The sequence below is a fragment of the Dongia mobilis genome (assembly GCF_004363235.1).
Taxonomy (GTDB): domain Bacteria; phylum Pseudomonadota; class Alphaproteobacteria; order Dongiales; family Dongiaceae; genus Dongia; species Dongia mobilis.
In genome coordinates this window covers 173014-227298 of record NZ_SNYW01000007.1, presented here as the reverse complement: position 1 = coordinate 227298, position 54285 = coordinate 173014, and the positions used below count along the sequence as shown (strand labels likewise).

61 protein-coding genes and 1 tRNA gene (1 of these 62 only partly in view) are annotated in these 54285 nt (G+C 63.2%); 28 read left to right on the top strand and 34 right to left on the bottom strand.

What is annotated here, in order from left to right:
* Window positions 1-815: the 5' portion of a GlxA family transcriptional regulator gene (locus tag A8950_RS06805; RefSeq protein ID WP_133613234.1), read on the bottom strand. It extends 247 nt beyond the left edge of the window; only the first 815 of its 1062 coding nucleotides appear in the window; the start codon lies at window positions 813-815; the stop codon falls past the left edge of the window.
* A gap of 226 nt (window positions 816-1041) precedes the next feature.
* On the opposite strand from A8950_RS06805, the gene A8950_RS06800 reads away from it, so the two are divergent.
* The 5 genes from A8950_RS06800 to A8950_RS06780 are packed head-to-tail and all read left to right on the top strand — an operon-like array spanning window position 1042 to window position 5151.
* Window positions 1042-2118, top strand: a complete 1077-nt coding sequence (locus A8950_RS06800; RefSeq protein WP_133612884.1) for a class I SAM-dependent methyltransferase — start codon at window positions 1042-1044, stop codon at window positions 2116-2118.
* A gap of 41 nt (window positions 2119-2159) precedes the next feature.
* Window positions 2160-3572, top strand: a complete 1413-nt coding sequence (locus A8950_RS06795; RefSeq protein WP_133612883.1) for an MATE family efflux transporter — start codon at window positions 2160-2162, stop codon at window positions 3570-3572.
* Window positions 3573-3627: 55 nt separating this feature from the next.
* Window positions 3628-4245, top strand: coding sequence for a TetR/AcrR family transcriptional regulator (locus A8950_RS06790; protein ID WP_133612882.1), 618 nt, complete (start codon window positions 3628-3630; stop codon window positions 4243-4245).
* Complete coding sequence (locus A8950_RS06785) at window positions 4246-4533, top strand: YciI family protein (RefSeq protein ID WP_133612881.1); 288 nt, start codon at window positions 4246-4248, stop codon at window positions 4531-4533.
* A gap of 18 nt (window positions 4534-4551) precedes the next feature.
* Window positions 4552-5151, top strand: a complete 600-nt coding sequence (locus tag A8950_RS06780) for a DNA-3-methyladenine glycosylase I (protein WP_133612880.1) — start codon at window positions 4552-4554, stop codon at window positions 5149-5151.
* Here the strand turns inward: A8950_RS06780 and A8950_RS06775 are convergent.
* Both A8950_RS06775 and A8950_RS06770 read right to left on the bottom strand, forming a co-directional pair.
* Window positions 5135-6391, bottom strand: coding sequence for an MFS transporter (locus tag A8950_RS06775; protein WP_133612879.1), 1257 nt, complete (start codon window positions 6389-6391; stop codon window positions 5135-5137). The genes A8950_RS06780 and A8950_RS06775 overlap by 17 nt on opposite strands.
* Window positions 6392-6609: 218 nt before the next feature.
* On the bottom strand, window positions 6610-7371 hold the full coding sequence (locus A8950_RS06770) for a DUF899 domain-containing protein (RefSeq protein WP_133612878.1): 762 nt from the start codon (window positions 7369-7371) through the stop codon (window positions 6610-6612).
* Between the two features lie 120 nt (window positions 7372-7491).
* Here A8950_RS06770 and A8950_RS06765 point away from each other — a divergent pair, with 120 nt between their 5' ends.
* From A8950_RS06765 to A8950_RS06750, 4 genes are all read left to right on the top strand, one after another.
* Entirely contained in the window at window positions 7492-8760 is a 1269-nt protein-coding gene (locus tag A8950_RS06765; protein ID WP_133612877.1) for a helix-turn-helix domain-containing protein, read from the top strand.
* Between the two features lie 48 nt (window positions 8761-8808).
* Window positions 8809-9441, top strand: a complete 633-nt coding sequence (locus tag A8950_RS06760; RefSeq protein ID WP_133612876.1) for a Vgb family protein — start codon at window positions 8809-8811, stop codon at window positions 9439-9441.
* Window positions 9442-9558: 117 nt separating this feature from the next.
* On the top strand, window positions 9559-9951 hold the full coding sequence (locus A8950_RS06755; protein WP_133612875.1) for a DUF7662 domain-containing protein: 393 nt from the start codon (window positions 9559-9561) through the stop codon (window positions 9949-9951).
* A 142-nt stretch (window positions 9952-10093) separates the two neighbouring features.
* Complete coding sequence (locus A8950_RS06750; protein WP_133612874.1) at window positions 10094-10582, top strand: cupin domain-containing protein; 489 nt, start codon at window positions 10094-10096, stop codon at window positions 10580-10582.
* Between the two features lie 27 nt (window positions 10583-10609).
* Here A8950_RS06750 and A8950_RS06745 read toward each other — a convergent pair whose 3' ends face one another.
* From A8950_RS06745 to A8950_RS19415, 3 genes are read right to left on the bottom strand one after another with little or no spacing between them, the layout of a single operon-like run.
* Window positions 10610-10996 carry a YciI family protein gene (locus tag A8950_RS06745; protein WP_133612873.1) on the bottom strand — a complete coding sequence of 129 codons (387 nt, stop codon included), beginning with the start codon at window positions 10994-10996 and terminating at the stop codon, window positions 10610-10612.
* A 46-nt stretch (window positions 10997-11042) separates the two neighbouring features.
* The gene (guaA, locus tag A8950_RS06740; protein WP_133612872.1) at window positions 11043-12590 is read right to left on the bottom strand and encodes a glutamine-hydrolyzing GMP synthase; all 1548 of its coding nucleotides are present in this window, start codon (window positions 12588-12590) and stop codon (window positions 11043-11045) included.
* 9 nt (window positions 12591-12599) lie between these two features.
* Window positions 12600-13157: a GNAT family N-acetyltransferase gene (locus A8950_RS19415; RefSeq protein ID WP_166645030.1), complete on the bottom strand. Its 558-nt coding sequence runs from the start codon at window positions 13155-13157 to the stop codon at window positions 12600-12602.
* Window positions 13158-13388: 231 nt separating this feature from the next.
* On the opposite strand from A8950_RS19415, the gene A8950_RS06730 reads away from it, so the two are divergent.
* Complete coding sequence (locus A8950_RS06730) at window positions 13389-14753, top strand: UbiH/UbiF/VisC/COQ6 family ubiquinone biosynthesis hydroxylase (RefSeq protein ID WP_133612870.1); 1365 nt, start codon at window positions 13389-13391, stop codon at window positions 14751-14753.
* Here A8950_RS06730 and A8950_RS06725 read toward each other — a convergent pair.
* The 6 genes from A8950_RS06725 to A8950_RS06700 all read right to left on the bottom strand — a co-directional run bounded on the left by A8950_RS06725 (window position 14750) and on the right by A8950_RS06700 (window position 18554).
* The gene (locus A8950_RS06725) at window positions 14750-15439 is read right to left on the bottom strand and encodes an ArsR/SmtB family transcription factor (RefSeq protein WP_133612869.1); all 690 of its coding nucleotides are present in this window, start codon (window positions 15437-15439) and stop codon (window positions 14750-14752) included. The two genes, A8950_RS06730 and A8950_RS06725, sit on opposite strands and share 4 nt — an antisense overlap.
* Window positions 15440-15521: 82 nt before the next feature.
* Entirely contained in the window at window positions 15522-15950 is a 429-nt protein-coding gene (locus A8950_RS06720) for a gamma-butyrobetaine hydroxylase-like domain-containing protein (RefSeq protein WP_133612868.1), read from the bottom strand.
* Window position 15951: 1 nt separating this feature from the next.
* Window positions 15952-16146 (bottom strand): Trm112 family protein, encoded by a 195-nt coding sequence (locus A8950_RS06715; protein ID WP_133612867.1) that lies wholly within the window; start codon window positions 16144-16146, stop codon window positions 15952-15954.
* Between the two features lie 25 nt (window positions 16147-16171).
* A complete protein-coding gene (locus tag A8950_RS06710; RefSeq protein ID WP_133612866.1) occupies window positions 16172-16879 on the bottom strand; it encodes an LON peptidase substrate-binding domain-containing protein in 708 nt (235 codons plus the stop codon).
* Between the two features lie 22 nt (window positions 16880-16901).
* Entirely contained in the window at window positions 16902-17831 is a 930-nt protein-coding gene (locus tag A8950_RS06705) for a thioredoxin family protein (RefSeq protein WP_133612865.1), read from the bottom strand.
* Between the two features lie 126 nt (window positions 17832-17957).
* Window positions 17958-18554, bottom strand: a complete 597-nt coding sequence (locus A8950_RS06700) for a prolyl-tRNA synthetase associated domain-containing protein (RefSeq protein ID WP_243735552.1) — start codon at window positions 18552-18554, stop codon at window positions 17958-17960.
* Between the two features lie 224 nt (window positions 18555-18778).
* On the opposite strand from A8950_RS06700, the gene A8950_RS06695 reads away from it, so the two are divergent.
* From A8950_RS06695 to A8950_RS06685, 3 genes are all read left to right on the top strand, one after another.
* A tRNA-Gly gene (locus A8950_RS06695) sits at window positions 18779-18853 on the top strand.
* Between the two features lie 799 nt (window positions 18854-19652).
* Window positions 19653-21320, top strand: coding sequence for an AAA family ATPase (locus A8950_RS06690; protein WP_133612864.1), 1668 nt, complete (start codon window positions 19653-19655; stop codon window positions 21318-21320).
* Window positions 21321-22535 (top strand): hypothetical protein, encoded by a 1215-nt coding sequence (locus A8950_RS06685; protein ID WP_133612863.1) that lies wholly within the window; start codon window positions 21321-21323, stop codon window positions 22533-22535. It begins immediately after the preceding gene.
* On the opposite strand, the gene A8950_RS06680 is transcribed toward A8950_RS06685, so the two are convergent.
* The 6 genes from A8950_RS06680 to A8950_RS06655 form a co-directional block, all read right to left on the bottom strand.
* Window positions 22521-23789, bottom strand: a complete 1269-nt coding sequence (locus tag A8950_RS06680; RefSeq protein WP_133612862.1) for a DNA-methyltransferase — start codon at window positions 23787-23789, stop codon at window positions 22521-22523. The genes A8950_RS06685 and A8950_RS06680 overlap by 15 nt on opposite strands.
* Before the next feature lie 947 nt (window positions 23790-24736).
* Window positions 24737-25921, bottom strand: a complete 1185-nt coding sequence (locus A8950_RS06675) for an integrase family protein (protein WP_133612861.1) — start codon at window positions 25919-25921, stop codon at window positions 24737-24739.
* A gap of 73 nt (window positions 25922-25994) precedes the next feature.
* Window positions 25995-26219, bottom strand: a complete 225-nt coding sequence (locus A8950_RS06670; protein ID WP_133612860.1) for a hypothetical protein — start codon at window positions 26217-26219, stop codon at window positions 25995-25997.
* A gap of 458 nt (window positions 26220-26677) precedes the next feature.
* Window positions 26678-27976: a tyrosine-type recombinase/integrase gene (locus A8950_RS06665; RefSeq protein WP_166645029.1), complete on the bottom strand. Its 1299-nt coding sequence runs from the start codon at window positions 27974-27976 to the stop codon at window positions 26678-26680.
* A 270-nt stretch (window positions 27977-28246) separates the two neighbouring features.
* A complete protein-coding gene (locus A8950_RS06660) occupies window positions 28247-28675 on the bottom strand; it encodes a cupin domain-containing protein (RefSeq protein ID WP_133612858.1) in 429 nt (142 codons plus the stop codon).
* A gap of 20 nt (window positions 28676-28695) precedes the next feature.
* Window positions 28696-28944, bottom strand: coding sequence for a ParB N-terminal domain-containing protein (locus A8950_RS06655; protein ID WP_133612857.1), 249 nt, complete (start codon window positions 28942-28944; stop codon window positions 28696-28698).
* Window positions 28945-29062: 118 nt separating this feature from the next.
* On the opposite strand from A8950_RS06655, the gene A8950_RS06650 reads away from it, so the two are divergent.
* From A8950_RS06650 to A8950_RS06640, 3 genes are read left to right on the top strand one after another with little or no spacing between them, the layout of a single operon-like run.
* Complete coding sequence (locus tag A8950_RS06650) at window positions 29063-29461, top strand: nuclear transport factor 2 family protein (RefSeq protein WP_133612856.1); 399 nt, start codon at window positions 29063-29065, stop codon at window positions 29459-29461.
* Window positions 29462-29495: 34 nt separating this feature from the next.
* Window positions 29496-29990 carry a DUF3828 domain-containing protein gene (locus A8950_RS06645; RefSeq protein WP_166645028.1) on the top strand — a complete coding sequence of 165 codons (495 nt, stop codon included), beginning with the start codon at window positions 29496-29498 and terminating at the stop codon, window positions 29988-29990.
* A 4-nt stretch (window positions 29991-29994) separates the two neighbouring features.
* Complete coding sequence (locus A8950_RS06640; protein WP_208109772.1) at window positions 29995-31191, top strand: aminotransferase class V-fold PLP-dependent enzyme; 1197 nt, start codon at window positions 29995-29997, stop codon at window positions 31189-31191.
* Window positions 31192-31255: 64 nt separating this feature from the next.
* Here the strand turns inward: A8950_RS06640 and A8950_RS06635 are convergent, their stop codons facing one another.
* On the bottom strand, window positions 31256-31861 hold the full coding sequence (locus tag A8950_RS06635; protein ID WP_133612854.1) for a TetR/AcrR family transcriptional regulator: 606 nt from the start codon (window positions 31859-31861) through the stop codon (window positions 31256-31258).
* Between the two features lie 126 nt (window positions 31862-31987).
* On the opposite strand from A8950_RS06635, the gene A8950_RS06630 reads away from it, so the two are divergent.
* The 3 genes from A8950_RS06630 to A8950_RS06620 all read left to right on the top strand — a co-directional run bounded on the left by A8950_RS06630 (window position 31988) and on the right by A8950_RS06620 (window position 34584).
* Window positions 31988-32875 carry an NmrA family NAD(P)-binding protein gene (locus tag A8950_RS06630; RefSeq protein ID WP_133612853.1) on the top strand — a complete coding sequence of 296 codons (888 nt, stop codon included), beginning with the start codon at window positions 31988-31990 and terminating at the stop codon, window positions 32873-32875.
* 80 nt (window positions 32876-32955) lie between these two features.
* Window positions 32956-34047 (top strand): NAD(P)H-dependent flavin oxidoreductase, encoded by a 1092-nt coding sequence (locus tag A8950_RS06625; RefSeq protein WP_133612852.1) that lies wholly within the window; start codon window positions 32956-32958, stop codon window positions 34045-34047.
* A 30-nt stretch (window positions 34048-34077) separates the two neighbouring features.
* Complete coding sequence (locus A8950_RS06620; protein ID WP_133612851.1) at window positions 34078-34584, top strand: PAS domain-containing protein; 507 nt, start codon at window positions 34078-34080, stop codon at window positions 34582-34584.
* Window positions 34585-34594: 10 nt separating this feature from the next.
* On the opposite strand, the gene A8950_RS06615 is transcribed toward A8950_RS06620, so the two are convergent.
* Window positions 34595-36676, bottom strand: coding sequence for an elongation factor G (locus A8950_RS06615; protein ID WP_133612850.1), 2082 nt, complete (start codon window positions 36674-36676; stop codon window positions 34595-34597).
* A gap of 267 nt (window positions 36677-36943) precedes the next feature.
* Between A8950_RS06615 and A8950_RS06610 the strand changes: the two genes are divergently transcribed.
* The gene (locus A8950_RS06610) at window positions 36944-37516 is read left to right on the top strand and encodes a TetR/AcrR family transcriptional regulator (protein ID WP_133612849.1); all 573 of its coding nucleotides are present in this window, start codon (window positions 36944-36946) and stop codon (window positions 37514-37516) included.
* Window positions 37513-38484, top strand: a complete 972-nt coding sequence (locus A8950_RS06605; RefSeq protein ID WP_133612848.1) for a glycosyltransferase family 2 protein — start codon at window positions 37513-37515, stop codon at window positions 38482-38484. The genes A8950_RS06610 and A8950_RS06605 overlap by 4 nt, the downstream gene beginning before the upstream one ends.
* A gap of 9 nt (window positions 38485-38493) precedes the next feature.
* On the opposite strand, the gene A8950_RS06600 is transcribed toward A8950_RS06605, so the two are convergent.
* A complete protein-coding gene (locus A8950_RS06600; RefSeq protein ID WP_133612847.1) occupies window positions 38494-38955 on the bottom strand; it encodes a hypothetical protein in 462 nt (153 codons plus the stop codon).
* A gap of 141 nt (window positions 38956-39096) precedes the next feature.
* Between A8950_RS06600 and A8950_RS06595 the strand changes: the two genes are divergently transcribed.
* Window positions 39097-40344, top strand: coding sequence for a D-amino acid dehydrogenase (locus tag A8950_RS06595; RefSeq protein ID WP_133612846.1), 1248 nt, complete (start codon window positions 39097-39099; stop codon window positions 40342-40344).
* On the opposite strand, the gene A8950_RS06590 is transcribed toward A8950_RS06595, so the two are convergent.
* Window positions 40345-41148 carry a maleate cis-trans isomerase family protein gene (locus A8950_RS06590; RefSeq protein WP_208109771.1) on the bottom strand — a complete coding sequence of 268 codons (804 nt, stop codon included), beginning with the start codon at window positions 41146-41148 and terminating at the stop codon, window positions 40345-40347.
* A gap of 147 nt (window positions 41149-41295) precedes the next feature.
* Here A8950_RS06590 and A8950_RS06585 point away from each other — a divergent pair, with 147 nt between their 5' ends.
* Window positions 41296-41922: a DUF4136 domain-containing protein gene (locus A8950_RS06585; RefSeq protein ID WP_133612845.1), complete on the top strand. Its 627-nt coding sequence runs from the start codon at window positions 41296-41298 to the stop codon at window positions 41920-41922.
* A 2-nt stretch (window positions 41923-41924) separates the two neighbouring features.
* On the opposite strand, the gene A8950_RS06580 is transcribed toward A8950_RS06585, so the two are convergent.
* A complete protein-coding gene (locus tag A8950_RS06580; protein WP_133612844.1) occupies window positions 41925-42806 on the bottom strand; it encodes an AEC family transporter in 882 nt (293 codons plus the stop codon).
* 233 nt (window positions 42807-43039) lie between these two features.
* Between A8950_RS06580 and A8950_RS06575 the strand changes: the two genes are divergently transcribed.
* The 5 genes from A8950_RS06575 (at window position 43040) to A8950_RS06555 (ending at window position 46657) form a co-directional block, all read left to right on the top strand.
* Entirely contained in the window at window positions 43040-44659 is a 1620-nt protein-coding gene (locus A8950_RS06575) for a 5-guanidino-2-oxopentanoate decarboxylase (protein ID WP_133612843.1), read from the top strand.
* Window positions 44656-45081 (top strand): VOC family protein, encoded by a 426-nt coding sequence (locus A8950_RS06570; RefSeq protein WP_133612842.1) that lies wholly within the window; start codon window positions 44656-44658, stop codon window positions 45079-45081. The genes A8950_RS06575 and A8950_RS06570 overlap by 4 nt, the downstream gene beginning before the upstream one ends.
* A gap of 202 nt (window positions 45082-45283) precedes the next feature.
* A complete protein-coding gene (locus tag A8950_RS06565; RefSeq protein ID WP_133612841.1) occupies window positions 45284-45556 on the top strand; it encodes a hypothetical protein in 273 nt (90 codons plus the stop codon).
* A gap of 169 nt (window positions 45557-45725) precedes the next feature.
* The gene (locus A8950_RS06560) at window positions 45726-46286 is read left to right on the top strand and encodes a tetratricopeptide repeat protein (protein ID WP_133612840.1); all 561 of its coding nucleotides are present in this window, start codon (window positions 45726-45728) and stop codon (window positions 46284-46286) included.
* Between the two features lie 20 nt (window positions 46287-46306).
* Window positions 46307-46657: a cupin domain-containing protein gene (locus A8950_RS06555; RefSeq protein ID WP_133612839.1), complete on the top strand. Its 351-nt coding sequence runs from the start codon at window positions 46307-46309 to the stop codon at window positions 46655-46657.
* A gap of 91 nt (window positions 46658-46748) precedes the next feature.
* Here the strand turns inward: A8950_RS06555 and hisF are convergent, their stop codons facing one another.
* The 11 genes from hisF to A8950_RS06500 form a co-directional block, all read right to left on the bottom strand.
* Complete coding sequence (gene hisF / locus A8950_RS06550; protein WP_133612838.1) at window positions 46749-47510, bottom strand: imidazole glycerol phosphate synthase subunit HisF; 762 nt, start codon at window positions 47508-47510, stop codon at window positions 46749-46751.
* A 16-nt stretch (window positions 47511-47526) separates the two neighbouring features.
* The gene (gene hisH / locus A8950_RS06545) at window positions 47527-48141 is read right to left on the bottom strand and encodes an imidazole glycerol phosphate synthase subunit HisH (RefSeq protein WP_133612837.1); all 615 of its coding nucleotides are present in this window, start codon (window positions 48139-48141) and stop codon (window positions 47527-47529) included.
* Window positions 48142-48178: 37 nt separating this feature from the next.
* Window positions 48179-49327: an N-acetyl sugar amidotransferase gene (locus A8950_RS06540; RefSeq protein WP_133612836.1), complete on the bottom strand. Its 1149-nt coding sequence runs from the start codon at window positions 49325-49327 to the stop codon at window positions 48179-48181.
* A gap of 10 nt (window positions 49328-49337) precedes the next feature.
* Window positions 49338-50294: a UDP-N-acetylglucosamine 4,6-dehydratase (inverting) gene (pseB, locus tag A8950_RS06535; RefSeq protein WP_407644226.1), complete on the bottom strand. Its 957-nt coding sequence runs from the start codon at window positions 50292-50294 to the stop codon at window positions 49338-49340.
* A gap of 244 nt (window positions 50295-50538) precedes the next feature.
* Window positions 50539-51420, bottom strand: coding sequence for an SMP-30/gluconolactonase/LRE family protein (locus tag A8950_RS06530; RefSeq protein ID WP_133612834.1), 882 nt, complete (start codon window positions 51418-51420; stop codon window positions 50539-50541).
* Window positions 51421-51578: 158 nt separating this feature from the next.
* Window positions 51579-52193 carry a sigma-70 family RNA polymerase sigma factor gene (locus A8950_RS06525; protein WP_133612833.1) on the bottom strand — a complete coding sequence of 205 codons (615 nt, stop codon included), beginning with the start codon at window positions 52191-52193 and terminating at the stop codon, window positions 51579-51581.
* Between the two features lie 245 nt (window positions 52194-52438).
* Window positions 52439-52696, bottom strand: a complete 258-nt coding sequence (locus A8950_RS06520) for a hypothetical protein (protein ID WP_133612832.1) — start codon at window positions 52694-52696, stop codon at window positions 52439-52441.
* Window positions 52697-52818: 122 nt separating this feature from the next.
* A complete protein-coding gene (locus A8950_RS06515; RefSeq protein ID WP_133612831.1) occupies window positions 52819-53280 on the bottom strand; it encodes a hypothetical protein in 462 nt (153 codons plus the stop codon).
* A gap of 10 nt (window positions 53281-53290) precedes the next feature.
* Window positions 53291-53557 (bottom strand): hypothetical protein, encoded by a 267-nt coding sequence (locus tag A8950_RS06510; protein WP_133612830.1) that lies wholly within the window; start codon window positions 53555-53557, stop codon window positions 53291-53293.
* 48 nt (window positions 53558-53605) lie between these two features.
* On the bottom strand, window positions 53606-53761 hold the full coding sequence (locus tag A8950_RS06505) for a DUF1328 domain-containing protein (RefSeq protein ID WP_133612829.1): 156 nt from the start codon (window positions 53759-53761) through the stop codon (window positions 53606-53608).
* A 181-nt stretch (window positions 53762-53942) separates the two neighbouring features.
* On the bottom strand, window positions 53943-54146 hold the full coding sequence (locus tag A8950_RS06500) for a CsbD family protein (RefSeq protein WP_133612828.1): 204 nt from the start codon (window positions 54144-54146) through the stop codon (window positions 53943-53945).
* Window positions 54147-54285: the final 139 nt, after the last annotated feature.

Genomic DNA, 54285 nt, shown 5'->3' with positions numbered 1-54285 from the left:
TTGAAGGTGCGCTCGGCAAGGCCGGCGCGCCGCGCCATTTCCTCGAGCGGATTGGTGACGGAAAAATGCCGCGCCAGCCAATCCTGCGCCGCCTGGATCGCCTGGTCGCCGTGATCGACCCGGCCCTCGAAGACCATATAGGGGGCGAGCCCGTCCTGGTGCCATTGCAGCGCGAACATCCGCGCCACCGCCTGCGCCGCGACGGCGCCGGCATGGCGGCCGATGAGATAAAGCACCAGGTCATGCCAGGTCATCGAGGCGCCGGAGGTGATGAGTTCGTCGCGCTTGCCGGCGATCACCAGCACCTTTTCCGGATGAATCCGAATCGCCGGGAAAGCCGTCGCGAAGTCCCGGCCGTAGTAGAAATGGACAGTCGCATCCAGGCCGTCGAAAAGACCGCTTTCGGCCAGCAGGAAGATGCCGGAGCAGGCCGAGCACAACAGGGCGCCGCGTCGGTGCATGGCGCGGACCCAGTCGACCAGTTCGGGGTAGCGGCCCTTTACCCAGCCGCCCGGCGGCAGCACGATCGAGGGAACGATGACGATGTCGGTGCGCGCGATCCCGGCGATGCCCTTCTGCACGTTGATGGGGACATGGCTGGCAAGGCGCAGCGGGCCCGCCTTCTCGCCCACGATCTCGACCCGAAAGGGCGGGCCGGCGAGCGGCGAGCGACCGGCCACCTCCATCATGGTGAAGGCGTTGAGCACGTCGAAGATGCCGGTCAGCGTCGAGATTGTCGCCTCCGGCAGGGCGACCAGGCTGACATGCAGCGGCTCCATGCCGGCATCTTCGGTTTCTGGCGTCGCGCGCAGCATCACATCCATCTTTCCGTCAGGGGCGCGGGGAGATTAGCGCCGCCGATCCGCTGCCGCCACCCTTCCCCGACCCCCTGGTCCGCCCCCCTTGCCCAGCCCCCTTGCCGACTTGGCACGAATGACCCGGTTTTGGTCCAGACGGCTCTGCATCCGGACGCGCCGCCCTGTCACTCTCCGCCCCGCCCCCGCAGCCAGCGGGGAAATCGCGAGAAGGAGAGAGAAGGACATGGATACCATCCAGACCCAAAGCCTGGACCCGGTGAAACTCGATACCATGATCGGGCGGGCAATCAACGACATCTCCGCCGGTTATGGCGGCATCATGGTCAGCCTCGGCCATCGCCTCGGCCTCTATCGCGCCCTGGCCGGCGCCGGGCCGCTGACCGCGCGCGAAGTGGCACAGCGCGCCGGATGCGCCGAACGCTATGTGCGCGAATGGCTGAACTCGCAGGTGGCAGGCGGCTATGTCGACTACCACGCGGTGAGCGAATCCTACGAACTCAGCCCGGAACAGGCCTTCGTGCTGGCCGACCCAGACAGCCCGGCCTTCATCCCCAATGCCTGGAACGTGCCGGCCTCGATGTGGGCTGACGAGGAAAAGGCAGTGGAAGCGTTCCGTACCGGCAGGGGCATTCCCTGGGGTGATCATGACGGGCGGCTGTTCTGCGGCGTCGCAGCGTTCTACCGCAACGCCTATCGCGGCAGCCTGGTAAGGGAATGGTTGCCCGCCCTCGACGGCGTCACCGCAAGGCTGGCGGCTGGTGCGCGCGTCGCCGATATCGGCTGCGGCCATGGCCATTCCACGGTGCTGATGGCCGAGGCCTTCCCGCAATCGACCTTTCACGGCTTTGACGCCCATGCCGCATCCGTGGCCGAGGCGGAGAAAGTCGCCGCGGCCGCCGGCGTGGCGGCGCGCGTGACCTTCGACGCGGCGCGGGCCGACGATTATCCGGCCGCCGGCTATGACCTCATCTGCTTCTTCGATTGCCTGCATGACATGGGCGACCCGGTCCGCGCCGCCGCCCATGCCGCCAGGGCGCTCGCCCCCGGCGGCACGGTGATGCTGGTGGAGCCCTTCGCCAATGACCGGGTCGAGGACAATGTCTCGCCGGTGGCGCGGATGTATTACGCCGCTTCCACCATGATCTGCTGCGCCCATGCCATTTCGGAAAGGGGTCCGCATGTACTGGGCGCCCAGGCCGGCGAGGCGCGCCTCGCCGAGATCTTCCACAAGGCGGGCTTCGGCCATTTCCGCCGCGCCCTTGCAACACCCTTCAACCTGGTGCTCGAGGCGCGGCTCTAACCGCGCCTCTCCCGCCCCACTGCAAACGAGGTAACCGCAAAATGAGCCTTGCCGACACCCAGCCGCTCGCACCGGCGCGGCACGACGCAGTTGCCGGCCTGCGCGCGGCGCTGGCCGAGGGCGGCGCGCTCTTCCGCCTCGCGCTTCCCATCGCGCTCATTGCGCTGGTCAATATGGGAATGAGCGTCACCGACACGCTGATGGTATCGCAGATGTTCGGCACCGGCGCGCTGGCGGCGGTGGCGGTGGGGAGCGACCTTTATTCCATCCTGTTCTATTTCTGCGCCGGCATCATCGGCGGGGTGACGCCGTTCTATACAGCAGCGGTAACAAGGGGAGATGCCGGCGAAAGGCGGCACCTGCTGCGCCAGGGCTGGTGGCTGGTTCTCCTGCTGGCTGCGCTGGCCTTGCCGGCAATCTGGACCGCGCCCGCCTGGCTCGCCACCTTCGGCCTTGCCCCCGATCTGCTGGCGGAGGGCGCGGGCTATACCAGGGCCATGGCCCTCACTTTGGTGCCGATGCTGGGGGTTACCCTCTATCGCACCGTGCTGACCGCGGCAGAGCGGCCCAAGGTGTTCCTTCAGGTGACGCTGGCGATGCTGCCGCTCAACGCGGCTGCCAATTATCTCTTCATGGCGGGGCTCGGTCCGCTGCCGGCCTGCGGGCCGGCAGGTGCCGGCATTGCCTCGCTGCTGGTCGCGCTCCTGAGCCTCGGCCTGCTGGTCCTGATCGGTCGCCGCGCGGACAGGCGCCGCGCGGCCGCGAACCCGCCGGCCGCTGTCTGGCGTGGTCTTGGCGACGTGCTGCGCATCGGCATCCCGATCGGCATCGCGACGGTCACGGAGGTCGGCATCTACCTGGCGGCAACAATCTATGCCGCCAGGCTGGGTGCCGCCGATGTCGCGGCCCATACGCTGACCCTGCGCACCGCCGGCATCGCCTATGCCGTGCCGGCGGCGCTGCTGCAGGCGGCAATGGTGCGCATGGCGCGGGCGGAGAGCCTGGCCGCGGATGACGCGCGACGGGAAGCCGGCCGCGCCGTGACGGCGGCCGCCATCGGCCTCGGCCTCCTCTGCGGTGCCGCACTGCTTTGCCTGCTGCTGGGTGCCGCCCTGCCCCTCTCCGACAGTTTCTTCGACCGCAGCGCCACGGGCGTCGCCGCCGCTGGCATCGCCCTCCTCCTTCTCGTCATCCTCGGCGGCATCGAGGGCATCGCCTGTCCGGGCCTTGCCATCGCCGGCCTGCTGCGCGGTCGCAAGGACACCCGCCGGCCGATGCTATACACGCTGGCCGGGTACTGGCTGATCGGGGCGCCCATCGGCATCATCCTATGCGAAGGTCTGAATCAGGGCATCATGGGGATCTGGCTTGGCCTCGCCGCCGGCACGCTCACGACCGCCGCCCTCAATGCGCTGCGTTTCGCGCGAAGCCGAGATATCGCCTTGACTATCTAGGACGCTTGCCCTAATTTTTTCTAGGGCAACCGTCCTAGGCAAGATGGAATAGATCATGAGCGCCAGCGAGACCCGCGCCGGCATCGTCGCGGCGGCCGACGAGTTGTTCTACCGGCAGGGCTACGCCCACACCTCGTTCGCCGATATCGCCACGGCGGTCGATCTTTCGCGCGGCAATTTCTACTACCACTTCCGCAGCAAGGACGAGATCCTGGCGGCGGTGATCGCGACTCGCCTGAAAAGAACAGAAATGATGCTGGCGGATTGGGAGAAGGCGGCAGTGGACCCGCTGGTGCGCATCCGTTGCTTTATCGACATCGTCATCAGGAACCGCGCCGAGATCAAGCGCTTCGGCTGCCCGGTCGGATCGCTGACGACCGAGCTGGCCAAGCTCGGCCAGCAGGGCGGCGGCGAGGCGCGGCGGATCTTCGACCTCTTCCGGTGCTGGCTGGCGCGGCAATTCGCGGCCCTGGGCCTTGCCGCAAGCGCGGCCGATGCGGCGGCGCTTCACCTGCTGGCCTGGAGCCAGGGCGTTGCCGTCCTCGCCAACGTGTTTCACGACGAGGCCTTCATTCGCCGCGAGGTGCGGGAAATCGAGGCACGGCTGCAATCCATGCTGCCACCCGGCCGCCGCACCGGCCGGAGAGCGCGGCGCAATCCTGGGAGACCCTAGATGTTCTTGATCCTGCTGACATTTTCCGCCAATCGCGGCCAGGCCGGCGCCTTCATGGCCGGGCATAACGACTGGCTGAAACGGGGCTTCGACGACGGCGTCTTCGTACTGGCAGGCAGCCTGCAGCCGGCCCAGGGCGGCGCCCTCTTCGCCCATGGCGAGAGCCGCGCCGAGATCGAGGCGCGCCTGGCCCTCGATCCCTTCGTGGCCGAGGGCATCGTCAGCGCCGAGATCCACGAGATCGCGCCGGCACGGACCGATCCCCGTCTCGCTTTCCTCGCCGCCTGATCAGGGAAGGGGAGGAAAATGAGCACGATCCCGGGGCCGGATGGCAAGCCGCGCTGCCGCTGGTGCGCCGCCGCGCCCGAATTCTTCGCCTATCATGATTCCGAATGGGGCTTTCCCGTGGGCGACGACCGGCGACTGTTCGAGAAGATCTGCCTGGAGGGATTCCAGTCCGGCCTCAGCTGGCGCACCATCCTGGCGAAGCGCGAGAATTTCCGTGCCGCCTTCCACAATTTCGATTTCGAGCACATCGCCCGCTATACCGAGAAGGATGTGGCGCGGCTGCTGAACGATGCCGGCATCATCCGCCATCGCGGCAAGATCGAGGCCACGATCAATAATGCGCAGCGGGCCCGGGAAATGGTGAAGGCGGAGGGCTCGATCGCTGCCTTCATGTGGCGCTACGAGATGAAACTGCCCGAAAAGCCGCAGGGCATCACGACCTCGCCGGAATCCATCGCGCTTTCCAGGGAATTGAAGAAGCGCGGCTGGAAATTTGTCGGCCCCACCACGATCTTCGCGCTGATGCAGGCCATGGGCCTGGTCAACGACCATGCCGAGGCCTGCATCACCCGGGCCAAGGTGGCGAAGGCCCGGAAGGCGTTCAGGAAACCGCAGTGATGGCCGGCGACGCCGCCGTCGGCCGGGCGAACGGGCGGAAGGTAAGCGCGGTGAGGAAGGCGCCGATGCCCATGGCGCAAGCGCCGACATAAAGCCAGAAATAGCCACCGAAGGTGTCATAGATCCACCCACCGCCGATCGGGCCCAGCGCCATCCCGAAGCCGCCCGCCATCGCCGTGCCGCCGATCACGGTGCCCATCATGCGCAAGGGGAAGTTCTCGCGCGCCAGCACGGCATAGAGCGGCATGATGCCGGCATAGATGAAGCCGAAGAAACCGGCGACCGCGTAGAAGCCGCCGAGTTCACTCACGAAGACGAAGCCGAGCGCGCCGGCCGATTGCAGCAGCAGGCCGCCCGCCAGCACGTTCCTGGCGCCGAGCTTGTCGCCGAGGATGCCGAAGGCAACGCGCCCGCCGAGACCCGCGATGCCTTCGAGGCTGTAAATGGTGACGGCGGCGATCATCGGGATGCCGCAGGCGACGGCATAGCTCACCGTGTGGAAGATCGGCCCCGAATGCGTGGCACAGCAGAAGAAATTGGTCAGCATCAGGATGATGAATTGCGGCGTCCGCACGGCCTGACCGACAGTCATCTCGGGTACAGTCGTTTCTGGCGCGGTTGCTTTCGGCACAGCTGTTTCTGCCGCGGGCGCAATCGCCGACGCATCGAGCGCGGGGGCGCGGCGGACCAGGAACGAAACCGGGATCATCACGACGGCAACGATACCGGCCACGATGAGGAGCGTGGTGCGCCAGTCGTTGTACGTCCCCAGCCAGGCAACGAGCGGTGACATGGTGAAGGGGGCGGTACCCATGCCGGCCGAGACCAGCGAGACGGCGAGGCTGCGTTGTGTCTCGAACCAGCCGGTGACGCAGGCCATCATCGGCACGAAGATCGCGGCGACGCCGAGGCCGATCGCAAAGCCGAACCAGGACTGGAAGGCAAAAAGTGATTCCGCCCGCGCCGAGAATGTCAGTGCCACAGCGAGGATGACGGAGCCGGTCAGCACCACCGGGCGCGGGCCGAAACGGTCGGTGACCGCACCCCAGAACATGCTGGCAAACGCCATCACCAGGAAGCCAATGGTCATCGCCATGGAGATGCCGGTGACCGACCAGCCGGTATCCTCGGAGACGGGGCGCAGCAGGACGGGAAGCGAGAACATGGCACCCACCGCGATGCAGCCGAGCAGGCCGCCGGCCGCGACGATGACCCAGCGATAAGGCGATTCCCTTACCATGCGATTTCTCCCACAGTCTCCCGCCACAAGCGCGCCACTTTGCCGAGGCGCCGGTGGCAAGTCGACCGGCAGTTTTCGAAAGGTTGCCATGCAAGGAGCGAGGGCGGCACCGATCGCTGTCCACATTCTCCACCTGCCCCGCAGCGCGCCGGCGCGCGTCTGCGAGGCAGGTTTCGCATCTTTGCCGGCTTGGGCCAGCAGGCAACAGGGGCACATGGTCAGTTCGCCCCGTATTCGTCGCGGCGGCGGAACCAGGGGCCGGTCTCGTTGCGGCCCCTTGGCGCGCGATCCAGCCATTGATAGGCGCCCCACAGCGCATCCACACCCCGGGCATAGGTGGAATAGCTGTGATAGACGACGCCTTCCTCCATCACGAAGGTGCTGAGGCCCGGCCGGTCGCGGGAATAGCTGGCGCCATCCGTGCCGCAGCTTTTCGCAAAATCCACCACCGGCGCCGGCAGCGGCTCCACATCCATGGCATGGCCCTTCATCAGGTAGTTGTATTCGATGCCGGCCTTCTGCTGCGCTTCGGTGAAGGAGACGTTGAAGTCGTAGTTGAAATCGCTGCCGCCCGAGGAGGCCCAGGGGAAGGACCAGCCCATGCGGGTGCGATAGGCGAGCAGCTTTTCAAGCGGCGCCCGCGACACCGCCATCAGCGTCACGTCGTGATGGGCAAGATGCGTCGCGAAGCCGTCGAAACCGTCGGCGATCATCGAGCAGGAGGGACAGCCCGCCTGCCAGTCCGGCCCGAACATGAAGTGATAGACCATCAGCTGCGAGCGACCCTGGAAGAGATCCTGGAGCGACGCCTGGCCGGCCTCGGTCACGAAGGCATAATCCTTCTCGACCCGGACCCAGGGCAGTTCCTGGCGCTGGCGGGCGAGGTCGTCGCTGCGCCGGGTGAAGGCCTTCTCGGCGTAATAGAGGTCGAGCCGCGCCTTCAGCCATTCGGCGCGGCTGGCGGTGGGATGCGAGGTCATGAATTCTACTCCGTTGCTGGGATCGATGTGGTGCTGTGATAGATTGGCGCCGCGCGCCGGCCTCGTGGGAGTGACAAGTCTGGCGCGATTTGCGACGGCGGTATTGGCGGGGGAATCCGGGTGGACTCACTGATCAATGCGGCGGCGCGGGCCCTCAGCCGGGGCGATCCCCTGGGGGCACTCGACCGCGTGGCGCTGCGCGAGGATGCGCCGGCGCTGGCGCTCCGCGGCATCGCCATGGCGCAATTGGGCGATCTTACCCGCGCGCGGGTGCTGCTGCGCAAGGCGGGGCGTGCCTTCGGGCCGAAGGAAGCGCTTGCCCGTGCCCGCTGCGTGGTGGCGGAGGCGGAGGTGGCCCTCGCCGCCCGCGACCTCGCCGAGGCTGACTCGGGCTCCGAACAGGCGCTGGAGATCGCGCGCGACATATTGGCGGCGCAGGGCGATGTCGTGAACGCCGCCCATGCCCGCTATCTCGCCATCCGGCGCCTGCTGCTGCTGGGCAGGCTCGACGCGGCCGAGGGGCAGTTGCGCGCGTTGAATCCGAAGAACCTGCCGGCCGCCCACCGCGCCACCCATGATTTGCTGGCGGGCGGCATCGCGATCCGGCGCCTCGCGGCAAGATCGGCCGCCACTGCCCTCGCCCGCGCCGCCAAGGCGGCGGCGGCATCGCGCATCCCCGCCCTCATCGCCGAAGTGAAGCTGGCGCGGGAAATGCTGACAGCCCCGGCGGCGCGGCGCCTGCGGCCGGGGCCGGAGCAATTGTTGACCCTGGCCGAGATCGAGCGGCTGCTCGCCTCCGGCGCCCTTGTCATCGATGCCTGCCGCCACCGCGTGGTGATCGGACAGGCGGAAATCTCGCTCAGCCGGCGGCCGGTCCTCTTCGCCCTGCTCCAGGCGCTGGGCTTGGCCGCGCCGCATGATGCCGGCCGCGATGCCCTGATCGCCGCGGCCTTCGGCGGCCGCGAGGCGGATGACTCGCATCGCGCGCGCCTCCGGGTCGAGATGACGCGGCTGCGCGCCGCCCTGCGCGGCCTTGCCGCCATCAACGCCACCCAGGCGGGCTTCGCCCTTGCCCCCCTCGCCGGGAAGGGCGGCGAGATCGTGCTGCTGGCGCGCCCCATCGCCGAGAAACATGCCGGCATCCTGGCCCTGCTGGCCGATGGCGAATCCTGGTCGAGTTCGGCCCTCGCTTTGGCGCTGGGCGAGAGCCAGCGCAATGTGCAGCGCGGCCTCGACGCCCTCGCCCGGGCGGGCAAGGTTGAGGCCATCGGCCAGGCCCGCGCCCGGCGCTGGATCGCGGCGCCGATACCGGGCGTATGGGGGGCCGGCACCCTGGGGGCAGGTATCACGACAGCCTTGTTACTCCCGCCACCGCTGCCGGGCGATTAGGCTGGGGCCAATGCCACAGCCCCAACCCCCATGCGAAGGAAGCCGACCATGAAACTCCAGCAAGCCCGCATCACCCGCGAATACGGTCCCTTTCCCGGTGTCACCCAGGTGGGCGGCGTCAGTTACGACGGCCGCCATGTCTGGTTCGCGGCCGGGGACAGCCTGCAATGCCTCGACCCGGAGAGCGGCGAACCGCAGCGCGCCCTCGCCCTCGCCGCCGATGCCGGCACCGCCTTCGACGGCCGCCACCTCTACCAGATCGCCGAGCGGCAGATTGTGAAACTCGACCCCGCCACCGGCAAGGTGCTGCACACCATCCCCACCCCCGGCGATGGCGGCGGTTCCGGCCTCACCTGGGCGGAAGGAACCCTCTGGGTCGGGCAATACCAGGCGCGGCGGATCCACCAGATCGATCCCGAGACCGGCAAGGTGCTGCGCACCATCGAGAGCAACCGCTTCGTCACCGGCGTCACCTGGGTCGATGGCGAGCTGTGGCACGCCACCTGGGAAAACGACGAAAGCAGCCTCCGCCACATCGACCCGGAGACGGGGGCAGTGCTGGAACAACTCGACATGCCGGAAGGTATCGGCGTCTCAGGCCTAGAGGCCGGCGGTGAGCACTTCTATTGCGGCGGCGGAAGGACGGGCAAGGTCAGGGCGGTGAAAAGGCCGGGGCGGTAGAAAATCAACCTGTTGATCCGGTTTCTGAAGACTACCCGGCTCAGCATTATTGTCGTTTGACAAACTAGTTAATACTAGTATATATAATAGTTCTGCCGCCAATCATTCAGCAGAGACATGATGTCAAAATATATGAATCTTTCCAATTACTTGGTTGCCTATAAAGGTGACCGGTGGACCGCCAGTTTCAAGGAAGTTGAATCTGTCGTCGGCAGTGCGCTGCCGCGCAGCGCCTATCTCTATCAGGCTTGGTGGTCCAACCAAACCGGCGAAGGGCATTCACAGAGTGCATCCTGGAAAATGGCGGGGTGGCGAACCGGCGAACTCGATATCGCAAAGCAGCAGGTCACGTTCTATCGCGAAAAGGACAATCGCCCGGATAAAGCCGGTTCGCACGATGGTGTCGCCAAAGGAAAGCGCAACGGCCTGACGATTGCCGAGGCGAAGGCTGGGCTCGCCACATTTTTTGGAATCGCACCCGAAAATATCGAGATTACGATCAAGGGATGATGCGCCGCCCCGAGTGGCGCCACACATGCCACAGAATCGGCAGAGTGCTTCCCTTCACAATTCTAATCGCGAACAATGCGGTTTGACGCGTCGTGAACAGGCGTCGACGCACGGCTGCAATCCAGTGCATTGGAGGTAACCCATGCCCAAGCCCATCATGAATCTCGCCGATGCCGTCTTCGACGATGTCGAGGAGAACGGCATCTACACCTCATCCCGCGCGCAGATCGCGGCGCATATCGGGGCGCGGGATTTGGGCTATAACCTCACCGTCGTTCCGCCCGGGAAGGTGCAGTGCCCGTTCCATTCCCATCGCGGCGAGGAGGAGATGTTCCTGATCCTGGAGGGCGAGGGGGAGTTGCGGTTCGGGGATCAGCGCTATCCGATCCGCGCCTTCGATGTCATCGCCTGCCCCACCGGCGGGCCGGAGGTGGCGCACCAGATCGTCAATACGGGCAAGGTGACGATGCGCTATCTCGCCGTCTCGACCATCAAGAACATCGATGTCTGCGAGTATCCGGATTCGGGCAAGTTTTCGGTGGTGACCGGCGGGCGGGCCTCGCCCGGCTTTCGCAAGATCGTGCGGGCGGAGAACACGGTCGATTATTACGACCGCGAGAGGAATGAATGAGAGGGGTCGCCGTTTCCTACGGCGGATTCAAGCCTTGCCGGAATCCGGCTGCCAATCGGCCCGCTCGTAGAAGGGTCGGATTTCAATCTCGCTCGGCCCCGGCATGGGATTGGGGCAGCGCTTTACCCAGGCAACTGCCTCGGCCATGTCCTTGACCTCCCAGATCCAGTAGCCGGCGACCAATTCGCTGGTGGCGGCGAAGGGGCCGTCGATCACCGTGCGGCTGGCGCCGTCGAAGGCGATGCGCTTCCCGTAAGATGAGGGCTTGAGGCCACCGGCATCGCGCAGGATGCCGGCCGCACGCAGTTCATCATTGAAGCGGCCCATCGCCTCCATCGCGACCATAGATTCAGGCGAGGGGACGAAACCCTTCTCACTGTCCACGGTCGCCTTCACCAACACCATCACCCGCATTGCACGCCTCCCTGCACGCGAAACACCTGCTGCCGATTCTATCCCCTCACTCCCACTCGATGGTTCCGGGCGGTTTCGAAGTGTAGTCGTAGACGACGCGGTTGATGCCGCGCACCTCGTTGACGATGCGGGTGGCCACACGGCCCAGGAATTGCGGCTCGAAGGGATAGAAGTCGGCGGTCATGCCGTCGGTCGAGGTGACGGCGCGCAGCGCACAGACATAATCATAGGTGCGGCCGTCGCCCATGACGCCGACCGTGCGCACGGGGAGGAGCACGGCGAAGGCCTGCCAGATCTTGTCATAGAGGCCGGCCCGGTCGATCTCGTCGAGATAGATCGCATCGGCCTTCCTAAGGATTTCGCATTTCTCGCGGGTGATGTCGCCGGGGATGCGGATGGCGAGGCCCGGCCCCGGGAAGGGATGGCGGCGGATCATCTTTTCAGGGAGGCCCAGCTCGCGGCCCAGCGCCCTGACCTCGTCCTTGAAGAGCTCGCGCAGGGGTTCCACCAGCTTCATGCGCATGCGCTCGGGCAGGCCGCCGACATTGTGATGGCTCTTGATGGTGACGCTGGGGCCGCCGGTGAAGCTGACACTCTCGATCACGTCGGGGTAGAGGGTGCCTTGCGCCAGGAAATCGGCGCCACCCAGTTTCTTCGCCTCCTCCTCGAACACCTCGATGAAGAGGCGGCCGATGGTCTTGCGCTTCACCTCGGGGTCGGAGACGCCGGCAAGTTCGCCCAGGAACAGATCGCTGGCGTCGCGATGCACCAGCGGGATGTTGTAATGGTCGCGGAAGAGGGCCACCACCTGCTCGGCCTCGCCGCCGCGCAGCAAACCGTGATCGACGAAGATGCAGGTGAGCTGGTCGCCGATGGCCTGGTGGATGAGGACCGCCGCCACCGATGAATCGACACCGCCGGAAAGGCCGCAGATGACGCGGCCCTTGCCCACCTGTTGGCGGATCTTCGCGATCTCGGCATCGCGGAAGGCCGCCATGGTCCAGTCGCCCTTGCAGCCGGCGACATTGTGGACGAAGTTCGCGATCAATCTGGCGCCGTCCGGCGTGTGCACCACCTCCGGGTGGAACTGCACGGCATAGCGCTTGTCCTTGACGTTGGCGATGGCGGCAAAGGGGGCACCGTCGGAAACGGCCACCACCTCGAAGCCCGCCGGAAGGCTGACGACGCGGTCGCCATGGCTCATCCAGACCTGGTATTCGCCGCCCGGCTTCCAGACACCCTCGAAGAGCGGCGTTTCCTGCTTGACCGTGATGAGGGCGCGGCCGAATTCGCGGTGGTCGGAGCCTTCGACCTTGCCGCCCAGTTGCTGGCACATGGTCTGTTCGCCATAGCAGATGCCGAAGACCGGCAGCTTCGATTCCCAGACAATGTCGGGGGCGCGCGGCCCGTCCTCGGTCGTCACCGAATGCGGCGAGCCGGAGAGGATGATGCCCTTGGGGTCAAAATCCTTGATGCGGGCGGGGTCCGTGTTGAAGGGGAAGATCTCGCAATAGACCCCGGTCTCGCGCACGCGCCGCGCGATCAGCTGCGTCACCTGCGAGCCGAAATCGAGAATGAGAATGCGGTCGGTCATCGTGACTCCTTAGAAGACGAGCGGCTTTGGCGCGATGCGCGCGGATTTGTTGTCGATGAGGGGAGCGAGATCGCGCCAGCCATAGGCGACGTCGGGGACGCCGTCGTCGAGGCCGTGCGCCACCACCTTGCCGCCGATCTTCTCGTAGAAGCGGCGCCACGCATTGTCGGCATAGGCCCAGAGTACGAGGGCGCGCCGCCCCTCGCCGCGCCAATGCGCGGCGGCGGCGGCGATGAGGCCGCGGCCCAGGCCCTGGCCCTGTACCTCTTTCCGGCAGTGGAGCGAATAGATCTCGCAATCGAAGCCGAAGAGCGAGCCTTCCGTGATCTCGTGTTCCTTGACCGGGCCGCCCAACAGGAATCCGTCGATCGCCTCGCCCACCGCCCCCACCAGGATGAGGGCGCTGGGGTCGGCGAGAAGTTTTTCCCAGACCGGGCGGCGCTTCGCGGGGCGCATCTCGCCGATCTGTTCCTCCGACAGGAACTGGTCATAGGCCAGCAGCCAGCCCTTCAGGTGGATCTCCATGATGGCGTCTAGATCGGCCGGGGCGGCACGGCGGATCTTCATGCGCGCACCTCCAGGGCGACAAAGCGGGGGGTTGGAAAGCCGCGGCCGGGGCGGGTCCAGAATTGCCACGCCAAGCCCGGGAATCCAGCCCTGTGCCGGGCGTAATCCGCAGCGCTCTGGTTCCAGTCGGGGGCTTTCATGCGGCCTTATAGCCGCTGGACAGTCGGGGCGTAAACCGGGATTGTGGGCGTCATGACTGCGTCTTCTGCAACCCCCACCCCCCAACCGCAAATGGTTGACCCAAAAGCCGATAAGGCGCTTTCGGTCGCCGGACCCGGCGAAAGCGCAAGCGAAGAAATCCATTCCGAAGTAGCCATCGTGGGCGGCGGCATGGTCGGCATGGCGCTGGCCGCCGCCCTCGCCTCCAACGGCATCGAAACCTGCCTGATCGAGGCGGAGAAACTGCCCGACCTGACAGGCGAGGCCTTTGACGGCCGCTCATCGGCCATCGCCTATGGCTCGCAGCAGGTGCTGCACGGGATCGGCGCCTGGGATTTCATCGCGCCCGAGGCCGAGCCGATTCGCGACATCCGCGTCTCGGACGGCGCCTGGCACGTCAAGGGCGGTGATCGCGGTATCGCCAGCCCGTTCTTCGTGCATTACAGCTTCATGGACCTGCCGCCGGGCTCGGTGCCGGGGGCCAGGGGCCATGACCAGCCGCCCTTCGGCTGGATCATCGAGAACCGGGCGGTGCGGCGCGGCCTGCTCCGGCGCCTCGGCCAATGCGACAACCTCACCCATCTCAGTGCGGCGCAAGTGGTCGAACTTGACCTCGGCGCCGAACGGCGCATCGTGCATCTGGCCGACGGGCGGCGGGTCAGCGCGCGCCTGGTCATCGCCGCGGACGGACGGCAATCGGCGCTGCGGCGCATGGCCGGAATCGGCGCCCGCGAGCTTGGCTACAATCATGCCGCCATCGTCTGCACGGTGACCCACGAATTGCCGCATGAGGGCGTCGCGCACGAGCATTTCCTGCCCATCGGCCCCTTCGCCATGCTGCCGATGACAGATAATGTCGATGCGGCGGGAAAGCGGCGCCACCGTTCCTCGATCGTCTGGACCGAGGATGCGCGCGTCATTCCGCTGCTGCTGAAATTGTCCGATGCGGAACTGGGCCAAGAGATCATGCGCCGCTTCGGCGACACGCTGGGCCGGGTGATTCCGATCGGCCCCCGCTTCACCTATCCCCTCAAACTGGTGCTGGCCGACACCTATGTGCGGGAGGGCCTGGCGCTGGCCGGCGACGCCGCCCATGGCATGCACCCCATCGCCGGCCAGGGCTTCAACATGGGGGTGCGCGATGTGGCAGCCCTCGCCGAGGTGATCGTCGATGCGCACCGCCTCGGCCTCGATTATGCCAGCCTCGGCGTGCTGGAGGGCTATGCGCGCTGGCGCCGCTTCGACAATCTCGCCATGGTGCTGGTGACGGACGGACTGACACGCCTCTTCTCCAACGACCTGCCGCCGCTGCGCCTCGCCCGCGATCTCGGCTTTTTCCTGTTCAACAAGGCGAAACCCCTGAAGCGCCTCGCCATGCGCCACGCCATGGGCATCGTCGGCGACCTGCCGCGCCTGGTGCGGGGCGAGCGGCTCTAGCCGGCATCCCCGCCGAATGCCTTCAGAAATGCCCGCTCGCCCGGTGGGGTGAAGGCGATGACGCGGCTGTCCGGCGCGCGCCGCGCCCAGCCGAGGTCCTGGATCCGCGCGAGCAGGGCCGCGCCAAGGCCACCGGCCAGATGGCTCCTGCGCTCGCTCCAGTCGAGGCAATCGCGGCAGAGCGGCCGCCGCGCGGCGGTCAGTGGCGCGAGGTCGATGCCGAATTCGTTGCAGAATTCACGGCCCTTGGGCGCGAGATCGATGCCCGCACCATCGACGATGAAGGCCTGGCGCCGCTGCAGCGCCGCGTAGAGCATGACGCCGTATGCGCCGGCGAGATGGTCGTAGCAGATGCGCGCCTTCCTGAGGGCCGGTTCCTTCGGCCCGGTGCGAGTGCGCAGATGCCCGCTGCGCGCGGCAAGGCCGGAGAGGGTTTCCAGCATCTCGGCCACCTCATGATGGGCGAGGCGCCAATAGCGATGCCGCCCCTGCTGCGCCACCGCGATGAGGCCCGCCGCTTCCAGCTTGCCGAGATGGGTGCTGGCCGTCGCCGGGGTGATACCGGCCTCATTTGCCAATTCCCCGCTGGTCAGCGCCTTCCCGGCCATCAGCGCCTCCAGGATATTGGCCCGTGCCGGATCGCCGATGAGGGCCGCCACCCGGGCGATGTCGGGACCGCTGCGCATCTGCCGCCTCCTTTGCCATGGCGGCATCCTAGCGCAACAGCCGCCGGCATGCTTCGATGGCGATCGAAGGGTGGTCGGGAGGTCAGTGCTTGTGGCCGCAGCCGGAATGGTGCGTGTGGACGGGCACCCTGGCGGTCTTGGGGTCGCGGCTGAGGCCCTGGGCCTCGAGGCCGGCGAGGTAATCCGCCCAGATCTTATCCTGGTTGACGCCCAGTTCGTAGAGATAGCGCCACGAATAGATGCCGGTATCGTGGAGATCGTCGAATTCTAGACGGATGGCGTAATGGCCGACCGGCTCAATCTTCAGAATGCCCACATGCTGGCGTCCGGCGACGATGGTCTTCTGCCCCGGCCCATGGCCCTGTACCTCGGCCGAGGGGCTCTCCACGCGCAGCAATTCGGCCGGGTAGGAGAAGGTCCGCCCGTCATCGAAGGCGATCTCGAGGCGCTTTTCCGCCTGGATGTGGCGGATCTCGACCGGCCAGTGTTCGGTGCCGAAATTGTCGCTCACATCATTCCTCGATATCGAGCGGCCGCGCCTCGTCGACCAGCATGATCGGGATGCCGTCGCGGATGGGATAGGCCAAGCCCGCCGCCTTGCTCACCAGTTCCTGGCGCTGGCGGTCATAAACCAGTGTCGTCTTGCTCACCGGGCAGACCAGGATCTCCAGCAGCTTGGGATCGATCCCCGTCTCGAGTTCGCTCATGCCCTCACCCCTTCCGTCAGCACCGTCAATGCAGCCGGTGCTCGCCATCGGTGGCGCTGTGCACCTCGAACATCGCGGTCATCATCTCGGCCACGGCATCAAGATCGGCGCATTCCAGCAGCGACTGCTTTTCCTCAGGCTCCAGCGGCGACATCTGCGCCATGGCGATGACGAGGTCGTCATCAGCCACTTCCTCGATCCCCTTCCAGTCCAGCCGCGCCTGGCGCGTCTTCAGATATTCCTGCACGACCGAGAGGAAGCGCGGCCGGTCGGCCAGCTGGAACTCGTGTTCAGCCATGTCGTGGGAAAACGAGGTCCAATCCGGTACCACGCGGCGGAAGCCCTGGCGGTCGCTCGGCAATTCCTCGGCGATGCGGAAGCGGATGAGGCCGGAGAGCACGATCTGGTAGCGTCCGTCCGGCGTCTCCTCGAAGGAGACGATACGGCCGGCGCAACCGATATCGTGCACCGGCGGCCGGTAATCGGCGGCACCGACATCGGCCGGCAGCACCTTGTCGGCGCCGGGCTCCATCGGCTGCACCATGCCGATGAGACGGTCCGGCCGCAGCAAGGCCGCCCGCACCATGGCGAGATAGCGCTTCTCGAAGATGTTGAGCGGCAGGCGCCCGCCCGGCAGCAGCAGCGCATTGGTCAGCGGAAAGATCGGCAGATCCTTCGGCAGATCGGCGAAGCCGGGATCGAATGGACCGAGCGAACCGGGACCGGGGCGCATGGATGCCTCTTGCCTTGCCAGGTTACGAGAAGAGGAGCGAAGAAAGGCGCCGCCGGCCGCTCAGGGTGAGCGGGTCGGTGGGGCCCATCGCCTCGAAGAAGGTGACGAGCTGTTTCCGGGCCGCTTCCTCGTTCCAGGCGCGGTTGACGCGCACGATCTCGAGCAGCTGGTCGATGGCACCCTCGCGGTCGCCGCCGGCGAAGAGCGCCTGGGCCAGCTCGTGCCGCGCCTCGAAATCCTTCGGATTGGCATCAACCCGGGCGCGCAGGGCATCTGCCTGGCCGGCCGCCTTCGCGCCGGCCTGCGCCACCTCGAGCTGGGCACGGGCGCCGGCGATGGCGGCATCGTTCTCCTTGCCCTTGGGCGTACGGCCGAGGAATTCGGCGGCCTGCTCCACCTCACCCAGGGCAATCAGGCAGCGCACGATGCCGGCGATGGCCTTCAGATTCTCCGGCTCGTGCTCCAGGATCTGACCATAGATCTCGGTCGCGGTCGCATGATCGCCCTCGGCATGGGCGGCGTCGGCCTGTTCCAGCGCGTCGTCGATCGGCGAGGGACCGCCACCGCCGCCGAGCTGCGCCAGGCGGCCGACAAAGGCCTTCAACTGGCCTTCCGGCTGCAGCCCCTGGAAACCGTCCACCGGGCGGCCCTGGAAAAAGGCATAGACCGCCGGGATCGACTGGATGCGCATCTGCCCGGCGAGGGCCTGGTTCTCGTCGACATTGATCTTGACCATGCGCACGGCGCCGCGCGCTTCCTTGACCACCTTCTCGAGGAGAGGACCCAACTGCTTGCAGGGTCCGCACCAGGGCGCCCAGAAATCGACGATCACCGGCACCTGCATCGAGGCGTCGATGACATCGGCCTTGAAGGTGTTCTGCGTCGCGTCCTTGACGAGATCCGCCGGCACCCCGCCGGCGGCGCCCGGTGCCGCGCCAATCAACTGATCCATTACCCCGAACTCCTGCAATATGGTCGCGATTTGGACGTATAGATGGGCCTTTTCCCGTCCCGCTTCAAGCGCCTAAACCGGGCCGGCGGCCGATGCTCCCCGGGATTTCCGCCCGGAATCAAGGCACTAGTCCAGATCCAGGATCTGGGGCTTGTGCCCCTCGGCCTCGAGGAATTTGACGAGGTCGGCCGGCGCGATCGCGGTCGATTTGTAATTGACCAGCGGATGCGCGTTGACCGGGTCGATTTCGGTCAGATGCCGGTCGAGCACCATCTTCACCTTGCCCGCCTTGTCGTTGATGACGGCAAAGGGCGTCACGGCGCCGGGCACCACGCCAAGATACTGCATGAGGCGCTCGGCCGAGCCGAAGGAAAGCTTGGCGTCGCCGCCGGTGGTGCCGGTCAGCTTCTGGCCGAGGGCTTTCAAATCGATGCGCCGCTCCTCCTCCACCGTCACCAGCCACATCTCTTCCTTCCGGTTGCGCAGGAACAGGTTCTTGATATGGGCGCCGGGCAGTTCGCCGCGTAAGTGCCGGCTTTCCTCGACGGTGAAGACCGGGTCGTGATCGACGGTGCGGGTCGCAATGCCAAGCTCCGCCAGGCGGGCGAAAAGCTGGTCCGGGCTGGTCGGGATCTGCGCCTGGGCCGCGATCGCGGCTGCGATCTGGGCGGCGCGGTCCTCAGGCTTGGGAGCGGGGGCAGTCTCGGCGGCCATGTCCGTCATTTCGCGAAACCTCGTTAACAAAACCGGCGCCGGGTATAGCCGGGGCAGGCGCAGAGGGCAATAACGGCCGGTCGGCACCCGCCCCGCGAATCGCCGTTTTGGCGCCAATCACTTGGAAAGATTAAATAATTACAGAGCTTGCAAATGCGGTCGCGATGCGTATGATGCGCCCCGCTCAGGCCACCCAGCGCGCATTGCCGCGCCGCCTGATGCCGAAACGGAGTGCGGGCGTAGCTCAGGGGTAGAGCACAACCTTGCCAAGGTTGGGGTCGAGGGTTCGAATCCCTTCGCCCGCTCCAGTTTGATATTTTAGATCAGATAGTTACGAGAAGCCGCCGCAGGGCGGCTTTTTCGTTTTATGCCGTGTCGCCACTATGTCGCCACGGATACAACAACTTTACCCTGCGGATTGTTGCCACCGCCGGCGTTACTCATTCGCGAAAAGCAATAGAATAGCCGGCCTTAGCTGCTATCTTTGCGCGATTTTGTTTCTCCAGCCGCATTCAGGCCACGGCGCCAAGAGCGTTTGTTCCAATAAAGTCTGCGCTTCCCACTTCTGACAGGGCTGCGCTCAAGAAATTATCTTTATCAAATTTGCCAACTTCCTTGTTTTCTTGCCGGAATAGCCAAGCAAGACGTTTGGGATGATCATCCGTTGCCCCGAAAGAACTCAAATGAAATTGTCCTCGACTTTCGCAATGGCGCTAACGCGTTTGGCTGTATTTCCAACTGGCCTACATACCGAGTCTGCTCGATTTTCCCGGTGAATTTGGTCGATTGCAGGCCCGGACGCGCAGACGGGTTCCGAAAGACAATTGCAAGGTTTACTTCCTTATCAGCGGCAGCTTTTGCAATTGGACGTATTGCGGGCCGATTGTAGAGGGCTTCGATTTCCCACGTCCTATTCAAGTCAGAGAAGTAGTCGCTAAACCATCCGCCCATGACCGGCGCGCTCCAAAGCAATCTCCATACTGACTAGATGAAGAAAACAAACGCCGCCGTAAGCGCCACTATTGCAGCGACTCGGAGGCTTCCTAACAATGCTGCCAATGGCTTTAACGGCTTAGGTCTTTGTGCATCCCTAACGAGTGAGTCGAAATGTCGAGATACGTAACAATTGACACACTGAAATGGGCACTCGCGCAACTGAAGGACAGCTGCAACGGACTGTTCGTCGATTTCTTGCTGCTGAAGCGCGATGGCTTGGGGCCGGGCAACCCGGTGACAATCAACACTAAGTCGACAGAGCCGTCCGCAAAACGGCTGATGGGCATCCTAAAAAGCGATGGTTCCGTTGTCGATAAAGATCATGTGTTCTTCAACCCGTTCGTAGCCCAGTGGAGGCATGAAGGATACCCACGATCCGGTACCTATTCGACGTTGGACCGAAGCAAGACCTTTGCGAGTATCCTGACTGCGCATCGCCCCGGCATCGGGATGACGCTATCGCTCGGCACCGACTATATAGACGCAGTTCAACAGCAACTTCGGCGGTCCAAAAACAAGCCGCTTCAGGTGCCGCTTGAAGCATTAGCGGCGTGGGCTCTTCGCTATGACACTCTGCCGGACGACATAACGGTTGAGGAAGTGGTCGAGAAGTTTGCAACAGAGTATCAGCTCAGCTCTGATGAACGTTCGTCGTTCTTCAGCGCCCATGGGGATGTTCCACAACCATTCTTTGCGGATGAACCGTTGGTCAAAGACGCTCTGGTAACTCATCTGATGGAAATTGCGCCCTCTGAAGAACAGCCGTCAAACCAAAAGGGGGTTGAGAGTGTCATAGAAGACTTACCCGAAGACCTCATCGAATTTTTACGAGACAGCCTCATTTTGCCCGAGGCACTGTTGCGACAGCTGGCAACACTCCTACGTGCAGGCAAGCACATCATCCTGACTGGCCCGCCCGGCACTGGAAAATCGACCCTTGCTGGCAAGCTGGCCCAAGTGAGCGAGAGGTTCTCTAGCGCGTTCTCATTTCCGCATTCTAAAGGGCACATCTTCACAACGGCCACCGCTGATTGGACGACATTTGACACGCTTGGCGGTTACATGCCGAAGCCAGACAGCGCGGAGCTTCAGTTTCAGGAAGGGCTCTTCTTGCAAGCTCTCCGTGAGAACAAATGGCTAGTCATCGACGAGTTAAATCGAGCTGACGTCGACAAAGCGTTTGGACAACTCTTCACTGTCCTATCCGGCCACAGTGTGACAATGCCTTACAAGGCAGGAGATGGCAAAAACGTACAGCTGGTTTTCGACCGAAACTCTGCTCAATCTGGCTTTGACAAGGATACCGGATCGTACGTGTTGGGACGGGATTGGCGGATCATCGCCACGATGAACACCTTTGATCGCAACTTGCTTTTCCAATTATCAGCCGCATTTGTACGTCGTTTTGCTGTCGTTCATGTTGGCATCCCAGAGCAGGCCGAACTGATAGAGTGGATTGAGGGGCGCGGTCTCGCTCCAATCGAACTCAATTTGGTGTCCAAGTTGATCGCGGTTATGTCAGATGTTCGACCTCTTGGGCCTGCGATATGGAGCGATCTCGTTGACTACATGGAAATGCGGACCAAGCACTCAATTGGTGCGAGCGGCGAATTTTCCGAAGAGGCATCATTCACGGATGCCGTTATCGCATACGTGCTGCCGCAACTAGACGGATTGGATCGTGAATCACTCCAGTCGGTCGAAGCGGGCTTGATCGATCTGATCGAAAATCCTGCTGAGCGAGCACGCCTCCGAAGCACATTTAAGGATGTCTTTTAGTTGTGGACCGATGACGATTTCCAGCGAGTTCTAGACGGGGTTTCCCGGCTCGGCTGGCTTGTTCTCAGGAGATTTTCCGCATCCTATCGGCCTTCTGACATACTTGCCGCTTTTGCTTGTTTGCCGCGCGGCGAATTCGATCTTCTTCGGCGGCTGCATTTTGCGCTGAGTGAAGAGGCGTCTCACTTTCTGGCTGAGCACGTGCCAGCTTTTGTACGACTGACACCTACGACCACGGAACATGTCGTGGAGGATCGCCGCGGAATGCCCAGGGGACGCGTAGATTGGCTTCGGACTTATGCCAAGCGTACGCAGTCGGCGGGAGACCCCACGAGGTTCGTGACACGGCCTATCGAACGTACCAGTGATAGCCCCGCGGCGAGGTTGTTCGCATATCTGCTGTCAAAAATCAGCGAAAATGCTGACTGGCTGGGGAAGCGCAAGGTCCCCGATTTCGCGTTAACTCAAATTGCTGATGGAGGCGTGATTGCTCGACGCAATCACGCCATCTTGAGAGGACGGGGTGTGCGGACGCCGTCCCAGCTTGATGGGCGCGAGGTTGCCCCACTTCGCAAAAGTCGTCGCCCCGACGTCATCTCGGCGGTGCGTCTGTTCGACATGTATGTGCATCTCGTCGAACTTGCAAATGAGAACCTGCTTCGGAACCTTCTGAAGCAGCGCCAAATGGCTCCCGAGAACCTTGACGACTTGTTTGAGGTCTGGACCCTTCTGACCTTGGTAGAGCTGCATCTCAAAGAGGGGTGGGAGCTGACTGATGCCTACCTTATCGGCGGTGAGATTGGAGCCAAAAGGCCGAGGTTTACACTCGCGAGGGGTGATGTCAGGACGGAACTTTTCTTTCAAACGGTCCCTGCGGAGATGGGCAAAGCCAGCGCGTACAAGAATATTTTCGAGGACTACGACATCGACGTGACTATGCGTCGACCTGATATAACGGTGAAGATCAGTGCGCCTGAGGGAATGCAGTACTTAATTGTCGAGGTCAAACGCACTCGTGATCAAGGGTACATTCTCGACGGAGTCTATAAGACGCTGGGATATGTCGCAGATTTCCGCAGCATAATCGGTCCAAATGCACCGCTTGCACTCCTGATTGTCTGGGATGGGATCAAGCGCAAAACGAGCGGCTTCACCGATAGTCCGATCCATATCGCTACGGCATCGGAATTCGAGGCAATGTCACTCCCGTATTGACGTTTTGCTCGAAGGAGGGCGCTTTCTGGAAGATGCTTTGTCTGTATCTCTCGCAGCAGCCAACTTGTAGTTGGCGAGATCAACGTACTCTGAAGAAACGTCGAAACCGACGAACCTTCTACCAAGTTTGATGGCCGCCACCCCGCTAGTCCCTGAGCCAGCGAAAGGATCGAGAACTAATCCGTCTTTCCGCGTTGAGAGTGAGATACAGCGACCAGGCAGGGCTAATGGGAACTGTGCGCCATGCCCGTTGCCGCCAGAAGATGTTGGCAAGTTCCAAACGTCCGTTACTTTATCTTGCTCTGACAGAGAGTTTCTCCCACCCAGCATTGCCGGGGTAGTGCGAAATGCAGCTTTATCGAACACTGGATTTCGTACTTTCGATAGATGAATGATATGTTCTACAGATCGCGTCACACGTGACGCGGTCGGTTCGGGCATTGAACCATCTTTATTCCAAGAAATCACGGATTTGACTAAGTACCCAATACGGCTGGCGCGTTCTGCAATTCGTTGAGGGATTAAGCACTGCTCACCGTCGAAAAGATACGCATGCCCGGCACTGTAGCGTCGGCAATTCTGCTCAGTCCACTTTCGACGATCTAGTCCCTTCATTGCGCGAAGAGTTTCTGCGGCATTTCCGCGAATTTGCGTTCTAGTGTTGAACGTGTCCCCGACGTTCCACCATATCGATCCTGTCGTCGCCAGTTTGGGCATTAGCAGGTGAAGCATCTCAACAGAATGCCGGATGAACGCCTCGGGTGTTTGCTCGTGCCCATAGGGGCAAATTTCGCCGTCGGCCCATTCGACGTTTTTGGGCGTCCCGTAGATACGTACGGCCCAGTATGGACTTGAGGTCACTACGCAGTCTATGGACTCATCATCCAGCGATGGTATCAGCTTATGCGCGTCTCCGCAGACTACCTGCCCGAGCGAGATGGGGCTTGGTTTCAGCTTCTCGACTGTCCTTCGTGACGCGAGAAGCTCAAGATATGCAGCCACTCGACTTCTTGGCACGAATGTTTCTGCCGCGTCATCAAGAAGAAGGAGGCGCTCGACCTCCTGAAATCCAATCGGCTGCTTTGTCCCAAGTACCTTTCGGACATAGGCCGGCTGCAACCCCACAATGGGAGAAACTTCTTCGATGGAGAACTTAAGTGGTCCCTCGCTGGTGGGACGGACCCAACCAACCTGAGAGCTGCTTGGATGGATGTCGGGCCACCCTTCTACCTGGTTCCTGACCTTCACTGACATTCCATTGCGTCCTTTCTATCCGGCAACGGAGAATCAACGACACTCCCTTCTTTGTCGCTCATAGCACGGTTAAGAAATCGCCGCATGTTCTTGTTTTACCCCGCACTGGGTTTGATTTCTGACTGGGCATAATTAATCGTTGACGCTCTCTATATAAATTCTTGTAATGCGTGTCTTCGCAAACTGACCAATCGGAGAGTGCCGCAACTTTCGTCACGGCACCTTCCTTTTCTACACTTCCGATTTCTCTGCTACTTCCTTCAATGATAGACCCTGAATTTTCCTGTTCCTGAAAGTGCTTTCCTGCTCCGTTACGATCCGGTATCTGCTTTCAATTTTTGATGTGATAGTTACTTCCCGGTATCTCTTCTATTCATTTCCGTTTGCTTATTCTCTTGTCCGTTCATTTTTCATCTGATGTCTAAGTTGATAAGTTTAGTGGAGGCAGTTATCTCGCCTCGGGCAGTGACAGCACGATCGAATTCGCACTCCATGAAATGACTCGTGCCGTATTCACCATAGCAAGTCATGGTAAGAGTTGAGTGCGCCACGGGCAGATGACTGTTGAGGTCGCTGCCCCTCGCACTTCCATACTGCTGTGCTCCCGATTCCAAAAACTTCTTGTTCCCAGAGACTCTTGGCGGGAACACTCTCCGAACTACGTGTCTGTCTTTCTAATTCGATTCGACATTGACGAGCCTATGGCAATAGATCGAGGTGCATATTCGCGTTTCTTCTAGATTTTTTGGCTAGAAGAATCTGACAGATACGAATTCCCTCTTTCGAATCGCGCATTTATTGTCAGCTTGGTTCGCTCTATTTCACTGCATTTCATAGACAAGGCGCCAGTTGTGACCGCGTCTAGGAAATCAGATGGTCTGCTAACTCATTAGCATTTCAGCGATGAAACTCCCTGCGTTCAAACGGCGTCGAAGGCACGACGCTCATCAAAGCACAACATCATCATCTTCCGTTGTCGGAGGCATTCCCGTCTTCAGATATTCTATGGATCGCTTCAACATTTCAGCCCATTCAGCCCACTGAGGTTGATGGGTCTTGGAAATACGGCCGAGATGCCTTTTTACGCTAACCCGTAAATCCCGAAGCGACCATGTGCCGCTAATCTCGCTGCGCCGCACTAACTCCTTTACGATACCGTCACGAAAATAGACCGGCGATGCGGGTGCATCCCATGGACGACGTATGCGCTTTATCTCTCTTGGCGATACGAAGAGGCATCCATTTCGTTGCGGCAGCATACTGAGGGCATTTTGGGCTAAACCGCTCAAATAGACATTGTAGGACAATCCATCACGCGGACCGGGACGCCGCCATATCCCCCTTAGCAAATCAATCTGATCCGCTTGTAACTGTCTGATATCTTCCATTGCCTCACTGGTGGAGATGGCAATTGCGATCATTGGGTGCCAGGGCGCCCCCAGCTGTTCGGCGGCCAGGTAAATGGCGGCCAACTCATCGACGCTAAGAAATCTACTGCTTCGTGGGATTGGTGAAGGAAGCCGGATGCGCCAAAGAGGATTCGCCCGGACAAATCTTTCATCCGCGCACCACGACATGAATGCCCGTAGTGACTTCAATAGATTCAGGCCGCATGATCTATTGATAGATGATTGATGTTGGACAATTTTAACAAGTTCGGCACGGGATATTGATCTCAGTTGACGGTCGACAAGCCCTGGAAGAGCATGTTGTCGGATGTGGTTACAGGCTGTCTTGTGCCACTCGGAAGGTTTGCGGCCAAGCCTCTGCCCGTAGAGACTGAAGGCAGCTCCAAAGGCAATACTCTCTTTCGTTCGTGCCGGCCTTGCTTCATCGCCATTGTAGGTCGCGGCTACGGCTTGGCAGGCGGAATTAATGGCCTCATTGATTGAATAATCGTGAATTGAGCCGATGGTTTCGTAGCGGCGTCTGCGAGCATTATACCCTCTGTATCGAACGATAAACGCTTTCGTGCCGTTCTCTCGAACGCGCAATTGCAGTCGCGCTTGAACTTCGTCATTGCCGATACTCAGCTCTCCGATATCGACCTGATACTCTTTTTCCCTGATTTTCAGACTCAGGATGTCTGCGTTCGAGATGTTCGTCAGAGGGGAAAAGTGTGCCGCCAACAAGTCGCTCTCCTGAATACCATCGGCCCAAATGTAAGCCGCCCATGAGGTTATGGGCGGCTCACCGGGTTTTGGGCTAGTCGCGTCGAAGTTCGACAGCTTCTGCGTTCAGATACTTTCCGATCTGCGGAATCGTTGCGGTGGTGTAGATGCTGGGGCCACTCATCGCATAGACGATCGAGCCATCCGGCCCGTTCGCACGCGCGCCCGCAATTTGGCTTCGACGCACCAAGGCGCCACCGCCCATCGACGCGGGCAACAGGATGAAGTCGTCGCCATTCTGATTAAGTTCGTTGCTCATTATCTACTCCTTCGGTTGAGGTTACAGACTTGATGCGGACAAAAGCGCCCACTCTCAAATAGAACCACACCTATTGGTAGTGTCAAATTTCCAATTTCAATTGGGGCGTATCCGTCGCTCGACGGCCTGATTTTCGGCATGAGTGTGCTGCGGTTCCGCTTGAACCGGGCGCGTTGAGGTGGATTCCAATGGGACGGATGTTCGACTTCTGATCCAGACTTCGATATCCCGAGGCGAATAAAGGACGCGAGCGCCGCAGCGGACGAATTTCGGCCCGCCGCCAGTCACCGCCCATTTTTCGAGCGTCTTCTTGGCGCAAGGCAGGCCAAAGTGTTCAGTGATGTATTGGGCGGCTCTATCGCGTGTCAGAAATTCCGGATTCACTGGAAGCTCCATGTAGAGTTTCCAGAGGCAAGCTGCCTCTGTAGGCAGTAAATACCGTCAAACGCGAAAATTCTTCACGAGGTTGGAGAAGTTTTTTTGAGAGCCGCCTTCTTGCGGCGCCTACTCCCACCATTCAAGGCATCGCGGATTTTGGCACCCACTTGATCCGCCGCCTGGGTCGCTTTTTTGTCGAGGACATGGGCATAGACAGTCAGCGTCGTCCTCGGATTTGCGTGCCCCATAATGGCCGCCACGGATGCCACATCATGACCTTCGGACAGGGCCAGAGATGCGACAGTATGTCGCGCATGGTACCGTACCTTTTCAGGCAGCTTGGCGCGGCGGCGCGCCTCGTTCCAGAGCTTCTTGGAGCCGAGAAAGTGCCCGTCGCCCCTGGTGGCGGGAAAGACATAAGGGCTATCGTTAACTCTGCTCTGCTTCTTCAGGATCGAGATAGCAGAAGGGGGTAACGGTCGAACGGAGTACCCCGTTTTGCTGTTCCGCACCCGAATGCATCGCGCCTTCAAATCCAATTCCTCCCAGCGGAGGCCCTCGATCTCCGCTGGGCGCGCGCCGGTGATCAACAGCAGCCGAAGGATGGTGATCCCGGCCCCATTCGCCCCCTCTTGCTCCATATCGCTGAGTGCCTGACCTAACTCCTTGATTTCCTCGGTCCGCAAGAAATCGAATCGCTTTCCGGCCTTAGGCTTTCTGGCCGCTGTCACAGGATTGATGGCAACAATTCGCTTCTCGATGGCAAAGCCATAGATGATGGAAAGATCGCTTGCGACCTTCCGGGCTGCACCTTCGCCACCCCGGACGCGGATTCGGCCCCGTTTCTTGGCGGATTCCCCATCCAGCTTCGTCTCGCCAGCAGTTACTCGCCTGATAAGGTCGTTCACATCGTCAACGGTCACTTCGCTGACTCGCTTACTGCCCAGGATGGGGACGACATGGTGACGCAATCTCGCCAGCGTGTAGCTGCGGGTTCGCTCCGCCATCGGTCTACCGGTTCGCTTACCGGTGGGTCGAATTTCTTCCCACAGGTCGATCAGCCCCGAGACTTTCATTTCCCGGCGCTTTGTCTGCCGGTCTGAGAGGGGGTCAACGCCTTGGCGCACTTCCGACAGCCGATCTTTGGCGATTTCGCGGGCCTTGTCCGGGGTCAACTCGCCCACTCGGCCAATTGCCATCCGCTTCTTGGCAACCGCCCGCCCGCCGCCATCGGGCCGATATTCCACGATATAGGAGGCGACCCCCGATGGCTGCACACGGATGCCGAAACCTTTCAGTTCGGAATCATAGACCGCGTAAGGCTTGTCTTGGGGGGTGAGGCTATCGACCGTTCTCTTGGTGATTTTGATCGTTGCCACGGCATTTCCGGCTCTATAATGTCGCCACCAAGTCGCCACGGCACGGAGAAATCAAGGGGATGCCGTCAAGCGACAGAGAACAAAAGAACATGAAATTTTATTATTTGTCAATATGTTATGCGGACGCATCAAATCCCAGCAAACACCGGAGAATGCCGACGCCACCTTTGCCAAGGTTGGGGTCGAGGGTTCGAATCCCTTCGCCCGCTCCAGTTTCTTCATTCCCCAAAATCAGCTTCAGCCAGCGCGCCTCCCGACCGGGCGTTCGGCTTATTCCTTCATTTCCACATTCTTCGCGCCCTTCGCGATGAAGTCGAAGACGAGGAGCTTCACCGGCTCGGTGCCGACATTGGTGCCCTTGTGCCATTGGCCGACCGCCTCGACCACCACGTCGCCCGGCTTGTAGACGACGCTTGTCCCCGCTTCGGTGTTGTCGACCTGGAGTGTCCCCTGCTGCACATAGGCGTAGCGCGGATAGGGATGGCGGTGTTCGGGGAGGATGGCACCCGGCGCGATCTCGTAGAGGGCCGCCACCATCTCGAGATCGCCATCCGGCATGCGGATCGGCTGGCCGGTCGCAGTCGCGCTGGCGGTGACGATGGGCGTGACGCTGATGGCTGGCTGTTCCTCGGCCAAGGCGGGGACAAGGACGGTCGGTGCGAAATACAGGCAGGCGGCGACCAGCAGAAGCTTGCGCATGATTTACTCTCCCCGGTGAACTAGCGTTTGGTCGGCTGCACGACATTGCAGGCGATCTGTGTCTCGCCCAGCGACTTCATGGCTTCGAGACGGTGGCGGCCGCTGACCAGCACGTGGCGGTTCTTGTCGGCGCGGACCAGGATCGGATCGAGCAGGCCCTTCTCGGCGATGTCGAGGGCGAGGCGCTCGACCTTCGCGGCATCAACCTCCTTGGCGCGCAGCGCCTGCGGCACATAGATGTCGTCGATCCCGATCTTGACGATTTTCATGACCCCTCCCGCGTGGCGACGCGCGACTATACCAGCCAACTGAAATCAAAGCATCTAGGCAAGACGGCGTGGCAAGGTCTAATCTCGCCCGAGATCTGGATTCTTCGCGAGGCGAGAGATGTTGCAGGCCGATGCCGGTTTTCAGGAGATCGTCGACGCCCTCAAGATTTATTTCGAGGGACTCTACCGGTCTGACACGCAGATGCTGGCCCAGGTGTTCCACCCCCAGGCGATCTATGCCTGCGCCAGCGAGGGCAAGCTGCTCCACATGAGCATGGACGAGTATTTCCCGGTGGTGGACAAGCGCCCGGCCCCGGGATCCCGCGGCGAACCCCGCGCCGACCGCATCCTCTCGATCGATTTCGCCGGCCCCGTCACCGCCATCGCCAAGGTCAACTGCGCGATCGGCCCCAGGGCCTTCACCGATCTCCTCACCTTCGTCAAGCTCGACGGGCGCTGGCAGATCATGGCGAAGGTCTTTCACTTCGATCTCCGGCCCGATCCCGGCCTGAGCTGAGCCGCCCCTCCATGGCCAATCAAGGAAGATGCGCATGACCCAGAGCATCACCCGCCGCGCCGCCAGCCTCGTCATCCTCGGCGCCGCCCTGCTGATGGGCGCCTGCGCCAGCCACGCGACCGCCGAGACGTCGAGCCCGCAGGAATTCCTTGCCGAGCTCTACGGACATTACGAAGGCAAGGGTGCCGGCGCCGGTCTCGATTACAGCAAGAGCGATGTGCTGCAGCGCTATTTCACGCCGGCGATGGTGGCGGCGATCGAGGCCGATTTCGACCAGGCAGCCGCGGCCGACGAGCCGCCGGCGCTCAACGGCGATCCCTTCGTGGGGTCGCAGGAATGGAACGTGACCCGGGTCGATATCGCCATCACCAAATCGACTACACCCGACGCGACCCAAGCCATCGTCAGCATCGAGAACATGGGAAGCACAAGCGAGGTGAAACTCGATCTCGCGCAGGTCGAAGGGACGTGGAAGATCGCCGATATCGATTGGGGCTATGACCGCCTGAGCGCCATCCTGGTGCCCTGAGGCAATGGCGGGCGTCGTGCTGGACCTCGACCGCATCCGCGCCGAAACGCCGGGCATCCTGGCGCATCCGGAGAGCGCCTATCTGCACAATGCCGGCGCCGCCCTGATGCCGAGAATCGTGCTCGACGCGCAGAAGAACCATCTCGACCTCGAGGCGGAAATCGGCGGCTATGCCGCGGCAGCCCGCGAGGCGGCGCGCCTCGGCGCGGTCTATGATTCGGTCGCCCGCCTCCTCAACGCGGCGCGGGACGAAGTGGCACTGGTCGAGAACGCGACGGTCGCCTGGCAGATGGCCTTCTATGGCCTGGCCCTGACCTTTCGGCCGGGCGACCGCATCCTCACCGCCCAGGCGGAATACGGCGCCAATTATGTCGCCATGCTGCAGGCGGCAAGGCGCAGCGGCGCGCTGATCGAGATCATCCCCAACGCCCCCAGCGGCGAGATCGACGTGGGGGCTCTCGCTGCCATGATCGACGGACGCGTGAAACTGATCGCCGTCACCTGGGTCCCCACCAATGGCGGCCTCGCCAACCCGGCGGCGGCGATCGGGCGCGTGGCGCGCGCCCACGACATTCCCTATCTGCTCGATGCCTGCCAGGCGGTCGGACAAATGGTAACGGATGTGGCGGCGCTGGGCTGCGACATGCTGTCGGCCACCGGGCGCAAATTCCTGCGCGGACCGCGCGGCAGCGGCTTCCTCTATGTGCGGCGGAGCTTCCTGGACCGGCTGGAGCCACCGATGATCGACCATCATGCCGCCCCCTGGGTGGCGCGCGATCGCTACCAATTGCGCGCCGATGCGCGCCGCTTCGAGAACTGGGAGAACAATTACGCGGCCCAGACCGGGCTGGGTGCCGCCATCGACTATGCGCTCGCGATCGGCCTCGATTTGATCGAGGCGCGCTGCAAGTCGCTGGCACGGAGGCTGCGCGAGGGGCTCGGCGCCATTGCCGGAGTGAAGCTGCGCGACCTCGGCAACGATCCCAGCGCCATTGTCAGCTTCAGCCATGAGCGCATTCCGGCGCATGAGATTGTCGCCACCGCCGGTCGCGCCGGCATCACCATCGGGTCGTCGGATCCGGATACCACAAGGCTCGATGCCGAGGCGCGGTCTCTGCCGGTCCTGGTTCGTGCCTCGCCGCATTACTACAACAGCGAGGCGGAGGTGGACCGCCTGGTCGATTGCATCGCCACCCTCTAGGTGACGTGACAGTCTATTTGTTGGGATATCTATCGGGCTGTTTATCGGGGGCGGACCACCCCGTTCAGGCCAGTTCCTGCATCGCCATGCGCTTGTAGGCCTCGATCACAGCATCGCCCTCGGCGCGCGGAAGCGAGACGGCAAGGCGCATCGCCTGCTCGCCCAGTACCATGATGGCGAGTGCCGCGGCCTCGATCCGGCGCCGGTTGCCCCGCGGCCGCACCTTCAGCATGGCGGCTGCGAGCAGTGCGGCATTGCCACGGCTCTCCGCCAGTTCAAAGGCGCGCAAACCAGGGTCGGCCATCATGCCGGACCAGACATCGCGCCGCACCGGCTCGGCCAGAAACGCCGCGTAATAGATGTCGATCAGGCGACCGAAGGCCGTGCGCAGGCTGTCGGCATCGCGCACGCCGCCCAATTCGTCCGCAATGCAGCGGCGTCCTTCCTCGTTGTAGCGCGCAGCCAGGGTGCGGATGATCGCCGCCTTGTCGGGAAAGAACTGATAGAGCGAGCCGATCGAGACGCCGGCTGTCTCTGCCACCTCGCTCATGCGCAGGGCGTCGCTGCCCTGCGCCGCGATGATCTCCACAGCCGCCGCCAGCATCTTCTCCACCCGCTCGCGGCTGCGTGCCTGGGATGGCGCCCGCCGCAATGCCGCCGACTCGCTCATGCCCCCTCGCTCCTCAATGCACGCCCCCGGGGCTGGTTGCCCGCCCGATTCCGGCTTGACGGGAATAATATGAGGGTTTATCACATTTATCAAATATGAGGGATGCTCATGTTAATGGAGGAAGCGATGCAGACCCAGCGCCCGATCCTGATCGTTGGCGGCACCGGCAAGACCGGCCGCCGGGTAACCGAGAGGCTGACGGCCCTTGGCCACCCGATTCTCGCCACGTCGCGCCGCGGCGACCTCCCCTTCGACTGGCAGGAAAGGGCGGGCTGGCCGGCCTTCTTTCGCAAGATGGCGCTGGCCGGTGCCCAATCCGCCTATGTCACCTATTCGCCAGATCTTGCCCTCCCCGGCGCGGACCAGGCGATCGCCGCCTTCATGGGCGCTGCCGTGGGGGCAGGCATCCGCCACATCGTCCTGCTGTCGGGGCGCGGCGAGCCCGAGGCGCAGACATGCGAGGCGATCGTGCAGGCGAGCGGTGCACACTGGACCATCCTGCGTGCCAACTGGTTCATGCAGAATTTCAGCGAGACCTTCGTGGCCGAAGGGCTGCGCGCGGGCGAATTGCTGCTGCCCGCAGGCGCTGTGCCGGAACCCTTCATCGATGCAGAGGACATTGCCGAGGTTGCCGCGGCAGCGCTTCTCGGGATCGGCCATTGGGGCAGGATCTATGAACTCTCGGGCCCGCGCGCCCTCACCTTCGCCGAGGCCGTGGCCGAGATTGCGACCGCGAGCGGGCGCGACCTACGCTATCGGGAAGTGCCGGTCGATGCCTTTGCCAAATCGCTTGCGGAAGCAGGCCTGCCGGCAGAGATGGTGGCATTGGTGCGCTACCTCTTCACCACCGTGCTGGACGGCCGCAACGCTGCGCCAACCCAGGGTGTGCAGCAGGCCCTCGGTCGGCAGCCCCGGGACTTTGCCGACTACGCCCGCAAGGCTGCTGCACAAGGTGCATGGACACTGGAGGAGGAGCGACGCGCATCCCCGGCCCTGCAGGGGGCGCAGATCTGACCCGAGATCGGCGCGCTAGCCTGCCGCAGCTCGACCGCCTAGCCTCTCCGCAGCAGATGGCCAGGCAGGAGTGACGCAACATGTGGGCAGACCGACGCATTCTCGACCTCTTCGGCATCGAGTTGCCGATCATCCAGGCGCCAATGGCGGGGCCCTGCTTTGCCGATATCGCCATTGCGGTATCGGAGGCCGGCGGCCTTGGTTCGCTGCCCACGGCGACCCTGTCGCCGGAGGAGGCGCGGAGCGAATTGCAGATCATCCGCCAGCAGACGGGCCGGCCCTTCAACGTCAATTTCTTCTGCCATCGGGAGCCAAGGCCCGATCCAGTGCGCGAGGCCGGCTGGCGCAAGACGCTGGCACCCTATTACCGCGAGCTTGGCCTCGATCCCGACAAGCCCAACGCACCGGACGATCGCGCGCCGTTCAATGACGCGCTCTGCCGCCTGGTCGAGGAATTCAGGCCCGCTGTGGTCAGCTTCCATTTCGGCCTGCCCGGGCAACCACTGCTCGACCGCGTGCGCGCCACCGGCGCCAGGATCATCTCCTCCGCCACTACCGTAGCCGAAGCACGCCGGCTGGAGGATCAGGGTTGCGACGCCATCATCGCGCAAGGAGCCGAGGCCGGCGGCCATCGCGGCATTTTCCTGAGCGACGACGTGCTGCGCGATGCGGCAAGCCAGCCCGGAACCTTTGCTCTCGTCCCGCAGGTGGTGGATGCCGTCAAGGTGCCCGTGATCGCTGCCGGCGGCATTGCAGATGCGCGCGGCATCGTTGCAGCGCTGGCCCTGGGGGCCAGCGCCGTGCAGATCGGCACTGCCTATCTCTTCACGCCGGAAGCGCGGATCAGCGCGGCGCATCGTGCTGCCTTGGGCAAGGCCCAGGATGATGGTACCGCCCTCACAAACGTATTCACCGGCCGGCCGGCGCGCGGCCTCGTCAACCGGGTGATGCGCGAGGTAGGGCCGATCACGCGCGCAGCCCCGGCCTTCCCCACGGCGGGTGCCGCATTGGCGCCACTGAAGAAGGCGGCGGCAGCCGATTTCGGCTCACTCTGGTCCGGCCAGGCGGCGGCGCTGGCGAAGGGGCGCAATCTCGGGGCCGCCGATCTGACGCGCGCCCTCGCCGCCGAGGCCCAGCGCCTGCGCGACAACCTGCTGCGGGCCCGATCCTAGCCCAGCTTGCCGGAAGCATGCGGCTGAGGCATGCTGGCGCCGATGACGGATTCCGCGAAACCCGGCCCAAACATCGCGGCCTTGCTGGCACATTGGCAGGCGCTGGGCGGCGGGTCGGCGCCGACCCGCGCGCAGTTCGACCCGATGGCAGTGCCGCGCCTGCTGCCCCACATATACGTCGTCGAGTTCGAGACCAGGCCCTTCCGCGTGCGCTACCGACTGACCGGGACCAAGGCGGACGAGTGGAACGGCTTCAACATTACCGGCCGCTATATCGACGAATTCCTGGTCGACGACAAGTTCGGTGCCAATCGCATCCTGCTCGACACCTACGAAACGGCGTGGAGAACCGGGCAACCCGCCATCGCAACCTATCACTGGCCGACGCGGACCGGGTTCATGGTATCGGTCGGCTTCGGCGTCTTTCCGCTCACCGTCAACGGTATCGTCGCCCAGGCCCTGGCGATCGAGGATATCGGAACGGCACCCAAGGCCGATGAATGGGTGCCGTTCGAGGATCCGGCGAAGAAAACCTAGCGCCGATTCGCTAGGCCGCCCCACGCTGCGGCATGGCCGCCTGGCGCTCGCTAACCACCTTGTCGGCGAGGCGGCCGGACAGTTCCTGCAGGTGGTCGAATCGGCAGGCGAAATTACCGATGCCCAGCGTCAACGAGCGCAACTCGATGATCATGTCGTGAAGCTCGGATTGCGGCACCAGAGCCTCGACCACCTCCCAGCCTGACCAATCCTCCTTGGCCTGGAAATTGAGGATCTGGCCGCGGCGCCCTGTTACCAGATTGTGGACCCTGGCCGTGAACTCGGCCGGCGCCGAGACCTCGACCGCGAAAATTGGCTCCAGCAGGACTGGATTGCATTGCGGCAGCGCCTCCTGCATGGCCTGGCGCGCCACCGTCTTGAAGGCCATGTCGGACGAATCGACCGAATGATACTGGCCATCGAACAGGGCCACGGCGACATCGACCACGGTAAAGCCCAGGGGCCCCCGCTGCAGGGCCTCCCGCGCCCCCTCCTCGACCGAACCGATGAACTGGCGCGGCACGGCACCACCCACCACACGGTCATGGAATTCGAAACCAGTACCGCGGGCCAGCGGCCAGATCTCGATATGGATATCGGCGAACTGCCCGTGGCCGCCCGATTGGCGCTTGAAGCGGGAATGCTGCTTGGTGCCCTGGCGGATCGTCTCCTTATAGGCGATCTGCGGTCGGCGATGCTTCATCGGCAGGCCGAAGCGGCCTTTTAGCCGGTCGAACGCGATGGCAAGGTGAATCTCGCCCTGGCCGGCAAGGAGCAATTCATGCGTATCGGCATCGTTGGTAAATCTGAGCGAGGGATCCTCCTCGCAAAGTTTGGCCAGGGCGGCTGTGAGTTTAACCTCGTCGGCCCGGTTCTCGGCATCGATGGCCAGTGAAAAGAGCGGCTCCAGCGGCTTCGGCCAGGCGAAATCGCCGGCACCGCGGCCGGAAGCGGTCAGCAGATCGCCGGTCTTCGCCTCCTCCATACGCGCCAGCGCCACCACCTCGCCGATTTCCGCCTGCGGGACCTTGTCGAAGCCATTGCCCTTCGGCTTGAGTACCCCGGCGACGCGGATGCCGTTCAGCACGGCACCCTCCTGCACCCGTCCACCCAGAATGCGGGCAAGCGAGAGCTTGCCGGCATGGGGCTGGTGGTAGGTCTTGAAGACCAGCGTTGCCGCGTCGTGGGGAGATATGCCGAGCCGCGCAGCCAATGCTTCCGGTCCCGGCACTTCGTGCCGCAGCGCCTTGAGGAGCCGCCGCACGCCGCCGTCGCGCTCCGCTTCGCCAAGCAGCACCGGCACGATGAGATCGGCGGCGAGGTCCTTGGCCAGCTGCTGATAGACTTCCTCCTTCGGCGGAATCGCGTCGCTGAGGATTTCCTCCATGAGGTGATCGTCGAAATCGGCCAGGGTTTCGAGCAGCTTGTTGCGGGCCTCCTGCTCGCGCGGCAGCATCTCCTCCGGCATCTTGACGAGGTCGGATTCCTGGCCGGGGTGGTACTTGTAGGCGCGTTCGCTCACCAGGTCGACATAGCCGGTCACCTCGTCGCCCTGCTTGCCGCTCTCGCGGATCGGCACCTGGCGCAGCACCAGGGGGCGGCTGGACACCGCCTGCAGCGCGTCCAGCATCTCGCGCACGCGGTGGCTCGCCACGTCCATCTTGTTGATGAAGAGAATATGCGGGATCTGGTGGTCGTCGAGGAATTTGAAGATCGGCGCCAGCATCAGCGCCTTGTCGACCAGCGGTTCGGCCACGACGATGGCAACGTCTGCCGCCAGCAGTGCATTGCGGGTCTCCTGCGCCAGTTCGACCGAGCCGGGACAATCCAGGAAGCACCATTTCTCGCCAAGATATTCCGTCGCGGCAGCCGTGACTTCGACCGACATCCGCCGCGCCTTGGCCTCTGGCGCCGAATCCGAGACCATGCTGCCATCCTTAGCATTGCCCTTTCTGGGGATGGCGCCGGTGGCGTAGAGCAGGCTCTCCATCAGCGTGGTCTTGCCGCTCAAATAGGGTCCGACCAGCGCCGCGCAACGTGGCGCGCCGGATACTCTGCCGTTCTGTTGGGCTCCGTTGGCTGGATTAGCCATGTCGACCTCCCTTTCCCGTCGCGGGGCGCGACTGTTTGCCGTTGCCGCCGCACGAACGCGGCAATCGGCGTTCACCTGGGACATTTGGCTCAAGAGGTCCGGTCTTCTTTGCTGGGCCGGTCGCCCAAGTCTTTCAAGGCAGGGCGGGGCTGGCAAGGCCAAAGGCATGCATTGCAGCGCAATATGAAGGTCTGGCATGCTGACGCTTGGCACCGAATTCCCGATCGGGCATGATGTGAACGATTGTTCACGGGGCGAGGGGAAAAAATGGCGCGCGGATTGGCGACACGCGACCGCATTCGCAGGGCCGCACTGGAATTGTTCGTGGCCAAGGGCGTCATCGGCACATCGGTCCGCGACATCGCCGCCCGGGCCGAGATTGCCGAAGGCGGGCTCTATCGCCATTACGCCTCAAAGGAAGACCTTGCCTGGAAGCTGTTTTCCGAGAACTACGCGGCGCTGGCCAGGGATCTGCAGGCAATCATCAAGAGTGAACCGGATTTCCGCCACCGCCTCACGGCAATGATCGCCCGCTTCTGCCGTTTCTTTGACGAAGAGCCATTGATGTTCCGCTTCCTGCTGTTGACCCAGCACCAGGAACTGCCCAAGCTGAAGGCAAAGTCGCAATCACCGGTCCAGGCCCTGCGCGGTCTTATTGCGGAAGCAGCCAGAAAGGACGAGATCGCCTGCAGCGACGTCGACCTTGCCACGGCACAGATCCTTGGACTGGTGCTGCAGCCGGCAACCTTCATGGTCTATGGCCTGGTCCCGCCCGGCATGCAGCGTATCGAGAACGAGACCGTCGCTGCCTGCCTCAAGATTTCCGGAGCGAAAACATGACCGACGCAGCGGCCGCGATATCGATCGCCGTAATCATCCCCTGCTACAATGAGGAAGTGGCGATCAGCCATGTCGTGGCCGGATTCCGCGCCGCCCTGCCGGGTGCCGCGATCCATGTCTTCGACAACAATTCGAAGGACCGCACCATTGCCGTGGCGCAAGAGGCGGGTGCCTTCGTTCACCGGGTCAGCGCGCAGGGAAAAGGCCATGTGGTACGGCGCATGTTCGCCGATGTCGAGGCCGATATCTATGTTCTGGTCGACGGCGATGACACCTACGACCCGAAAAGTGCGCCTCGCATGATCGACAAGCTGATCGCCGAACAGCTCGACATGGTGGTGGGAACGCGGGTGAGCGACGAGAAGACCGCGTACCGGCCCGGCCACCGGTTTGGCAATGCCATGCTGACCGGCATGGTGGCCCTCATCTTCGGCCAGGCCTTTACCGACATCTTATCCGGCTACCGCATCTTCTCGCGCCGCTTCGCGAAGAGCTTTCCGGCTACTTCCGGCGGTTTCGAGATCGAGACCGAACTCACCGTCCATGCGCTGCAGCTGGTGATGCCCTGCGGCGAGGTCGAGACGCCCTATGGCAGCCGGCGCGAAGGCTCGCTGTCCAAGCTGAACACCTATCGCGATGGCTGGCGCATCCTGATGACAATCCAGCAATTGCTGCGTTTCGAGATGCCGCTGCGCTTCTTCTCGATCGTGGCGGGTGTTCTCGCCGGCACATCGATCCTGCTTGGCATCCCGCTGCTGATCGAGTTCATCGAATCCGGGCTGGTGCCGCGGGTGCCGACCGCCATCCTTGCCACCGGGCTGATGCTGATCGCCGCACTTTCGCTGGCCAGCGGCTTCATCCTCGACAATGTGACGCGCGGGCGGCGGGAGTTGCGCCACCTGTTCTATCTGCGCAACCCCGGACCGCTTGCCGACCGGCGCAAGGAACGGCGGCCGGACGCGCAGTAGCAGCCGGCCTTACGGAAGCGGGCAGACCAGATCCTTGTTGGCCTGGTCGACATCGACCTTGTAGCGCGGGCGGTTGGCACATTCGGTGGTGTAGAGAGCGGCGAGTGCGTTGTATTCGGATACCGCCTGATTGAGGGCCGGACGCGTATCGCTCTGGATGAGATCGCGCAACGCGTTTTCCTGGTTGATCAACCCCTTCAGTATCTCCTGCCCCGTCAAATCCTGTGGGTCGAGCGTGCGGCGCCTCTCGACGATCTGGGCGGAAAGGGCGGCCAGCTGCGCACCGCGCTCGTCCAGCATGGCGCGGCGCGTCTCGATCTCGGTCCGTTTGGCGGCCAGTTCCAGGTCCATGCAGATGCAGCCCCGGATCTCCTCCACGGTGAGGGCGCCTTTGGACTGTGCCATGGCCGGAACGGCAGCGATGCCAAGAACGGCCGCCATGACAGCCATGCGGGTGATCGATCCAGTCATGCCGGAATATCCTGCCTTTCCAACTCGCCTGTTGCCGTCGTGAGTTTCTAGGGACTTATCGTCTAGGTCCGATTTATGGCAATGTTGCGGCCGATTGCACACAAAAATCATGAAACCGGACAGGATCGAGGCAGGGCTGGCATGAAGATTGTCGTTCTGGGCGCGGGGCTGCTGGGCGTCACCAGCGCCTATTACCTGGCCAAGGAAGGTCATGAGGTGACGGTGATCGACCGCCGCCCGGAACCGGCGCGGGAAACCTCGTTCGCCAATGCAGGGCTGGTGACGCCGGGGCATGCCTCGTCCTGGGCCAGCCCCCGGGCGCCGTTCATCCTGCTGAAGTCGCTCTGGCGCAACGATACCTCGCTGCGCTACCGGCTGAAACTCGACCCGCGCATGTGGCTGTGGAGCCTGCAGTTCCTGCGGAACTGCACCCAGGCCCGCAACCGGGCGGCGACCCTGGCCAAGATGAAGCTGTGCGTCTATTCCAAGGACGAGACCAACCGCATCGGCTTGACCGAGAACCTGCAATGGGACCGTATCGCCAAGGGGGCACTCTATCTCTACAGCGATGCCGCCCATTTCCGAGAGGGTCGGGAGAACATGCGCTTCCTGGCCGACCAAGGCGTCGTTAGCGAAGTGCTTGACGTCGACCAGTTGATCGCGCTGGAGCCCGCCTTCGCCAGGGCCCGCGACAAACTGGTGGGGGCAGTCCATACGCGCGACGACGAATCTGGCGACGCGCGCAAATTCACCATGGGCCTCGCCACGCGCTGCCAGGAGATGGGTGTTGCCTTCCGCTTCGGCGAAACCATCCAGGAAATCGACGTCACCGGCAGGCGCGTCACCAGGATCGCAACCGACAAGGCCAGCATTACCGGCGATGCGTTCGTGCTGGCGCTGGGCTCCTATGCGCCACTGCTGGCGCGCAAGATCGGTCTCAGCCTGCCGATCTTCCCGGTAAAGGGCTATTCGGTGACACTGCCGGTCGCTGATCCTGCCCAGGCGCCGACTATCGGCGGCGTGCATGAAGACCATCTGGTCGCCTTCTCGCGCCTTGGCGATCGCCTGCGCCTAACCGCGACCGCCGATTTTGCCGGCTATGACACCGAGTTCCAGCCGGGCCACTTCGCCCATATGCTGCGCGTCGCGCGCGAGATGTTCCCGGAGGCCGCCCTCTACGACCGGCCGGATTACTGGGCCTGCCTGCGGCCGATGACCCCCGACGGACCGCCGATCATGGGGGAATCGCCCATCGCTAATCTTTGGCTCAATGTCGGCCACGGGCATATGGGCTGGACCATGGCCTGCGGTTCGTCCCGGATCGTGGTAGACCGCATGGCCGGCCGCAAGCCCGCGATCGACGACACGCCGTTCAGATATGGGCGATGACTATACCCGGAACAACCGGCCCCAACCCTCGATCGGCTCGCTGATGCCGGCAAGACGCAGGCAGTGCCAGGCCATGGCGTGGTTGGAAGATGTCACCGGCTTGCCCAGTTCCTGCTCCAGCGCCTCCGCGATGCCGGCCACGCGCAGCGAGGTGCAGGAGACGAAGACGGCGTCTACCGCCGGATGGCGACCTATTTCGAGAGCGGCATCGTAAATGGAACGGGTCGAGATGCGCGCGACCTCGTTGTCATCCTCGTGGTTGAAAGAACCCACCACCGGCACGGCGACGCCACGCGGCTCGAGGTAATCCTTGAAGCGCCGGTTGACGCTGTCGATATAGGGCGTCAGCAGCGCGATGCGACGGGCGCCGAGCGCCCGCAACGCCGCCTGCAGCGCGGTGATAGGCGTCGTGCATTTGACGCCGGGCCTCGCCTCGCGGATGCGCTCGAAAACATTCTCCTCGCCGATCACGACCGAGGCCGAGGTGCAGCCATAGGCCACCACGTCGAGGGGTATGCCCGGCAGGATGACGCGCGCCGCCCCTGCCAACCCCTGCTCCATGGCAGCAAGGGTTACGGGATTTATCTCGGCCGCATTCTCGATGCGGGTGGCATAGAAGGCCACCCCCGGCAGGCGCAACAATTGCCTGAACTCATGCTCAAGGGTGTGGTCGGTTGCCAGAACGACGAGGCCGATGCGAGCCCTCGCCGCAACACCCTCATCCAGTTCGAAGGGCAGATGCGTGCGGTTCACCAGCAGGTTCTGATCCTGGCTTGAGTTCTGGACCGCCTCCACCATCGCCATGGCAACCTCCCCGCTTTTTCCAGTCGACTGCCATGCCAATCCGGCATGGGAAAATCGTATCCATGACCATATGATGGCGAAGGGACGCAACCAAGGCAATCACCGCCTGTTGTGTCAACTTGCCAGCGCCTTAGCCGGGACCGCCACATGCCAGCTGCCAGCCGAACCCTTGTCGCCCTCCTTTTCCTGGCGCTCGCCACCGCGCCGGCCGCGGCGCAGGAGGATATCGACGGCTCGGACGCCGCCGCCGATACCGGCCAGGAGAACGGCCCAGCCACCCTGGCCGTGATCGAGGCAGTCAGCTATGGCACCATCCCGCCCGGCAGCCGGCTGGTGACGCAGCCCGAGACGCAGGGCGAGATGGACGATGCCGCCTGGCGCCTGGTGAATGAGGACCTTCCTGCACGGGGCTATCAGATCGGCAGTGACGGCGATCTGGTCCTGACCGTCGCAACACAGTTGGTCGAGCGGCTTTCGACCGACCAGGCCAACACCGGTCCGGGGCCGAACAGCGCGGTGGCGGAGGGCATGCAGTTCAGCACGGCGCAGCAGACCCTGCTGAACCCGCGCCAGCCGGTCAACCGCAGCGACCGGGTCTTTCGCGTAGCCGTCAGCATCTATGACCGGACGAGCGGCGGCTTCGTTTGGCGCGGCTCGGCCGAACGCCTCGACGCGGAAACCGAGCCCAGCGCAGCCCTGCGCGCAATGCTGCCGGCCCTGCTCGACCATATCGGCGAGAATGCCAGCGGCGTCGCCGTGCCCCTGCAGCCCTGAGATCAGAGCACCAGGTAAAGCAGCACCGGCAGCGTAACGAAGGAGAGCGCCGTGGTGATCACCACCATCGAGGCGACATCGGCCGGCTCGCGGTTGTAGTACTGGGCGAACAGATAGTTGAAGACGGCGACCGGCATGGTGCTCTGGATCATCAGCACGCCGATGGCGAGATCCGAGGCACCCGAGAACCAGCCGACCAGAAAGCCGATGGCCGCACCGCCTGCCAGCCGGACCAATGACAGCAGCAGGTTGCGGGGCAGACGCGTAACGCGCAGCTGCGCCAGGGATACGCCGAGAGCCAGCAGCATCAATGGGATGGTCAGGCCGCCCAGCAGTTGCAGGGTGTTGCCGACATAGGGCGGGACCTTTATTCCGCTTGCAAGGAAAAAGATGGCGATGGCGATGGCATAGATCATCGGCATGCGCGCCAGACGAAGGAGGCTGAAACTGCCGGCCGCCAGCGACATGCCGATGGTGAACTGGCTGGTGATCGAGATGGCGAAGAACACCACGGCGAAGGCGAGGCCTTCGTCACCGAAGGCAAAGAGCGCCAGCGGCAGGCCCATATTGCCGGTATTGGGAAACATCAGTGCCGGCAAATAGGAGTGATTGGGTAGTTTCATGATGCGGAGTACGACGACCCCCAGCACTGCGAAGCCGAGAAAACACAAGGCGGTCAGCCCTGCCATCTGGATGAGTGCGCCGCTTTCCAGGTGGATCCGCGTCAGCGCATCGGCGGTCAGCGCCGGCGTACCGATATTGGTGACCAGCTGCGTGATGAATCGGTTGTCGAAACCCTGGCCGGATCTCGCCCAGTAGAAGCCGATCGCCGGAACCACCAGCACGGGCAGGATGATGGCTGCCAATTGATTGACAAGGTCCATGGACGCCGAGGTTCCGATGCGGCAGGTTGCGGGTTGTCGTATTCCTTACCTGCAAGGTGAAGGAGAGGGCGAGAAAAACCGAGCGCAAGGGGCGCATGGCCGCCCGCGCATGGCGCATATGGACCCGATCAGCCGAGTTGGGCGATTGCCGCGCCGCGCTCCAATCGGATAAGTTCCGGATTATTGGACAAACGTCCAATAACATCGAAAGGCGATCATTTTCAGGGGATGTCATGAGCACCGAGAGAGCCAGGAACCCGAAGACCAGCAACCAGATCGGCGGCCATGCCGCGGTGGCGCTGTTGGAGACCTATGGCGTCGACACAGTCTTCGGCATTCCCGGGGTTCACACGCTCGATCTCTATCGCGGCCTTGCCGAGCTTGGCATGCGACATGTAGGCGTACGCCACGAGCAGGGAGCGGGCTTCATGGCCGACGGCTATGCGCGGGCCAGCGGAAGGCCGGGGGTATGCTGCCTGATCACCGGACCGGGACTGATGAACGCGGCGACGCCGATCGGCCAGGCCTATTCCGATTCCGTGCCCATGCTGGTCCTGGCCAGCGTCAATGCCAGCGGCGATCTCGGCAAGGGGCGTGGGCGGCTTCATGAAATCAGCGACCAGCGCGCCGCCATCGCACCGCTCGCCGGACTTGCCAGAACCGTGCGCGCGGCAGAAGAACTGCCCGGTGCCATAGCCGATGCCTTTGCCCTGTTCGAAACGCAACGGCCGCGGCCGGCGGTGTTGGAATTCACCCTAGACATGCTGGCTGCACCGGCAGAGGTCAGCGGCGCCCGGCGCGAGCGCAAGGCAAGGCCGGTGGCCGGAGCCGAGGATATTGCGCGCGCCGCAGCACTGGTCGATGCTGCCCGCTTCCCGGTCGTCCTTGCCGGTGGCGGCACGGTGGATGCAGCCGACGAACTCAAGGCCTTCGTCGAGAAATCGGGGGCACTCTGTGTCACCACGACGGCCGGCAAGGGCGTGCTGCCCGACAGCCATCCGCAGACCCTTTCCGGCACGCTGGCCCTGTCGCCCACGCAGAAGGTGCTGGGCGACGCCGACCTCGTCATCGCCCTCGGCACCGAGATGGCCGAGACCGATTCCTGGTGCGAGCGCCTGCCGATCAACGGCAAGCTGATCCGGGTCGACCTCGACGCCCATACGCTCACCCGCGACTATCCACCGACGATCGGCCTGCTGGCTGATGCAAAGCCCGTTCTGGCCGCCCTGACCGCCGCCATCAAGCCCGGCCGCCAGCCGGATCTTGCCCGCGCCAAAGCGGTGCGCGAGGCGAATGCCGGAGATCTGGATCAGCAGCAGCAGAAGCATGTGAAGGTACTGATGGCGGTGCGTGCCGGCCTCGCCCCCGATGCGATCGTGGTCAGCGACATGACCCAGATCGCCTATACTGCCAATGTAACTTTTCCGCTGGAACGGCCGCGCTGCTGGTTCCACCCCAACGGTTTCGGCACGCTGGGCTATGCCATGCCGGCGGCGATCGGCGCCAAGCTCGCCTGTCCCGCGCGCGAGGTCATCGCCATCGCCGGCGATGGCGGCTTCCTCTTCACGGTGCAGGACCTGGCAACGGCGGTCGAGCTTGGCCTCGCCTTGCCGATCCTGGTCTGGAACAATGACGCCTTCGGCCAGATCGCGCTGGGCATGAACGAGCGCGACATTCCGGAACTGGGCGTCAAGCCGAAGAACCCCGATTTCCAGGCCCTGGCCAAATCCTTCCACGCCCGCACCGAAAAGCCGGGCAGCCTCGCCGAACTCACCGATGCGATCCGGCGCGCCTTCAAGGCCGACGGTCCGACCCTTATCGAGGTGCATGAGCAGGCGGATTACCTGACGTGAAGCCGCGAATCAGCGTCCTTACCCTTGCGGTTGCCGATCTTGGCCGGGCGCTCGCCTTCTACCGCGATGGCCTCGGGCTAGCGACTGACGGCATCATCGGCAGCGCATTCGAACATGGTGCGGTCGCTTTTTTTCGCCTCAACGATCATCTGGTCCTGGCCCTTTATCCGCGGGCCTCGCTGGCCCACGAGGCCCGGGTGGCGGCAACCGCCTCCGTCACCGGGGCCGTTGCCATCGGCCACAATGTCGCGAGCCGCGCCGAGGTGGATCAGGTAATGGCGGAAGCAGCCGCTGCAGGCGCCGTCATCACGGACCCGGCCCGGGACCGGTTCTGGGGCGGCTATGGCGGCCATTTCACCGATCCCGACGGTCATCTCTGGGAAGTGGCCTGGAATCCGGACTGGGTACTGGCGGAGAATTGAGATGGCTCGGCAAATTCTGCCTATCCGCCGCGCTGGCCCGGAATCCGATTCCGGCACGGCGTTAACATCTCCTTGAGAAGATTCGGCTTTCATACCCTACGACTCGCGAACGAGGCCGCTGTGCCCCCAATATCCGGTAGGGCGGCCACAATGGCACGGGCCTTGCTGGTACGGGCAGGCCAACCGTTCAAAGGAGATGGTTATGGAGACCGCTGTGGTGCAGAAGCACGTAACGGCGCTCCCCCCCGGGAGCGATGAGGAACAGCGCAAGCTGTGCTTCGAGATGTTCAACGAATATTGGGCCGACGCCGTAGGCAAGGGAATTCCCTTCGACACGGTGGGAACGATGTCGATCGCGGCAGCCCTGTTCGCCCTGGTTGCCAAGCACGGACCGGAGACGACTGCCGAGTTCGTCCAGGACCTCGCCAAGAGCGTATTGCAGGACGAGTTCACTTCGCAGAAGCGGGCGAACTGAGCCGACCCGGCCAGCACGATCAGAGTCACCCGCCGCGACGCCTTGCCGCGCCGCCGGTATTTCGCCGGCGCAATCGGTTGTGATCGCGGTCACGCAGCCCATTGAGCGGCTGCCGGATTCCCTGCCCGCCGGGTTGCGCGCGCGGGCTGAATCGGCAATTCTCCGAGCCATGTCGCTTGCTCGTATCCTGGCGCGGTCGCGCGCCGCCCTCACCCTTGCCGCCATACCCCTTCTGGTCGCGGCCGGCCTGATCCTGTCCATGCCGCCGGTATGGGCGGCACCCGAGGACATCGAGGAAATCCACCGGCTCGAACTCGAAGGGCGCAAGGTCGACGCCTATCTGCGCCTGCTGGAACTGGCGCCGAAGGGCGATCCGTGGACGCAATGGAAGCTTGCGGGGTATTACCAATACGGCTATGCCGCTCCGGCCAATTTCATGAAAGCGCTGGAATGGTATGAACGCGCGGCGCGGCAGGGCAATGTCGATGCCATGCTGGGTGCCGCCATCCTGCTGGATCCTGCCTTCAGCCAGGCGGCCAGCGTGCCGAAGGACCGGGCAAGATCCTTTACCTGGCTCAGCATTGCCGCCACCAAGCTCACCAAGCCCGACGAGATCGAGGTGGTGAAGGGGCTGCGCGACAAGCTGAAGCGCGAGATGTCGACCGCGGAATTGAACAAGGCCCTCGGCGAAGCCATGGCCTTCCAGCCGGTGCCGGAACCGCAGCAATAATCACCAGTCAGGAGCAAGTCATGATCAAGCGCCTCGTCAATGCCGGCGGCCTTCCCTCCGCCGATCTCGAGGATTGGGGCAAGGTAGCGGTGCCGATCGGCGAACCGGTGGCGCAATTGCGCGGCACCTCGCCCACCGAGAAGGGGAAGGAGCCGGATTTCGGCATCTGGGAATGTTCCCCGGGAAAGTGGCAGCGGCAGATTAAGAATGCCGAATTCGCCCACTTTGTCGCCGGTCGTTGCACGTTCCACGCCGAAAACGGCCAGGTGATCGACATCAGCGCCGGCGACGCGCTCTATTTCCCGGCCAATTCCATGGGCGTCTGGGAAATCCACGAAACGGTGCGGAAAACCTACATCCTGCTGCCCTGAGGCGCGGGGCTGTCGTGGGTTCCCGGTTCGGCCTGCGGCTCGGCCGTTAACCGGACGCTGGCGTTCCGGCGAGGCTGACGTCCGGGAGGCGTCACACCCGCACGTGGAAGCCCTGGTCTTTCAGGAATTGCTTGGCCTCGCGCGGGGTCTGCTCGGTGAAATGGAAGATGCTGGCGGCCGCCACGGCATCCGCCTTGCCCTCCCTGAGAACCTCCGCCATGTGCTGGTAATTGCCGCAGCCGCCGGAGGCGATGACCGGAATCTTCACCGCATCCACCACGGCACGGGTGAGCGCGACGTCATAGCCCTCGAATGTGCCGTCGCGATCGATCGAGGTGAGCAGGATTTCGCCCGCCCCCAGCGCTTCCGCCTCGCGCGCCCATGCAACCGGATCACGGCCGGTCGGCTGCTTTCCGCAATGGCTCATCACCTCGAGGCGACCGTCGTCGTGGCGCTTCACGTCGATGGAAACCACGATACATTGCGAGCCATAGCGAATGGCGCCGTCGCGAATAAGGTCCGGACTGGCGAGCGCCCCAGTATTGACCGCGACCTTGTCGGCGCCGACCGCCAGCAACGCGCCGATATGGTCCGGCGTGCGCACGCCGCCACCCACCGTCATCGGCATGAAGCATTCGTCGGCCAGTTCGTCTATCTGCGCAAAATCCGGGGCGCGGCCGTCGGGGGTGGCGCGGATGTCGAGGAAGACCAGTTCATCGACCTCGCGCATGTTGTAGACCTTGATCGCCTGCAGGGCACTGCCGGTGCGGCGCCAGGAATCGAAACCAACGCCCTTGACCAATCCGACATCGCGGAAGAGCAGGGTCGGCATGACGCGGATCTTGACGGTCATCGCTGCGCCGCCCCCATCAGAGCGCCAGGAAGTTGCGCAGCAGGCGGAACCCCGCCTTCTGGCTCTTCTCGGGATGGAACTGCACCCCCATCAGGTGGTCCCGCTGCACGGCGGCGACGAAGCCACCATAGGAAGGACACGTGGCCAGCACATGCTCCGGCGCACAATCGTACCAGTAGGAATGCACGAAGTAGAAATCGGTGCCCGCAGGCAAGTCGCGCCACAGGGCGGCATCAGCCCGAGGATGCGCCTCGTTCCAGCCCATATGCGGGATTCGCTCGCCGGCCTGGGTAGATTTCAGGGGCACGATCTCGCCCGGCACCAGGTCAAGCCCGTCGGTCAAGCCGAATTCGTGGCTGCGCGTCGCCATCAGTTGCATGCCGAGGCAGATACCGAGGAAGGGCAATTGCCGCCGGGCCAGGAGGTTGCGCAGACAGGCGGCCAGGCCCTTCTGATTGAGGGATTGCATCGCTGCCGCAAACGAGCCCACCCCCGGCAGGATAATTCGGTCAGCGGCCTCCACGACGCGCGGGTCGTCGGTTACCACCGGCTTGCCGCCCAGTTCCTCCATCGCCCGGCGGATGGAATCGAGATTGCAGACGCCGGAATTGACGATGACAACGCTGCTCATGGTTCGATACTCATGGCCCAGCGCTTCCCCGCATCATTCAACTGTTGTCGATGTCGATCTTCTGCAGATTGCCGTGGCGATCCTTCAGCAGCTTGCCCTGGTTGTCACATCTGAACAGCTTCTTGTTGGTCCAGCGATCGCAGATCTCGACGAATTCCTCGACCGTCATGTCGAGCGGCGCCAGGATGTCCTCGATCCGCTTGCCGAGATAAGTCCAGGGGAACTTGCCGTCATGGCGCTGCACCAAAGCGAGGCCGTCGGCACGGCTGAGGCGACCGCGACGGATGTGGTTGCAGGCGATGTCGGTGGCGCGACCGAAACCGTATTTCAGGAACTTGAAATAGTCGTGCAGGCCCATCTGGTGGTTGTCGAGGTTCTCGTAATTGGCAAGCGCCCCCTCCACCATGGTGGGGAAGGTTTCGAACCCGTAGCCCTGGGCGAAGAGCGCGTTGCGATAGCCATCCCACGGAAAATAGTAGCCAAGGAAGATGCCGGTGACACCAACCCGCGCCAGATCCTCGTCGCTAGGATAGGTGTACTGGATGAGATCGCGCCGTTCGATGCCGATCTGGCCGACGAGGTCGGAGACGCGCAGGCCGAGCAGTCCGCCGAATTCCTCGAGCCAGCGCCGGTCGAGCACGTTCTTCTGCGTCGACGCCGCCGGTCCGCCATATTCATGCTGCGGGTTCTCGCCCCAGACGATCAGGCGAACGTTGTGCTGCACGGCAATGCGCACCGGCACGGTGAAAATGGTAACGTGTTCCGGCCAGGAGATGTCGCCAACCGTCTCCAGCGTGAAGCGGTTGATGCGCCGGCGCACGACCGGGTTGGTCGTCACCTCAATGTAATCGACACCCAGCTTCTTGATATTCTCGATGTTGCGCCGGCCGATATCGGAAAGGTCGTCGGTCGTTGCCGTGACGCAGAGCGGGTTCATGCCGACTTCGAGCAGGCGCAGCAGCTGGTAGGTGCTGTCCTTGCCGCCCGAGACCGGCACGATGCAGTCATAATTGCTGCCGTCGGTACTGCGGTACTTCTTGACGACCTCGAGGAATTCCTGCTTGCGCTTGTCCCAGTCGACCTCGGCCCGGAAGGCATAATTCAGACAGGCATTGCAGACCCCGTGCTCGTCGAACCAAAGATCGGGCTTGGTTTCCGGATAGAGGCAGCTCTTGCAATAGCGCATGGGGCAAACCTTACAGCATCTTCATCAGCGAAGCGGCATCCAGCCATTGCGTGTTGCTGTCGCTCGAGAAGCGGAAGCCTTCCTTCACGGGCTTGGCCCCGTCCTTGGCGAAGGAGCGCCGCTCCCAGAAGGCGAAATTCGGCTCGATCACATAGCGGTCGTCCAGTTCCACCGTGGTGCGGCTGTCATCCTCGGTGATCATCACCTCGTGCAGCTTCTCGCCCGGGCGGATGCCGACGATCTTGTGCGGGATTCCGGGCGCCAGGCAATCGGCAAGGTCGGTCACCTTCATGGAGGGGATCTTCGGCACGAAAATCTCGCCGCCGCGCATGATCTGCATGGAGGACAGCACGAAGGCGACACCCTGGTCGAGGGTGATCCAGAACCGGGTCATGCGCTCGTCCGTGATGGGGATTTCCTTGGCACCCTTGGCGACCATGTCGCGGAAGACCGGCACTACGGAGCCGCGCGAACCGATCACATTGCCATAGCGCACCACGGCGAAGATCGGGTCGTGACCGCCGGAGAGCGAATTGGCGGCAATGAAGATCTTGTCGGAGGCGAGCTTTGAGGCGCCGTAGAGATTGACCGGGTTGGCCGCCTTGTCGGTCGAGAGGGCGACGACGCGCTTCACCTTGTTCTTGATCGCCGCCTGGACCACATTCTCGGCACCGATGACGTTGGTGTGGATGCATTCGAACGGGTTGTATTCCGCCGCCGGCACCTGCTTGAGCGCAGCGGCATGGACGATGACATCGACGTCGCGGGTCGCCATGTCGAGGCGGGTACCGTCGCGGACATCGCCAATGAAATAGCGCAGCGCCGGATATTTCTCCTGCGAGAGGTCCTGCTGCATTTCCCACTGCTTCAGCTCGTCGCGCGAAAAGACAATCAGGCGCTTCGGCTTCCAATCTGCGAGTACGCGGCGAATGAACGCCTTGCCGAAGGAGCCCGTCCCGCCGGTCACGAGGATTGATTTCCCATTGAGGTCGGGAAGCGCCGAATCAAACATGTCGCCAGGGCCTTGTCAGAATTTGGAAACCAAGAGCGTTTCCAAGTGATTTCAAATAGATGGGAGAGAAGACTGCCGGTCTTGCCGCAATGCCACGTGGCGCAATCCCGACGGATCAGGGGGTTATCAGCAGGCCGCCGCCTCTGTCAACGTCCGCCTGACGCCGCTGGTTGCCGCACCAGCACCCGGCCGACCGGCCCTAACCCACCCCGAAGACCGGTTCCGGCAACCCGCGATGGCCGGTCCGGGCGGCAAACAGCCCGCCCGCCAGGGGAAACTGGGCAAGGGCGGCCTGATCCATATCGACCGTCGCCGTGGTGACATAAAGGGTGTCCAGATCGTCACCGGCGAAGGCGCAGGAGGTAACCAGCGGGCATGGCAGTTCCAGCTTGAAATCGAGCTTGCCGGCGGGCGTGAAGCGGCTGACCCCGGCGCCGCCCCACTGGCAGATCCAGACATGGTCATCGGCATCGACCGTCATGCCGTCCGGCATGCCTTCGGCCTCGGGGAAGGTCACGAATTCGCGCCTCTCGCCGATGCGGCCGCTGGCCGGATCAAGGTCGTAGGCATAGACCTTGCGCATCATCGTGTCGGCGAAATAAAGGATGCGCCCATCGCGGCTGAAGGCCGGGCCGTTGCCGCAGGCCGAGCCGCGATCCTGGATCACGCTGTGGCCGTCGGCATCCAGCCGGTAGATCCCGCCCAAGGGCTCTGTCTCCTGCACATCCGAGGTGCAGAGCCAGAGGCGGCCCTGACGGTCGACCTTGCCGTCATTGAACATGGTGATTTCCTGGCGGTCATTGGGATCGACCCAGCGGGTGAGCCGCCGCGATGCCATGTCGAGCTTGAAGACGCCTTCGCGACCGCTGAGGACAAAACCGTCCCTGGCGCGCACCAGTGTGCCCATAGGGGTGCCGAGTTCGGGCCGCCAGCTTTCGGCCGCCCCGGTCGCCGGGTCGTAGATGTGCACGGCCGGCGCCTTGAGATCGAGCCAGTAGATTCGGCATTCGCCGGGATGCCACAGGACGGATTCGCCCAGAACAGCGCGCGTCTTCACGACGCATTGAAGATCCACGGACATGGCGCCCTTTCCCTTCCAGATTTCATCGCTGCCGGCAGAGTGCCGCCAAAGCAGGCGTTATGGCAACGGGAAGCCGCCGCCCTGCCCGACATAAAATGCCGCCCCGACCGGGATCGGGGCGGCTTGGTGCGATAATGACCGGATTGGGGCGTGTAGCTTCAGCCCGCGGCCCGCAATTCCTCGATCATCCTGAGGATGGGCACGGCGCACCGACGCGCCTGGCGGGGCGCCGAGACGGGCAACGCGACATCGCCTGCCAGCATGCGCTCGAGTTCGCGCCTTGCGCGGGCAAGGCGTGACCGGATGGTGCCGATGGGGCAGCTGCAGATGGTGGCCGCCTCCTCATAGGACAAGTCCTGGCCAACCACCAGGGCGAGCACCTCCTGCTGGTCCGGGTTGAGGGTGCCGATGGCCCGGAACAACTCTTTGAGCACCAGACGGTGCTCCTGATTGGGCGCCGTGCTGGCCAGGTTCGGCAGCAAATCATCATCGATCTCGACCAGGCGCGCGCGATGGCCGGCGCGCAGGTTGTTGATGTGCAGATTGCGCATGATGGTGAAAAGCCAGGCCTTCAGATTGGTGCCGGGCGTGAACAGCTCCTGCCGGGTCAGCGCCCGCAGGATGGTATCCTGCACCAGATCGTCAGCCGTCTGCCGGTTGCGGGTCAACATGACGGCGAAGGCCGTCAGGGCTGGAATCTTGGCCACCAGCTGGTCCCGGAAGGATTCGCCGGGCAAAGTTTCGTTCTGGAACGTATCGGCCTTCGGTTGCATGGTTTCTTTCCTTTCGGTCGGTTCCAAAGCTCTCGGTTCCGGGTCAACCAGCCATCAACCCCAATGCGGGCTGGCCCAATGCGGGCTCGATGACCGGGCGTCCCGGAGCGCCATAACGCTGAGGCAAAGATGGCGGGGGAAGGACCCGAAGCCGAGCGACAAGACCGGGCGTAAACTGTGACCCGCACCGCCAATTACAGGACCAATGTCCCAAATCGGGGTCGAGCTGTGACAATTTCCGCAGTTTAATTATGGTCTTTCAGTTTGCCGCGATTCGGCCAGTGGCGAATGAGATCGATCAGCGCCTCGCGCGGTGCGGCGGCACTGGCATCCGCCAGTTTGTGCATTTGGCGCTCAAGCCAGAGATCAAAGGCGGGGGAGGAGTGAAGCGAGACAATTTCGGCACCGCCGGTCCCGCCATCCGGTCGCTTGTTCGGCGCCCTCTCGCGCCCGGGAACATGCCCATTTCGCAGGTCGCCCGGGCCGTTTCGTTTGTCAGTCATGGCAGTCCCAACTCCGACCCCTAACCTTTGGTCAGGATATACGCACCGCGTTCGGCTTAACACCCCGCGAGCAATCCGGTTCCGACCGGCCGCAGAAATCGCTTCAGCACGGGACTTCTCATTCAGACGCGCCGCTTCTCCGATTGCCCTGCCTTCAGCTGAACAGCCGCAACCAGTTGGAGGAGGGCCGTGAGATCCCGGCCGGACCGGCCGCCGACAATGAAGCCAGCCGCCAGTGCCCCGAGGATTCCAGCGGCTGGATCGGCGGCGATTGCGCCACGAAGCCCCTGCGCCAGATCGGCCAGGATGACGGTCGATTCCGGCTCAGGCGCCCTTGCCTGTGTCACCTGCCAGTGGCGCTGACCCCACCCAATGAAGTGCGCTGCCAGGCCGGAGGCCACTGCCAGCAAAACAAGGATGCAGGCTATCAGTGACAGGGAGGCGGTAAATCCCAGGCTGTCGCTGAGCATGACATGGAGGACGCCGAGCCCGACACCGAGCGCTCCCAGGGCAAGCAAGATGGCAGCAAGACCAAGGACTGCCTGCAGGGCCAGCCGACGGCCAATGGCGGCGAGCCATGTCATGCCCCGCCCCTTACCGCTGCTGGTTGCCGGTGAGCCGTGCCAGCAATATGCCGGCGCCGAAAGCGACCAACAGGCTGGCAAGCGGATGAGCCGTGACCTGGCCTTCCACGGCGCCGATCCCGGCTTGAACCCTGGCCTTGCCGTCGGCGAGCGCATTGTCGATTTTGGCGCCCCCTTTCTTCGCCAGCAGGCGCGACAGACTGGCGACATCGTCGCGCAAGGTGCCGAGATCATTCTTCAAGGTGTCTAGTTCCTTGTCCAAAATGCGATCAGCCATGATGTTCTCCTTTGTTGTCACGAGCCGCGTCTGGGAAATGCGCGGCAACTAGACGTAATTCGCCACCAGGGAAACGACGAACAGCACCAGGAAGATCAGGAACAGGATCTTGGCGATGCCGGTCGCTGCCTGGGAAATGCCACCGAAGCCGAAGACCCCGGCGACAATCGCAACGATCAAAAAAATGACGGCCCAATAGAGCATGGTGCATTTCCTTCACTGTGGGTCATTTCGAGCAGCCTTTTGACTGACCAAACGGAACCGGTCCGGCCCGGTTCCGCCCGACGAAAGGGCCACCTGTGCGGGCTTTCAGGCGCAAGAAAGCAAGCAGACCCGGCCCCTGCCGGGACCGGGTCTGCCGAAAGCGGTTTCTGAAACAGCTACATCAATTGCGATAGCCGCGCTCGAACTCGGTCAGCTGCTTCTCGACCTCGTCCTTGGCGATGCCGTAGCGCTCCTGCAGCTTGCCGGCGAGCTGGTCGCGCTTGCCGCTGATTCGGGCAAGGTCGTCGTCGGTGAGTTTGCCCCATTGCTCCTTCACCTTGCCTTTGGCCTGGCTCCAATTGCCTTCGATGATGTCCCAGTTCATGTCGTTCTCCTCGGTCGATTGGACGATCGCGTATTCCGCCCGCTGGGACGGCCATGCGATCGATACCGACAAAACGACAGGCGCCCCGCCGGGTTCCGGCGGGGCGCCTGTGACATCGTTACGCGCCTGGTTGGAGGGA

Excerpts from the sequence above, each read along its gene's own strand:
- A8950_RS06800 (WP_133612884.1), top strand. The coding sequence starts at position 1,042 with ATGGATACCATCCAGACCCAAAGCCTGGACCCGGTGAAACTCGATACC.
- A8950_RS06795 (WP_133612883.1), top strand. The coding sequence starts at position 2,160 with ATGAGCCTTGCCGACACCCAGCCGCTCGCACCGGCGCGGCACGACGCA.
- A8950_RS06790 (WP_133612882.1), top strand. The coding sequence starts at position 3,628 with ATGAGCGCCAGCGAGACCCGCGCCGGCATCGTCGCGGCGGCCGACGAG.
- A8950_RS06785 (WP_133612881.1), top strand. The coding sequence starts at position 4,246 with ATGTTCTTGATCCTGCTGACATTTTCCGCCAATCGCGGCCAGGCCGGC.
- A8950_RS06780 (WP_133612880.1), top strand. The coding sequence starts at position 4,552 with ATGAGCACGATCCCGGGGCCGGATGGCAAGCCGCGCTGCCGCTGGTGC.
- A8950_RS06775 (WP_133612879.1), bottom strand. The coding sequence starts at position 6,391 with ATGGTAAGGGAATCGCCTTATCGCTGGGTCATCGTCGCGGCCGGCGGC.
- A8950_RS06770 (WP_133612878.1), bottom strand. The coding sequence starts at position 7,371 with ATGACCTCGCATCCCACCGCCAGCCGCGCCGAATGGCTGAAGGCGCGG.
- A8950_RS06760 (WP_133612876.1), top strand. The coding sequence starts at position 8,809 with ATGAAACTCCAGCAAGCCCGCATCACCCGCGAATACGGTCCCTTTCCC.
- A8950_RS06755 (WP_133612875.1), top strand. The coding sequence starts at position 9,559 with ATGATGTCAAAATATATGAATCTTTCCAATTACTTGGTTGCCTATAAA.
- A8950_RS06750 (WP_133612874.1), top strand. The coding sequence starts at position 10,094 with ATGCCCAAGCCCATCATGAATCTCGCCGATGCCGTCTTCGACGATGTC.
- A8950_RS06745 (WP_133612873.1), bottom strand. The coding sequence starts at position 10,996 with ATGCGGGTGATGGTGTTGGTGAAGGCGACCGTGGACAGTGAGAAGGGT.
- guaA (WP_133612872.1), bottom strand. The coding sequence starts at position 12,590 with ATGACCGACCGCATTCTCATTCTCGATTTCGGCTCGCAGGTGACGCAG.
- A8950_RS19415 (WP_166645030.1), bottom strand. The coding sequence starts at position 13,157 with ATGAAGATCCGCCGTGCCGCCCCGGCCGATCTAGACGCCATCATGGAG.
- A8950_RS06730 (WP_133612870.1), top strand. The coding sequence starts at position 13,389 with ATGGTTGACCCAAAAGCCGATAAGGCGCTTTCGGTCGCCGGACCCGGC.
- A8950_RS06725 (WP_133612869.1), bottom strand. The coding sequence starts at position 15,439 with ATGCGCAGCGGTCCCGACATCGCCCGGGTGGCGGCCCTCATCGGCGAT.
- A8950_RS06715 (WP_133612867.1), bottom strand. The coding sequence starts at position 16,146 with ATGAGCGAACTCGAGACGGGGATCGATCCCAAGCTGCTGGAGATCCTG.
- A8950_RS06710 (WP_133612866.1), bottom strand. The coding sequence starts at position 16,879 with ATGCGCCCCGGTCCCGGTTCGCTCGGTCCATTCGATCCCGGCTTCGCC.
- A8950_RS06705 (WP_133612865.1), bottom strand. The coding sequence starts at position 17,831 with ATGGATCAGTTGATTGGCGCGGCACCGGGCGCCGCCGGCGGGGTGCCG.
- A8950_RS06700 (WP_243735552.1), bottom strand. The coding sequence starts at position 18,554 with ATGACGGACATGGCCGCCGAGACTGCCCCCGCTCCCAAGCCTGAGGAC.
- A8950_RS06690 (WP_133612864.1), top strand. The coding sequence starts at position 19,653 with ATGTCGAGATACGTAACAATTGACACACTGAAATGGGCACTCGCGCAA.
- A8950_RS06680 (WP_133612862.1), bottom strand. The coding sequence starts at position 23,789 with ATGTCAGTGAAGGTCAGGAACCAGGTAGAAGGGTGGCCCGACATCCAT.
- A8950_RS06670 (WP_133612860.1), bottom strand. The coding sequence starts at position 26,219 with ATGAGCAACGAACTTAATCAGAATGGCGACGACTTCATCCTGTTGCCC.
- A8950_RS06660 (WP_133612858.1), bottom strand. The coding sequence starts at position 28,675 with ATGCGCAAGCTTCTGCTGGTCGCCGCCTGCCTGTATTTCGCACCGACC.
- A8950_RS06655 (WP_133612857.1), bottom strand. The coding sequence starts at position 28,944 with ATGAAAATCGTCAAGATCGGGATCGACGACATCTATGTGCCGCAGGCG.
- A8950_RS06650 (WP_133612856.1), top strand. The coding sequence starts at position 29,063 with ATGTTGCAGGCCGATGCCGGTTTTCAGGAGATCGTCGACGCCCTCAAG.
- A8950_RS06645 (WP_166645028.1), top strand. The coding sequence starts at position 29,496 with ATGACCCAGAGCATCACCCGCCGCGCCGCCAGCCTCGTCATCCTCGGC.
- A8950_RS06640 (WP_208109772.1), top strand. The coding sequence starts at position 29,995 with ATGGCGGGCGTCGTGCTGGACCTCGACCGCATCCGCGCCGAAACGCCG.
- A8950_RS06635 (WP_133612854.1), bottom strand. The coding sequence starts at position 31,861 with ATGAGCGAGTCGGCGGCATTGCGGCGGGCGCCATCCCAGGCACGCAGC.
- A8950_RS06630 (WP_133612853.1), top strand. The coding sequence starts at position 31,988 with ATGCAGACCCAGCGCCCGATCCTGATCGTTGGCGGCACCGGCAAGACC.
- A8950_RS06625 (WP_133612852.1), top strand. The coding sequence starts at position 32,956 with ATGTGGGCAGACCGACGCATTCTCGACCTCTTCGGCATCGAGTTGCCG.
- A8950_RS06620 (WP_133612851.1), top strand. The coding sequence starts at position 34,078 with ATGCTGGCGCCGATGACGGATTCCGCGAAACCCGGCCCAAACATCGCG.
- A8950_RS06615 (WP_133612850.1), bottom strand. The coding sequence starts at position 36,676 with ATGGCTAATCCAGCCAACGGAGCCCAACAGAACGGCAGAGTATCCGGC.
- A8950_RS06610 (WP_133612849.1), top strand. The coding sequence starts at position 36,944 with ATGGCGCGCGGATTGGCGACACGCGACCGCATTCGCAGGGCCGCACTG.
- A8950_RS06605 (WP_133612848.1), top strand. The coding sequence starts at position 37,513 with ATGACCGACGCAGCGGCCGCGATATCGATCGCCGTAATCATCCCCTGC.
- A8950_RS06600 (WP_133612847.1), bottom strand. The coding sequence starts at position 38,955 with ATGACTGGATCGATCACCCGCATGGCTGTCATGGCGGCCGTTCTTGGC.
- A8950_RS06595 (WP_133612846.1), top strand. The coding sequence starts at position 39,097 with ATGAAGATTGTCGTTCTGGGCGCGGGGCTGCTGGGCGTCACCAGCGCC.
- A8950_RS06590 (WP_208109771.1), bottom strand. The coding sequence starts at position 41,148 with ATGGCGATGGTGGAGGCGGTCCAGAACTCAAGCCAGGATCAGAACCTG.
- A8950_RS06585 (WP_133612845.1), top strand. The coding sequence starts at position 41,296 with ATGCCAGCTGCCAGCCGAACCCTTGTCGCCCTCCTTTTCCTGGCGCTC.
- A8950_RS06580 (WP_133612844.1), bottom strand. The coding sequence starts at position 42,806 with ATGGACCTTGTCAATCAATTGGCAGCCATCATCCTGCCCGTGCTGGTG.
- A8950_RS06575 (WP_133612843.1), top strand. The coding sequence starts at position 43,040 with ATGAGCACCGAGAGAGCCAGGAACCCGAAGACCAGCAACCAGATCGGC.
- A8950_RS06565 (WP_133612841.1), top strand. The coding sequence starts at position 45,284 with ATGGAGACCGCTGTGGTGCAGAAGCACGTAACGGCGCTCCCCCCCGGG.
- A8950_RS06560 (WP_133612840.1), top strand. The coding sequence starts at position 45,726 with ATGTCGCTTGCTCGTATCCTGGCGCGGTCGCGCGCCGCCCTCACCCTT.
- A8950_RS06555 (WP_133612839.1), top strand. The coding sequence starts at position 46,307 with ATGATCAAGCGCCTCGTCAATGCCGGCGGCCTTCCCTCCGCCGATCTC.
- hisF (WP_133612838.1), bottom strand. The coding sequence starts at position 47,510 with ATGACCGTCAAGATCCGCGTCATGCCGACCCTGCTCTTCCGCGATGTC.
- hisH (WP_133612837.1), bottom strand. The coding sequence starts at position 48,141 with ATGAGCAGCGTTGTCATCGTCAATTCCGGCGTCTGCAATCTCGATTCC.
- A8950_RS06540 (WP_133612836.1), bottom strand. The coding sequence starts at position 49,327 with ATGCGCTATTGCAAGAGCTGCCTCTATCCGGAAACCAAGCCCGATCTT.
- A8950_RS06530 (WP_133612834.1), bottom strand. The coding sequence starts at position 51,420 with ATGTCCGTGGATCTTCAATGCGTCGTGAAGACGCGCGCTGTTCTGGGC.
- A8950_RS06525 (WP_133612833.1), bottom strand. The coding sequence starts at position 52,193 with ATGCAACCGAAGGCCGATACGTTCCAGAACGAAACTTTGCCCGGCGAA.
- A8950_RS06520 (WP_133612832.1), bottom strand. The coding sequence starts at position 52,696 with ATGACTGACAAACGAAACGGCCCGGGCGACCTGCGAAATGGGCATGTT.
- A8950_RS06515 (WP_133612831.1), bottom strand. The coding sequence starts at position 53,280 with ATGACATGGCTCGCCGCCATTGGCCGTCGGCTGGCCCTGCAGGCAGTC.
- A8950_RS06510 (WP_133612830.1), bottom strand. The coding sequence starts at position 53,557 with ATGGCTGATCGCATTTTGGACAAGGAACTAGACACCTTGAAGAATGAT.
- A8950_RS06505 (WP_133612829.1), bottom strand. The coding sequence starts at position 53,761 with ATGCTCTATTGGGCCGTCATTTTTTTGATCGTTGCGATTGTCGCCGGG.
- A8950_RS06500 (WP_133612828.1), bottom strand. The coding sequence starts at position 54,146 with ATGAACTGGGACATCATCGAAGGCAATTGGAGCCAGGCCAAAGGCAAG.